Here is a 57,671-nt window from a genome sequence, read left to right on the forward strand (position 1 = left end):
ATGGAACTGTGATTAAGGTAGATGGAGGTGAAAGTTTAACTTAAATCATGGAAATTAATAAAATCTTAGAAAAGTTACCATATTCCAAACAATTTTTGTTTGTAGATAGCTTGTCAAATATAGATGAAAATGGCGTTACGGGTAGTTTTCATTTTTGTGAAGATCTTGAATTTTACAAAGGCCATTTTAAACAATTTCCGGTAACCCCGGGGGTTATTCTTACAGAATGTTGTGCTCAAATCGGATTGGTATGCCTGGGTATTTTTTTGCTCTCGGAAGAACCAGACAGCAATCTGGATAATCTAACTGTGGCATTCAGTGGTTCTGAAATGGAATTTTACCTTCCGGTATACCCCGGAGAGACTGTATTTGTACACTCAGAAAAGGATTATTTCAGATTCAATAAATTAAAGTGTAAAGTAAAAATGTATAATACTTCTAAGGAATTGGTATGCAAAGGTGAATTAGCCGGAATGATAAAAAATTCTGCGAATGGAAGATAGAGTAGTAGTGACAGGTTTAGGTATTTGTGCCCCAAATGGCGTAACGCTTAACGACTTTACCAATAGCCTGAAGAAAGGTATTAGTGGAATAAGTTTTCAACAAAAATTAAAAGATTTGAATTTTGGCTGTCAAGTAGCTGGTATACCAGATATTAATGAAGGTTATATAAATAGATACTTTACGCCTTTGCAGCTTAGAGGTTTAAATGCAAGCGGACTTGTTTATGGAGTTATTGCAGGGACAGATGCATGGACAGATGCCGGTTTGACCAAGGCACAGGAAGATGAGCCTGATTGGGATAGTGGAATCATTTTTGGAACGGGTATTTTAGGGGTTGATAAATTCCGCGAATCAATTCATCTGGTAGATGCAGGGAATACCAGGAGGCTGGGAAGCACCTCAGTTATCCAAACAATGGCAAGCGGCATAAGTGCTTATTTGGGGGGGATACTTGGTTCTGGTAACCAGGTTACTACTAATTCCTCTGCCTGCACTACGGGTACCGAAGGCGTAATAATGGCCTATGACCGGATACGTTCAGGCAAAGCGAAACGCATTTTGACCGGAAGTTGTAGTGACAGCGGACCCTATGTATGGGGTGGCTTTGATGCAATGCGCATTCTCCCTAGAAAGTATAATGATACACCTTCTAATGCCAGCAGGCCATTGAGCGCTTCTGCTTCCGGATTTGTTCCAGGGAGTGGGGCAGGGGCTTTGGTATTGGAATCATTGACGAGTGCCAAAAAAAGAGGCGCAAAAATATACGCTGAAGTTTTGGGTGGCGCCATAAATAGTGGTGGTCAAAGAGGGGGTGGTAGTATGACCGCCCCGAATAGCCTGTCTGTACAGCGGTGCATAAAATTGGCATTAAAAAATTCCGGAATAGAAAGTAAGGATATTGACGCTATAAATGGTCATTTAACAGCTACCGGAAAAGACCCTGTTGAAGTGCTCAACTGGAGCCTCGCATTGGGGCGATCCGGACTAAATTTTCCTTTTATTAATTCTTTTAAAGGAATTATGGGCCATGGCCTTGCTGCTGCAGGCAGTATGGAATGTGTTGGGGCATTGCTGCAATTTAGAGAAGAGCAAATTTTTGGAAATGTAAATATCGAAGATTTGCATCCCGAAATAGAAAAACTGGTTGATAAATCCCGTATACCCTTAAAGACCATAAACTTTATACCTAAAACAATCGCAAAAGCAAGTTTTGGTTTTGGGGATGTAAATGCTTGTGTTATTTTTAGCAACTTTAAGGATTAAAAAAATACTATGAAAGAAGAAAAATATTATCAACAATTGAAAGGGATAGTAAAGCCCTATTTGCCCGAGGATATATCCGTTGATGACATATCACCAGACAGTCATTTTATAAATGAACTCAACATTAATTCTGCTAACCTGGTAGATATTGTTCTTGATGTGGAAGATGCTTTTGAAATTACACTTGAAAATGATGACATGGATGAAATGCAAACAGTGAATGATGCAATGGCTATTATCAATAAAAAACGTAGTTCCAAGGAGCAATGAAATCGTTTTATTCCTGGGCCGTTGAAAAGTTAAAGGTAGATTACAGGCTAATATTCACCTATTGCATTATTTATTTTGCGTGGGGTATGTTCATGAACTGGTTGGGCAATGAGTTGGAGATTGCTAGGTTTACCTTTTGGTGGCAGGTAATCAGCTGCTATATTTTATATATGGTTCCAATTTCTTTATTGCTGCGAAAACTCCCTTTCCATATGCAATATGCCTATGGACTGGTGGCAATGGGGCTATTGGAATTCGGAGGCTATTTCTTTAAAACATCCTATGCGTTTCCTGACAATATCCTGGATGAACTAATTGGGATTCGAAACTTCACTCTCGGGATGGCACTTTTCTTTGCTTTGTATTTTCCTCTTGGGAATTGGGCTGTAGGTAAAATCTATGCGTATATTTTTAAAATTAGAGAATAGGCTCAAAGTAAATATTTGGATAGGATTTATTTTTAGACAAGGAATATTAACCTAATTCAAGAATCAGGTTTATTTCTACTTTGTTGTCTTCCCTGCCTTTTTTAATATGGATATTAAAATCGGAACAAAATAGTATAGCAGCCCCTCTTAGTATATTTCCATCCTGATCAAAATACCATGTAAGATTTTTAGAGATTCCTTTGATCGTGATCTTTCCAACAACTTTAAATCCATTCTCAACTAAACTGACTTCTGAACTTTTAAATGTGATTAGAGGGTACTCTTCTTCGTCAAAATATTTACTGCTTTTCAAATGCCAGTCACGCAAAAAATTCCCTGTTTTTAATGTGCCTACAGCAACAGAACCTTCAAATTTTGAATTAGTAAGTTCTTTAAGGGAAATTTCAGATGAAGACTCAAAGCCTTCAATTGAACCATCAACATCTTTAGAAACGAAGACAAATTCAATTCGCGCAGAAGTAATATCCTGTTGGGCATTCAAAACCTGGATTGCTAAAAAAAAGACGATCAGGACTTTGGAATAGAACTTCATGAGATATCTGTTTTGCAGTCTTTACCCAAAGGTAATTAAAACTTAGAAACGATAAAGTGGTTATTTTACTCGTTTTACTGTGTGGAAGCCAGGGAAATATTATAGTACATTTCATTTATAATCAGTACTTTGCAAAAGAGAACAAAAGCAATGCGATTCTTTTATACCTTACATCTAAGAAGTTATGGAATAGCTGTTTTTTTATGTGCTATGACCACTACAGCGTACTGCCAGGAAGAGTTTCAAAATAGTATTAAAAAAGAAGTTACAATAAAACAGAGGACCGTCCTGGAGAGGTTTGATTCTGATCTGGTAATTTCTCCTGAAGAGAGGATGAGGCTAAAATTAAACCGTAGGTCTGCCATTCAGAAACGGCTGGAAATCATAGACACTTTAAACATTTCTCAAAGACAAAGGCGCAGGTTACTTAAAGAGCTTTATCGTTCCCCTTTTTCCAACGAATGGAATAAGGTAATTGCCGACCTTGAATTTGAGGAAACAACACACTAAATCTATTTGGTTTAAATGATTTAATGGTCTAATAATCCTTTTAATGATCCGGAGTTACACTCATTTTTGCAAGTGGATAAAGCATAGCGTCTTTTTCGGGTTAAGAAAATCCGGAAATTATATTAAAGTTAAGCAGTTTAAGAAATAGTTAAAATTCAGTTATATGATTATAAGGCATTCTTTTTTTGTCAAATATTTCGTACATTAAAGGCACAAATTGGTTTAACGAAGCCCCCCAAAAATTACAATATTATGACTGCAACAGGACCCATTTCAGGTGTTCCCACTAACTCCAGTAGCAATGATGCCTTGTTGCGACTGGAACGCTACAACCGGAACCTGCTATCACTCGAAGAAAAATTAAAATCGTATGTATGTGAGCCAAAAACCCGCAGTTTATATGAGAGAATGGAATCATTAAAAAATAGTTTGGAGAATTTAAAAAATTCTAACCGCGAGATTATCTCTGCCCTGAAAGATCATAAGTTATACTTTGAGGATGCAAAAGAGCGCATTAGAGAACAATTGGAAACTTATAAAGCATTAGAATTAAAAGTTCTGGAATATATTGGCATGGCCAGATTACACAGCTAGGGACAATTTTTAAAAGTCTTCTGTAGCTTCCTGCTTGTGGGGAATTAATAAGGAAAATATAACTCCACTTAAAAGCGACACAACAATGACCGTTAGAGAGATCCATTCACGAACATGAACGTAATGAGAAAAAATCATTTTGAACCCTACAAATGCCAATATTACAACAAGACTGTAATGTATAAATCGAAATTTAGTCAACATTCTTGAAACCAGAAAATACATAGATCGTAATCCCAGTATTGCAAGGATATTGGAACTAAACACAATGAACGGATCTGCAGTAATAGCAAGAATAGCCGGAATGCTGTCTAAAGCGAACATTACATCGGTAATCTCAATCACTATAAGTGCTACAAATAATGGCGTCGCAACCGTTAATCCCATTTTCTTTATAAAAAAATTATGCCCTCTTATTACAGTTGTAATAGGATATATTTTTTTAATTTGTTTAAATACAAAAGATTCCTTAGGGTTAAAATCTGAATTTCCTGTTTTCAGCATTTTATAAGAAGTATATAGCAGAAAAGCACCAAAGGCATATATTATCCATTCAAACTCGTTAACTAACGCCACTCCAAACAGGATCATAAACGCCCTGAAAACTATTGCTCCCAGGATTCCCCAAAATAAAACACGGTGCTGGTAAATAGGAGGAATGCCAAAAGCTGAAAAGATAACGGCAATAACAAACACATTATCAATGCTCAGGGAAAGTTCAATTAAATATCCTGTTATATATTTTAAAACCGCGTCTCCCGGAGTTAAATCAGTTGGATTATCGATAATGCCGCTGGAGAATAGCCAGTAGATCATCCCACTAAAGCTCATAGCTACGGTAAACCAAATACTTGTCCAGATACCGGCTTCTTTAGATCGTATTACATGATCTTTCTTATTAAATACACCGAGATCGAGTGCAAGAAAAATAAGAACAAGGAAGATAAAGGCACCCCAGATTATCATGCAAATATTAATTAGCTCGCTAATATAAGAATCGTTTTTATAATTTTGGAATGGTAGTTGGATTATATAAATTATATTAACAACCTATAGTAATTAGCGAACTATAAATTCTTAACTTGGAAGATAAATCACTAGTATGAAAGACCTCTTTAAAAATTTCATTAAGACCCAAATAATTTTACTTACCCTGGTATGTGTTCATACCGCAAGTGCCCAATTTGTACCTCAAAATGAAGCCGAAGAGCAAGCTGCTAAACTTGTGCAGGCGTATCAGTCAGAAGTAGGGATGACTATAGAGCAAGCCTCTGCTGTATATGCAAAGATTGTTGAAGTAATAGCCAAAGAGAATTCAATAAGAAATAGCAAAGCTACTGAGGAACAAAAGAAAAAGAGCCTTATGGATTTATCAAAAGAGGAAACGAAACATATGAGTACTATTCTGGACTCAAAGCAATTCAAGGAATACAAGAAGATGAAGGAGAGATTACAACCCATGGGTTTGTAGTCTCTAGTTTGAATTAATTTAATTTATCAGCCCCTTGATTGTTTATAGCTCTGATCAAATTTTTAGTGCCGTTAAATTTTCGTTAATTCCTGCATACTATCTGGATTCCCTTTGAAAATTGAATATTTTTAAGAAAACTAAAGAGTTATGAAAGCATTAAAATGGGGGCTTGCACTTACCGGAATCATTCTGATATTTGTTGCGGCCGGAACAGAAAAGACATCAAAATTAACTTCAAATTTCACTAAAGGTAATCCGGGAATAGCTTCCATGGATAAATTGGCTTTTGGACCAGAAGGTATACTATTGATTGGTGACACCAAAAACGCCGCAATTTATGCCATAAACACTATGGACTTCAAAGAGAAGTCTGAGGCAGAAGAAGTGGACCTGGAAGCATTTGATCAAAAAATAGCATCTTCTTTAGGTACAACGGCAGATCAAATTCAAATAAATGACATGGCCGTTAATCCGATATCGAAAAGCATTTACTTTTCTATAAATATTATTGATGGAACTCCGGTATTACTTAGGTTAAAAGGGCAGGAATTTGAACATATTTCCCTGCAAGATGTTAGTTACGATAAGATAGAACTGGAAAATGCGGTAGGAATAAATGCAGAAGATAAAAGGGGTCGGCCTTTACGCGTTTGGGCTATCTCTGATCTTAAATATCACAAGGGTAAGGTTCTTGTTTCCGGCTTAAGCAACAAAGAGTTTGGTTCAACCTTCCGAAGTATTTCTTTTCCTTTTGATGATAAGCAGGACTATGCGTCTTTGGAAATCTGGCATGCAGCTCATGGGCAATATGAAACTCATGCACCAATTAAAACCTTCGATATTATAGAATTGGATAAAACGGACTATTTAATGGCTAGCTATACCTGCACACCCCTTGTTCTGTTTCCATTAGATGATTTAAAGACTGGTGTTCATGCCAAAGGCAGAACTGTGGCTGAACTCGGAGCAGGGAACTCTCCCCTCGATATGATTTCCTACGAGAAAGAAGGAAAGAAGTATTTCCTTATGTCTAACAGTAACCGACCCGTTATGCGCATTAAATATGATGAAATAGCAGATTTTAAAGAAACATTGACAGAACCGGTGGAAGAATTTGCAGCAACGGAGGGTGTAGCATATGATAATCTGCCTTTCCCATATGTTTTGCAAATGGATATTCTGGATGATAAAAATGTAATTTATTTACAAAGGACAGCAGAGGGGGATTTGGTATTAAGGAGTAGAACTACCAAATGGATGTAATCGGGGGTTTAAATAATTTTAAAAAGATCAGGTTTACCCTGGTCTTTTTTTATGTTTTATTTCTCCTTTCTTGTGGTTCGAAAGATGCTATTCAGAATGTTGATCTTCAGTACCAGGACTCAAGTGCCATCGGGGTTTCCTTTGAAACAAGTGATGTAAATGATTTAAAGTTTTTTCTAAAGGGGGAAACTAAAACTTCTATTTTGGGCGAAATTAAGTCCTCCGGACATAAGCATCATTTTACTCCCGTTATACCATTTAGAGCAGCCCAAACCTATGAGATAAGGCAAGGAGGGAGGCGTTTGTATTCTTTTAAAGTGAAAGACCTAAAGAATCCTGATAGACCGGAACTAATTACTATTTACCCAACTAAGGATACAGTACCTGAGAATCTATTGAAAATGTATTTAATTTTTTCAACACCCATGCAGGAAGTGGGAAATGCCTCAGACTTTATTAGTGTCTTTAATGAAACTGAGCAACGAGAAGTGGAACTTTTTCTGAATTTAGAAAAAGACTTGTGGGACAAGGATCACACAAGACTTACCCTGTGGTTGGATCCCGGGCGGATTAAGACGGGTCTCATACCTAATAAGTTAATGGGCCTTCCTCTCAGGCAAGGACATAGTTATACGATTACTGTTTTGGGGAATTGGAAATCGGCCAGGGGTATTCCATTACCTAAAAATTACATAAAGAAAATCGTTGCAGGAAAAAGAGACAATCAGATGCCCGATATATTAAACTGGGAGCTATCAGACCCTGCGGCTAATTCAAAAGAGGCTTTAAAGATTTCCTTTGGTGAAAGCATGGATGCCATCCTTGCCAGGGAATCCCTTCAAATTCACTATAAAGGAGAAATTCCGGTAGAAGGGAACTACACGCTTGGGGAATACGAAAATACAATTGTTTTTACACCTAAAGATAGCTGGAATGAAGGAGTATATGACATTTCATCTGACTCCAAAATAGAAGATCTCGCCGGCAATAATATGAATCATCTTTTTGATACAAATAATGAGGAAATAAAAAAACCTACTTCGTCAGAAACGCATTACAAAAGGTCTTTTACCGTTTTTTGAATTTTTCCTTCCAATACAATCCAGAAAGTACAGATTTTTGCTTATTTTCAGCGGAAAATTATATGTTATGAAGATTATCAAAAGTATTTTATTTGCCTTTGTTTTTTATCCGGTACTGGTATTTAACATCCAGGCTCAGGAAACAAAAGAAGACCTTTACCAGGGGTTGAAATTTCGAAGTATTGGCCCTGCCTTTACATCGGGCCGGGTAGCGGATATTGCTATTCATCCCGATAATGAAAATGTATGGTATATTGCTATTGGATCTGGCGGGGTATGGAAAACCGTAAATTCGGGGACAACATGGACACCAATTTTTGATAAGGAAACAACCTATTCAATTGGCTGCGTGACTATCGATCCAAATGCGCCAAGTACTATTTGGGTAGGATCGGGTGAAAATGTAGGAGGTCGTCATGTAGGTTTTGGCGATGGAATATATGTTAGTAAAGACGACGGCAAGACCTGGAAAAATATGGGTCTTAAGAAATCTGAACACATTTCGAAAATCGTAATTCATCCCGAAAATTCAGATATCCTGTGGGTTGTAGCACAAGGGCCACTTTGGAGCAAAGGCGGTGAGCGAGGTGTATACAAGTCAGTTGATGGAGGTGCAAGCTGGAATAAAACTTTGGGAAATCAAGAGTGGACAGGCGCTACAGACCTGTTGATTGATCCAACAAATCCCGATGTGCTTTATGCCGCTACATGGGACAGGCACAGGACTGTTGCTGCCTATATGGGTGGCGGCCCGGGCTCGGGAATACATAAAAGTACAGATGGTGGCGAAACCTGGGACAAGCTAAGCACCGGAATTCCAAAAGTAAATTTGGGAAAAATTGGACTTGCCATGAACCCGTTTAATCCTAAGATGATCTATGCTGCCATTGAATTGGAGCGCCTTACCGGTGGGATCTTTGTTTCTACTAATGGCGGTCAGTCCTGGAGCAAGGAATCGAATACTGTTTCCGGGGGTACAGGACCACATTACTATCAGGAACTATATGCTTCTCCCCATGAAGAAGGCAGGCTTTATCTGATGAATAATTATGTAAAAATTTCTGAAGATCATGGAAAAACCTTCGTGAATATGAACGAAGAAGGGAAGCATGTCGACAGTCATGCTATGGCTTTTAAAGCTTCTGATCCTAATTATGTTCTCTTTGGTACGGATGGCGGTTTGTATGAAAGTTTCGACCATACCAAAACATGGAAATTTATAGCTAACCTTCCCGTGACGCAATATTACAAGGTGGCTGTAGATGATAGTGAGCCATTTTATAATATCTATGGCGGAACCCAGGACAATGGGTCACACGGTGGTCCTTCCAGAACCAGAAATGAAGCAGGAATTCTTAATTCGGACTGGTGGATTACATTGGGTGCTGATGGTCACCAGTCCGCTACTGAACCGGGGAATCCTGATATTACCTATGGGGAGTTTCAGCAGGGCGTCTTATGGCGCATAGACCAGACTACCGGGGAGACGGTGTTTATTCAGCCTCAGCCTGCTGCAGGTGAACCTGCGGAACGTTTTAACTGGGATGCTCCTATTCTGGTAAGTCCACACAAACCCACCAGAATTTACTTTGCTTCCCAACGTGTCTGGAAATCAGAGAACAGGGGAGATGAATGGCGGGCCATTTCTAAGGACCTTACGCGGAACCAGGAACGTTTGGCTTTGCCTATAATGGGTGGCCAGCAAAGCTGGGATAATGCCTGGGATGTAAATGCGATGTCTAATTACAACACTATCACTTCACTGGCTGAATCTCCGAAACAGGAAGGCTTGCTTTATGCCGGGACGGATGACGGAATCATACAGGTTTCTGAAGATGGAGGTGCAAATTGGCGAAAAGTGGAATTAAGCGCTATTAAGGGGTTGCCGTCCACACCATTTGTAAACGATGTACGCGCAGACCTTTTTGACGCTAATATTGTATATGCGGCTCTGGATAATCATAAATACGGGGATTATAAACCTTATTTATTGAAAAGCACAGATAAAGGCCGGACCTGGAGTTTAATGAATGGAAACCTCCCGAAACAACTTCTTACCTGGCGCTTGGTACAGGATCACATTGAGAAAGACCTGCTTTTTGCTGCCACAGAAAATGGGGTCTATTTTACAGCGAATGGGGGAGGTAGCTGGCACCAGTTAAAAGGAGGTTTACCCACAATTGCAATGCGCGATATTACAATTCAAAGAAGAGAGAACGATTTGGTAGCAGCTTCTTTTGGGAGAGGTTTTTATATTCTTGATGATATTACCCCATTACGCGAATTTAACGCTGCCGTAAGGAATGCGGAAGCGACACTTTTTGATGTTAAACCGGCCTATTGGTATGTACCCAAATCTGCGCGCTACGCCCAGGGTAGCAATGAGTACGCAGCTAAAAACCCTGAATTCGGAGCAATTTTTACATACTACCTGAAGGATTCACTCACCTCGTTAAAGTATGCGCGCAAATTAGCAGAAAAAGGAAAAGCTTCTGTACCATTTCCCGGTTGGGAAGCTCTGGAAGCTGAGAAAGTGCAGCAACAGCCCAAGTTCTTGCTTACAGTTAAAGACAGCAAGGGGCAAGTAGTTAAAATGGTTGAAGGGACCAATAAAAAAGGATTCAACCGTGTAAACTGGGCCCTGGACGTTGCAGATAGAGGTGGCGAAGATCTTAAGCCGGCAAAAGAAATGGATAATTATTATAGTAGTAGCGTTATGGTTACTCCAGGAGACTATTCGGTTACATTATCCAAGCTCGTAGATGGCCAGTTAGCACAAGTGGGAGGTCCTAAGAGTTTTAAAGTAGTGCCTCTGACTGAAGGTGCATTAAAGGGTGCTTCTTATGAAGAAATAGACGCCTTCAGAGAAGCGTATGAGGTATTTCAACAAGATTTAAAGGCCACTAATACCGTTTTAAAAGAAAGTGCCTTAAAAGTAGCGGCTATGCAGCGCGCTTTGCAGAAAGCGACATCCCCTTCTGCTGATCTTGCTCAAAAATTACATGCAGCCCGAACCTTGCTTCAGGAGATGGATTCCAAAGTAAATGGAAATCCTGCCAGGAATGAAATAGGGGAAAGGAATGAACCAAGACCTAATTCAGGGGATTCCATTGGTCGTCGTGCTCTGACAAGCAGTACCTATGGGCCAACGGCAAATCACAAAGCAGCTTTTGGTGCTGCCCGGACTTTGTTGATGGATATAAAATTGGAGCTCAAGGGGTTTGTGGAATCACAATTGCCATCGCTTGAAGCTGCGGTGAAAGATGCAGGGGCACCATGGATTGAAGGACAGGGATTAATTCAGAATTAGAATTATTAATCTTTAAATATATACCCGGGAATTTTTGCAATTCCCGGTTTTTTTTGATCTGGTTAAGGTCAGGAACTCCCTATTCGGATTATTTTGTTAATCCAAGTGATAGATGAAAACTCTTTGGTTTCTAAAACGGGCTCTGAGTACCCTTTTTTGAAAGGAAGAAAAATGCCAAAACCACAAAAGACAGAATCCCACAGACCAAAAACCCAATAAACATGGGAAGCACGCTGTTTATAACAAAATGCCCGATATATGTACTTATTGCAACTCCCATGATAGTTGCAATAAATCCGGTAATGGCGGCACCTATACCTGCTATATGCCCAATCGGTTCCATAGCAAGAGCGCGCAGGTTGCCAAAAAGAAAACCTACCGCAAAAAATTGCAGGGCAAAGAAGGTAAGCAGGATTCCAAATGAGGGATTTCCGGAACCGGCAAACAAAACTATGTAAAGTAAAGAGGTTACTACATAAGCCGCCATGGAAATAGTCACCAAACGTAACATCCCATAGCGCAATACCAATGTGCCATTAAGTAGGGTAGCAGTCCCTATGGTAATAGCCAGGGCAGCAAAAATATACGGAAAGGATTCTTTTAAGGCATATTGTTCCTGAAAAATCTGTTGTGCGGTACTTAGATAGACCAAAAATGATCCGGTAATAAAGCCCCAGATTAAAGTAAATAGCATGGTTTGCTTGTAATTAAACAATTCCTTGTAACCACTAATAAAGACACTGCCACGAAAGGAAGTTCTTTTACGGGGGATAAGTGTTTCCGGTTGTCTCCTCCAGAACCAGATCGCGACCAGTATCCCAAATACTACCTGGATATGAAATATGGCTTCCCAGCCGTAGAAATCAAGAATCCATTTTCCTAAGGTTGGTGCAATTATTGGGACAAGGATAAAAATTACCGTAACAAAAGACATAACACGGGCCATATAGTCCCCATTATATTTATCACGGATCATAGCAATGCTTATTGTTCTTGGTGCTGATAGGGAAACGCCCTGCAGGATCCGGCCTGTTATCATCAATTCCAGACTTTGGGAATATACACATAGCAGACTCGCAAAAATAAAAAGTCCGAAGCCCATGTATACAACGGGTTTTCGACCTATACTATCAGATACAGGACCAAACAATAGTGGCCCGGTACCCAGACCTAAAAAGAAAAGTGTGATCAGCAATTGGTTATGGGCAGGGTTAGTGGCACCGACTGCATCCCCAATTATATCCAGAGCAGGTAATAAAGCATCTAAAGCCAGGGCAGCAATAGACATGAGGGCTGCCATAAGGCCTACAAATTCTAGCTGGGATTGCACTTTTTTTACCATCCGGCAAAAGTACATTAATCCACAGAAAGAAACTTAGCTATTATGAAGGATCTGATGAAGAAATTTAGAATAACTCAAAAACATAGCCCAGCAACCAATAGAGAACTATAAATACAAAAATGGTTCCGAAGCAGCCACATTTTCCGCCCCCTATTTTATTTGCGCCAATGGCCGCAAGTATTGCTCTGACCAGGTTTTTCATAAGGATTAATAATTATCTTTCAGAAGATACGAAAAAACGTATTTACAATTCAAGATGTTTCAACACTTCGTAAACAATAAATGCCGGCCACAAAAGGGCTTTGATAAATCCTATTACACCGGTCCAAAAGCTTGTGGCCATTTGAATATAATATACGGCAGCACCCAAAAGACCTAGCCCATATACCGCATTTGAAGCCTGGTTGGTGTTTGTAATGTTTTTCGTGGACATATTTACCATTTTAGATTGCAAAATTCCGTTGCATAATTTCGGTCACCTATGATATAGGTCATGTACATCCCTAAAATACAAAAATGACGGGTGAAAGAAGAAGAAATCTGAATATGTTGTACATTTAGAAAGCAATAAGTTACAACAGGATGAAGATTAGAATTTTAGGAAATTCAGTGCGTTTCAGGCTTACCCGTTCAGAAGTAAACTCCCTTTGCAATAAAGGTTACATAGAAAATAAAACGAATTTTGATACCAATGTTTTTACATACGCGGTCAGATTAGTATCTGATTCAGAAAAACTAAACGCAAAATTCATGGACAATACCATTACTCTAAATCTTCCTAAGGCCCTGGGAGCGAATTGGCATAAAACAGAGCAAGTAGGATTTAGCGAAACTATTAGTTTTATGAACAATGGGAGCTTATCCCTCTTATTAGAAAAAGATTTTACCTGTCTGGATGAGCGCGCTGAGGATCAATCAGACAATTACCCTAATCCTAAAGCATTACTTTAAGTAAATGACTAAAAAAATCTATAAAAGAAATGTTTGTGTTAGGGGGCCGGATAGGTTTTCTGAAATCAAAATAACCAATCCTAAACCTTATGCCGCAGGAAAAGAAGGGATTGCCGCAGCCATGAAGCACAGCTTTAAAGAAATGGGTGTTTTTAGAGCTATGTCTACTTTATTGCATATGAATCAGAAGGATGGTTTTGATTGTCCGAGTTGTGCATGGCCAGATCCCGAAAAACCTTCCAGAATAGGGGAGTATTGTGAAAACGGTGCTAAGGCCTTGGCAGATGAGGCTACTACCTCCCACATAGGATCAGAATTCTTTGCAGAATATTCGGTGGAAGAATTGTCTCTGAGAAATGATTATGAACTAAATGCATTGGGCAGGTTGGCCGAGCCATTGGTTTTACGGAAAGGCAATATTCATTATGAGGCTATTGCATGGGAAGAGGCCTTTAGTCTTATTGCGGATGAACTGCACAGTCTACAAAGTCCTGACCAGGCTATATTCTATACTTCCGGGCGCTCAAGTAATGAAGCTGCGTTCTTGTATGGTTTGTTTGCAAGAGCTTTCGGGACAAATAATTTACCTGATTGTTCCAACATGTGCCACGAATCGAGTGGGGTAGCACTTTCAGAAACTCTTGGAATAGGTAAAGGGTCTGTAAAGCTTGAAGATTTATATGGGGCAGAAGTGATCATTGTAGCAGGGCAAAACCCCGGAACCAATCATCCCCGGATGCTATCAGCCTTGGAGAAATGCAAGGAAAACGGCGGTTGCATTATTAGTATCAATCCCCTCGAGGAATCCGGACTGATAAATTTTAAAAATCCCCAGCGCTTAAAGGGCTTGTTGGGTTCGGGAGAACAGATAACAGACCTTCACCTCCAGGTAAAGATAAATCAGGATATCCCATTGATTAAGTTAATCCTAAAAAAACTGGCTGTATTGGACAAGCTGGAGGGTAATATCTTTGACGCAGACTTTATTGAGAAATATACAGTAGGAGCAGAGGCTTTATTAAAGGATTTGGATTGCTATTCTGAAAAAGAACTTCTTGCGCTAAGCGGTGTTCCTGTTGAAAAAGTGGATGCAGCTGTAAATTTATTGGCGGGGAAACAGAAAATAATAGTTTGCTGGGCCATGGGGTTAACCCAGCATAAGAATGGCGTAGAAACCATAAGGGAATATGTAAATCTGTTATTGCTAAAGGGTGCTATAGGCAGACCTTATAGTGGCACATGTCCGGTTAGGGGTCATAGTAACGTGCAGGGAGACAGGAGTGTGGGTATCATGCATTATATCGACAAGGGATTTAATAAGCGAATTGAAACCCATTTGGGATTTACACCACCTGCTGAGGCGGGCTTAGATGTAGTAGGAGCTATGCGGGCCATGCATGATGGTGAAGCAAAAATATTTATGGCCCTTGGAGGAAATTTTTTAATGGCAGCATCAGATACGGATTATACGGCAGAAGCTTTGCAACGCTGCGAACTTACGGTACAGGTTAGCACGAAGCTTAACCGAAGTCATCTTGTAACTGGCAAAACAGCTTTGATTTTACCTAACTATGGTCGTTCTGAGAAGGAAGCCGGGGGGACTAATTGCTTTGTCACTGTAGAAAATAGCATGGGACGGGTTCGCGCATCAAAAGGAGTGCTGAAACCGGTATCTGAGAACCTGAAGAGTGAGCCGGAACTGATTGCAACTCTCGCTGATACATATTTTAAAGGTGCGCATCCTGTGAATTGGAAGCTTTTGGGAGGCGATTACAGCAAGATCAGGGAAATGATAGATAAGGTCGCCAAAGGCTTCGAAAATACCGAATCAAGAGCTAATGGCGTCGGCTACTATCTGCCTAATAACGTCAGGGAACGAGATTTCAGCAAGTTACCGGGCGGCAAAGCCAGAATAACAATAAATAAGCTGCCGGAACATAGACTTGAGTCCGATGAATTTATGTTAATGACGATACGGTCTCACGATCAGTTTAATACAACTATCTATGGAATGGACGATAGATACCGTGGGGTATATAATGAACGGAGAATTGTGTTTATGAATCCGGACGATATGGCAGAAAATAATTTTGAAAAATTGGAGGTAGTGAATCTGAGCAGTAGGTACGATGCCAGGACCAGAACTGCCTATAATTTTATGGTTTTGCCTTATAAAATTCCAAAAGGTAATTTGGCAGCCTATTTTCCGGAGACAAATGCCCTGGTGCCTTATAATCAATTTGCCGATAGAAGTCGTACTCCAATTAGTAAATCTATCAAAGTGCGGGTGTGTAAACGGCAATCGTCATAAAAGACTAATAGAGGTACCTAAATTATTGGTCGTTACTATTCGCTGTTGATCGAATAAAACGTTTATAAGTCAAACCCCTATGGTTTGTTAAGGAAAATGGCTTAAATTGGGTTTGCATACGAGACACTTAAAATGAAAAAAGATCTATTGCTTTTATTTTGCATCGGCCTAAGTGCCATTTGCTCATCTAATGTTTTAGCCCAGCAAGGAACTCAATCAGGGACTATAATAAATTCAGAAGAGGAAGAAGGCCCAAAACTATTTAAATTTGAACCAGATTATCAGGCTGCCGAGGAGGTACAACGTAAAGAAATACTTTTGAAAAGGGGTTTAATAGATTCTATGGATATCTCAGAAGGTAAGCGTCAAAAACTTGTACGGGATCTCTACAGGAATAAGGATTCCAAACGCCTGACCAAAATTCTGCTGGCAAATAATAAGTTTGAGGAATTAGAGGACTAACTTATATGAAAAGAGATTCCTTTTACGCTCTGGTTTTAATATTTATATTACTATTTTCTTGTAGCGAAAAAGCTAAAAAAGAAATAAGGAAGGTTCATTATATTGATTCCCCTGCTGCAATTAATACTTCATTACCCAGTTTGTTTTCCTCCGATGAAAAAACTCTCTTGTCCTGGGTAGAAATGAGGAATGATACTTTGGCAATTCTATTCTATACGGAACTCGAAAATGGAAAATGGCAGGCCCCAAGGGAAACCCTGAGAGGTGAGGACTGGTTTGTGAATTGGGCCGATTTCCCAATGATCACAGAAAATAATGGACATTTATTGTCTCATGTACTGAAGAAAACTTCTCCGGACACTTATTCCTATGATATTAGGTTAAATATACGCCCCAGGGATTCCACGAATTGGATAACAGATTTACCCTTACATACTGATGCAACGCCAACGGAACACGGATTTGTAACGGCCTTGCCTTATGAAGAAGACACCTTTTTTATAAGCTGGCTGGATGGTAGGAACACTCTGGAAAAGGAAGACGGTTCCAGGGGTGCAATGACACTTCGGGCTGCAGAGGTTTCTTATAATGGGGAAGTATCTAATGAATTTGTCCTGGATTCCAGAACCTGCGATTGCTGCCAAACTACTGCTGCGCTTACTTCTAATGGACCTATAGTGATTTACAGGGACCGTACGGAAAATGAAATAAGGGACATTAGTATTGTAAGGAATGTAGCCGGAAATTGGACTTCTCCAAAAACGATATATCCGGATAAATGGAACATAAAGGGCTGCCCTGTTAATGGTCCCAAGGCCGCAAGTTCAGGAAATAACCTGGCAGTAGCCTGGTTTACCGCTGCTAATGACCAACCTAAGGTAAACCTTGTATTTTCAAACGATGGTGGGGTCAGTTTTGATAATCCAATCAGGATAGATGATGCCACTGCAATAGGCAGGGTAGATGTATTATTACTCGGGAAAGGGACTGCAATAGTAAGCTGGATGCAAATTGAAAATAAAGCTGCGGTGCTGAAGGCGGTAAAAGCAGATAGTAGCGGAAGCAAGGGAGAACCGGTTATAATAGCCAGGCTGGAAGGATCTCGTGGTACCGGTTTCCCTCAAATGGAATTGGTTGGGGATAAGGTTTATTTTGCATGGACAGATATATCCGAAGGAGGAAGCAGTGTAAAAACGGCCTATGTTAATGCAGACAAGTTCCAATAACTTATGGTAAATCAATAGTATAGAATCGTACTCAAAGTTAAAGACCCACATCATTTATCTTTTTCTTATGGATTTAAAGAAGGCCATTTATTTTATGCTGCTGAGCACTCTGGCCTTCACATTTATGAACGGCCTTCTGAAATTACTCACTGCATACAGTGCTTATCAGATGGTTTTTTTCAGATCGCTGGGATCACTTTTCTTTACTTTTGGATTTTTGTTGAATAAGCGCATTCCGATTTTAGGAACACACCGTAAACTATTGGTATTAAGAGGTTTAGTTGGTTCTACTTCAATGGTTTTATTTTTTATGGCCTTGCATTATATGCCGTTGGGTTCTGCGGTAGGGTTACGATATATAGCACCAATATTTGCAGCAATTTTTGCCATTTTGCTGCTCAGGGAAAAGGTGAAACCTGTGCAATGGCTATTTTTTGTCATCTCTTTTTCAGGAGTTTTGGTTTTAAAGGGACTGGACCGGAATATCCCATTAATGGGTTTGGCATTGGTACTTATAGCTTCTGTTTTTAGTGGGCTTGTATATATCATAATTCGCAAAATAGGCAGCAGGGAACATCCGGTAGTTATAGTAAATTATTTTATGTGTATTGCTACAATCATTGGTGGGGTGGGAGCCATTTTTAATTGGAAAACTCCTGTTGGAATAGATTGGCTCTTATTATCCAGCCTTGGTGTATTTGGTTATTTTGGGCAGTTGTTTATGACCAAAGCATTTCAAATGGGGGAGACAAATGCAATAGCACCTTTAAAATACCTTGAGGTATTTTTTGCGGTTATCGTTGGAGTTATATTTTTAGGAGAGGCATATGTAATCTGGAGTTTTGTTGGCCTGGCAATGATAATAGGCGGTTTATTGCTCAACATTTGGTTTAAACAGCGACTACTAAAGAAATAGAGTTTACGATGGGAGGGAGGGAGTGAAAAAAATTTTATAAATATATTAAAAAAATGGATCTGAATTTATTATCTTATTGATAATTAATACATTATAATTATTTAATAATGATAAAGGGGTTTGTAGTATTAGGGTTAATGGTGGTTATATGGAGCTGCGGAAGTACCCAGAAAACGGGAAATTCGGCAATACAAAACAGGGTATTGGAGCAAATGGTGAAACAAAAATCCTTTCAAATTGTTTCTGAATGGGCACAGCCCATGAATACAAATGCAATGAATAGAATTGCCGGAAGTGGATTGCTGTTACCGGGAAATTCTGGCAGTAATATTAGTCTGATTGCCAATCCGAATTATCTGAAGATGAAGGGCGATTCCGTCACTGCTTATTTGCCTTATTTTGGGGAACGCCAATTATCCGGAGGATATGGTGTTGCAAATGCTGTTGAATTTAAAGGTCTTCCTGATAAACTAAAAATAGCGTGGAATTCTAAGAAAGAAACCTACACAATAGGCTTTACGATTAAAGAAAAATCAGAGGTATTTCAGGTAAGCGTAACCTTATTTAACAGTCTGACCAGCCATATAACAATTAACAGTTCGCAGCGTAATTTTATCCGCTATATAGGCAAAGTCTCAGAACTGCCCAAAGAGGAAGTTGACCTTCAGTGATTGTAAACTTGAAAACAAAAAAAATCCCGACTTATATTCAAGACGGGATGTATTTAGTCTTTAAACCGGAAATGCCTAATTTGCGTTGATACCAATATCTGCTATAGCTACAACCACATCGGGGTTAGCACTGCTTTCCTGTTTGCTTACATGCCCATCCAGATTTAAGAGCTTATCAAAATCAATTGGTGTACCGTCATCTAACTGGGTTACCACAGTAGTACTCACCGCACGGGTACAGGGCTCCAGGGTAATGGCAATAGGGCCACCTTCTGCAGCTGTATTAAAACGGATATTTGCAGGGTGTTCGTCAGTGTTTGTATTGGTTAATTCAATGAGAATGGTAGTGTTGTCATTGCTATCCCGGGTAAATGACGCGGTACCGGTAATACCCGAAGCATTCACAGAACTTAATTGGTAATCGATTTGATCAACAATTATTTCATTTACACCAGTGGGTTCTATATTATCACTTTTATCGCAACTAACTAACAGTGCCAGAGCGATGAATATTATAGGTTATTTTCTTACATAAATTTACGAAACAAACGAATATTTTTGAAATAAAAAGCATTTAATTCGTCGAGATAATCTAATATCTCGCTTTTTGGGCTTTTCAAATTTGTAACAGCCAATAAAGTTGGATTTTGTCTTTATCTGTTTGCAAGCAACGGAAAGTACCTTTTTGAATAAAGGAAAATATATAAAATTATAAACCCCGACTTTTGATTAAGCCAAGGTTTGATTATTTTTTCAGCTAAACAAAAGCTTAGTTTGCGTTGAGACCAATATCCACCACCGAAACAACGGCTGGGTTTGAAGGAGAATCCTGGATGCTAACATGACCATCCAGATTTAAGAGTTTGTCAAAATCAATAGGCGTACCGTCATCTAATTGGGTTACTACAGTAGTGCTTACAGCGCAGGTACAAGGTTCCAAGGTTATAGCAATAGGACCGCCTTCAGCAGCGCTATTAAAGCGCACGTAAGCGGGATGTTCCTCTGTATTGGTATTTTCAAGCTGAATCAGTATGGTCGTATTATCATTGCTATCTCTTGTAAGCGTAGCTATTCCCGTAATACCTGAACCATTTACGGAAATCAAATTATATGCTAATTCATCTACTATAATTTCATTTACTCCTGTGGGTTCTATGTTATCGTCTTTTCCGCAACTTGAAAGAATCGTTAAAGCGATAAACAACAAATAATAAGGGGCCTTTCTCATTTTCATTTTTTATATGGTTATTTTCTATTACGAATTTATATAAAGAAATTGCTCAACATATTAGAATTAAATAATTTTTCGGTAAAAGGTGCTTTTATACGGTTAAAGATGCTATTTGTATAATTGGAGTCCCGGATTTTTACATTATAAAAATAAATTTATTCCGAAAAGGAAACTATACCAAGATAATACTGTAGGAAGGGTATTTAAAAATACTATTTTACATAATATAAATTATAGTACAAATATACTTGTAGCGTAAAACGGCACATACCTTGTATTTGATATAATTTTAGCAATAGCGACACGCCGGTGTTCTATATCGTCAACAATTATATCAAAGTCGTTTTACTGGAAAGTTTGCTCATATTGGTAAACTATAATTCTGGCGAATTACCAATAGTGACCATTAAAGTAACAATTAAGGAAAATAAAAAACGCCTTACCAATGCGATAAGACGTTTATTCTATGTTAGGATTGACTGTTATAGTATTTCAACCAATTCCAAATCAAACACAAGATCCTGGCCCGCTAAGGGATGGTTTGCATCAATAATAATATCTTCAGCTTCAATTTTTGCAATTCTGAATTGTTGTTGAGATCCATCGGGATTATTGCCTACTAAACCCATTCCAACTTCCGGCTTAATGTCTTCTGGAAGATCTGATTTAGGAACTTTATGAAAAAGTGCCTCATTAACTTCGCCATAGGCTTCATGTTTTTCTATTCTGATTGTTTTCTTCTCATTTACCGCCATATCTATCAGGCCTTTTTCAAAGCCTGAAATCAACTGGCCTTTACCAAGTTCTACTTGTAATGGTTCTCGTTCCAATGAACTATCAAAAACTTGTCCATCATTTAGTTTCCCGGTATAATGAACTTTTACCACGTCATTTTCTCTTACTTTACTCATAATTATTAGTTTGTAATTTTATAAAAAACGTTGCAAAGATAAGTGGTATACTATGGTTAAAAGAAGGAATTCCAAAAAACATTACTTTCTACAAATTCTTTCTTTTTAGATTGCTCCCTCCCAATTACATAAATTATGAATTAAATTGGATTTCATATATTGTTTATCCTATTTCTCACACTCCCCTTCGTTCTGCTTTGGCGAACAGACATAACCGGGAAGTTTAAAGAACAATCAATACAAGTAATTTATGTATAGTTGGATTTAGCCAAATTTTAAGAGGTCATAATCGCATCTACTTCAATTTCAATCAACCATTCCGGGTTTATAAAATGGGATACTTGCATAATGGTATCTACAGGTTTTATGGTTTTAAAATAAGAAGCTCTTACGTCGGCAGCGCCTTTCCAATCTTCTATATTGGTTAATAGCATTCGCGTTCTAACTACATCATTAAAACTTGAACCAGCTTTTTCTAATGCCCTTTTAATAGTTTCCAGGCATTGTTTTGTTTGAATTGAAATATCACCAATACCCACGGTATTTCCATTTGCATCCATTGGTGCTGTTCCACCAATTGTAATGTATGGACCAACTTTTACCGCGCGACTGAATCCAACAATATCTTCATATGGACTTCCACCTGATATTAACTCTCTTTTCATCTCTATACTTTTTAAAATTGAATAAAACTAATCGTTTTTCATTCTTCTCATTTGTTCATTTGCCTTATTGAAAATATTGCGTATTACTTCGCCATTGGAAGGTTCTTCATTAAGAGTCTCCGGATCCCACTGGCTTCGCTCCGTAGCAAAGAAATCTCCTCCATAAATATGAAGCCCTCCGGTAAATCGATTAAGCGGATTTGTTACAGAATGGATAGCTTTTGTATTCAGCGTGGCAACATCTCCGGCAAATAGACATCTTACATCATCAGCCTCTAGTCCTTTCTCGCTTCGCCTCCAAATAATATTATCTTCTCTTCCGGTGTAGATCCCAATATTTGCCCACATATGATGATTGTGAGGCATTAAATTCATTTGAGGTGTCCATGATGCCGCAAAAATTGTTAGTTCCTTGGATCGAAGAAAAACCTTTAAACCTGCCTCAGTTGGCTCTCCAATTGCCTTCAGCATTGCTGTAGGATTAGATACACCTTTTGCTAAAACCTCTTTAACAGCTTCCTGTGGATCAGAATCTTTATTGGCAGCAATACAATCTTCAATAAATTTTTGCATTTCAATTAATTCATTTTCCTCCACAGGAATAATTCGTTCTCCATGATCCAGGGCATCCATGGATACCTCTGTCATTGCAGATGATGCATAGGAAGGAAGCGTAGTGAAAGCCAATCCCAACCCTAAAGTTTTGATCATTCCTCTGCGTGATATTTCTGAATCACTTTTTGATTTAAACATAATGTGATTTTAGTGTTTAACTTTTTGGTATTCGCTATTAAAGCGTTCATTAAAAGGAATAGCCCTTAATGATTCCTCAATTTCATCCAGATGCTTAATTATTGACAGGTCTTTATCTAACATCTTATAAATAGCATTCTCGCAACTGTGCCATATTTGTTCTAATTCAGGAAGTAAGTCAATAGATTTTTGAGCTAGTTTTATATTTTGTTTTCTTTTGTCTATAGTGTCCTTTTCAGAAACTAAATAACCTTTTGCAGTCATTTTTTTAAGCATGACAACCATAGATGGATGTGTATAACCCAGTTGTTCCGCAATTTCCACCATTGTTATCACGTCATTCTCTTGTAATAATTTGAATACTAAATGCCAACTTGGCTCAATATCTATTTCAATTTCCTTAAAAAATTTTCGCGTATCATGAGACATCCTATCACTTATACGCTTTAATCTATTGTCTAAAGCCTTGTATCCGAGCTCTTTAATGAAATCCCTTTCCATTTTCAAAGTTTAATAAACCAAATATAGTAAAATATAATTAGTTGACTACATAGTTAACTAAATATATTCCTGGAATACCATTCATGGATCCAAATTAGTTCTACTTCGCAGGACTGCATAAAGGCCCTACCCTACCTGGAAATTTATAATAAGTCGTTGACTAAAGGGTCTTAATTTTTATATTTCGAAACCAGACATCGGAGAACCAGTCCTGAAGGCCTATATGACCCTTTGTGGCCAAACCAAATTCCGGAAATACCTTAAAGCTTGAAGCTGCAACCCTTTCCATCCAGGCATCTGTAGTAAAATCTGCCTGTGCCGTTAACTTCCTGTTAAGGTAGAATTCTATTTTTCCATCGATATGCTTAATGGTTGAAGTATTCCATTGTCCGGCGGGGTTTGTTTCTACAGCATTGAGTTGTGGTGCAAAGCCATAGAGGCAGCCCGAACGTTTGGTCTCAATAGCATAGTCCATATGGCTGGGGTCTAAAAGTTGGTATTCCGGTCCGGTATGCCAGGTAGCAGGTTTGTCAGATTTCTCCTGTACATTGATAAAGATTCCGCTATTGCCACTTTCAGAGAGTTTCCATTCAAAAGTAAGCTCGTAATTTTCGAATTCCATATCGGTTACCAAATCCCCGTGCTGGCCCGTTCCTTCTTTTGAATTGCAGTAAAGCTCACCATTCACAACTTTCCAAACCGATGTTGTATCCGGGTAGTTATACAAATGCCATCCTGCCGTAGTCTTGCCATCAAATAGTAAAGTCCATCCTTCGGATTTTTCTTCATCGGTTAAGTGATTGTGTTCTACTATTCGCTGTGATGCTGTTTTGATATCTGTTTTCTTTTCGCTTTTGCAAGCTATTACAAGAAAAAGAAGCGTAAAAATGATATAAATCCTGTTGAGCATAGTTTGAAATCTGATTTATTATATTTCTAAATATACTCAAAATGTATACACTTAAGAATGGCTATACAATTAAATAGCGCTGCCCAGGAATTAGTACCGCACCTATCACAGGCAGAGAAATGTTATCAATAGATGAAAATAAGGTCGGGCTATTTCAATTCCGGAATGATTTTATAAAAGGATGCATAAGTTTAGGCCTGCTTACGAAATACCATAGGTTTCTACATTTTTATCAATTTGACGAACGAGCCCCTTTAAAAAATTACCAGGGCCAATTTCTGTAAAATCAGTTGCACCATCTTCTATCATGTGGAGTATGGTATGCCTCCACATAACAGGATGTGTCATTTGATCAATCAAATTTTTCTTGATTAGTTCAATGTCCACACTTGGGCGACCTGCGACATTCTGGTAAATGGGACAAATTGGCTTTTTGAATTCGGTTTCGTCTATGGCTATTGTAAACTCTTCAATTATGGGTTCCATAAAGGGAGAGTGAAATGCACCACTTACAGGTAAATTTACCACTGCCTTAGCTCCCGGACTTAATTTATCACAAGCTTCTTTCAGGGCTTTCTTTTCACCTGAAATAACAACCTGATGTAGTGCATTATAGTTGGCGGGGACCACTACGCCGTCTACGTGATCACAGATATCCCTTACAATAACATCGTATAATCCCACTACAACGGCCATCCCTGTATTTTCAACTTCACAGACTTTTTGCATAGCCGAGGCTCGTTTGGCTATAAGCTTCAGAGCCGATTCAAAATCTAAGGATCCTATAGCGGCTAAAGCTGAAAATTCACCTAAAGAATGCCCTGCTACCATATCTGGTTTAAAATCGGACCCCAGGATTTTAGTCAGAATGTATGAATGCAAAAAAATAGCTGGTTGTGCAAACTTTGTTTGTTTCAAATCAGCGGCAGATCCTTTAAACATTATATCAGTGATCGAAAATCCTAAAAGTTGATTAGCTCTACTAAAATATTCCTGAGCCAATTTGGATTTTTCAAACAACTTTTTGCCCATACCCGGAAATTGAGTGCCCTGACCTGGAAATAAATAAGCATGCATAATAAAAAAGATTATTTAGATTATTGATAAATCACTTTATAAAAAAAAAAAATTGACAAGAAAAAACTGTATTATCCATGACCGTAAATTTAGTATTCTTAGTTGCAACTAAATCCAATACCCCACGAATATTCCATTAATTCCTAACTTCTGATTATAAAGAAACTATATTTTCTTACAAATTTTGTTTAAAAACGATAATATTCAAGTTTAAAGGTTATATGTCCATTTACACAGTAATTTTCCCTAATAATTTGGCCTGCAATGCTTTTACCTCTCCTTAACTCCTGCTCTTCTCCTTCTAACTGGCTGTATTATTTCAAAGTCTCATCCACATCCAAAGTATGCTTTCAGATAGTCTGAGGCACAAAAAAACCAGTATACATGTATACTGGCATTGTATTGAAATAAATTTATCTTTTTAGTTTTTCAGGGATTTCATATCAATTACGAAGCGATATTTTACATCGCTCTTCAACATCCGTTCATAGGCAGTATTTATGTCCTGCATATTAATCACTTCGATGTCTGAAATAATATTATGTTTCCCACAGAAATCCAGTAGCTCCTGAGTTTCCGCTATGCCTCCAATAAGGGATCCAGCTACTGATTTGCGTCCCATAATAAGCGGCACCGTTACCAGCATTGGATCCAATGGCCCTAAATAGCCTACAACAACCAGGGTACCATTAGTGTTCAATGTGCCTACGTACGGATTTAAATCGTGTTCATAAGGAACCGTGTCAATAATAAGATCAAAACGCCCCATAGCACCCTCCATTTGAGACTCGTCAGTTGAAATAATTACTTCATCTGCGCCTAAAGCTTTTGCATCATCTGTTTTATTGGTTGATCTGGAAAATAAGGTAACATGAGCTCCTAATGCATCTGCCAATTTAATGGCCATATGACCCAGGCCACCCAAACCAACAACAGCCACTTTACTGTCTTTACCAACATTCCAGTGCCGCAGAGGTGACCAGGTAGTAATACCTGCACATAATACCGGCGCAATACCTGCTAAATCCAGATTTTCAGGTATGCTTAAAACAAAAGCTTCGTCAACTACAATCGTTTCGGAATACCCTCCATGGGTATTTGTCTCTAAATGTTTGTCGTAGCCTCCATACGTTCCAACCCATTCCGGACAGTATTGTTCCAAATCGTTTTTACAATTATTACAGCTTCTGCAGGAATCCACCAAACATCCTACCGCAACTAAATCACCTTCTTTATACTGCTTTACATCTTTCCCTACTTTTAATACCTTCCCTACTATTTCATGTCCCGGGACTACAGGGTACTGGGTCATACCCCAGTCATTGCGGGCAAAATGCAAATCAGAATGACAAACGCCACAATAAAGAATATCTATTTCAACATCTTTTGCAGTCACTTCCCTCCTATTAATATCCAGTTGTTTTAAATCTGCATCTGCAGCTACTGTTCCATAGGCTTTAATATTTTTTACCTTCATATTTTTTTGATTTTTAGCAAATTATTTGATAACTCATTTACGGGTTTAAACCATGATGGTAAATTACAAAAAGTGGCATAAAAAAGCAGTAATATAAATCCGGTAAATTTTATTTTTCTTTTTCTGATTTTTAAATTATTTTGTAACAATCAGAATCCTAATGTCTTAGGAAATAAATGAAATCCGGGCTTAGGCTTACAGGCAACATCTCGCAGAATTAGCATTTCCCTTTCCATCTCCTTATGCAGTTTTGGGATACTACGGGAATGGACTCTGTTTGCAGATTCCAATTTTCATTTGCGTTTAGTGTTTTACGAAAGTTTTATCCCAGTGGATACGCACCGCTTAAATCTTGGAATGAATTCAAGGTGTTCTAACAAAATTCTTTATCTTTATATCTAGCAATTAGCTGCCTTTTTTACTGGAATTTTTAATTAATAAATCATTTGATGTTATGAGCAAATTAAAAGAACTTAAATATGTTACATTGATGCTGCTCTTGTTTTGTTTTGTTGGAGCCGGCGCAATTAGCTCTTGCAGGGACCAAAAGAAGAAAGAAAGCACCGAAGAACAAACAGAACAATTTGAGAGCGAGGAGCATCCTGCTGAAGCCACTTCCGAAAGTGAAGAACATCCCTCAGCAGAAGGCGAAGAGCATCCTAAAAAAGAAGGGGAAGAACACCCCTCTGAAGAAGGCGAAGAACACCCTGCTAAAGAAGGGGAAGAACATCCGAAGGATACCGTATCATAGCAGATTTCTCAGATTCAGGAGGTTTCTTTCGAAGACTTTCTTTGAAAAGAGAAAAAAGTTTTAGGAAACGCTGGAGTTATTCCAATTTCCATAACAGGATATGCCAGAAAGTTGATGGGTCCGCTAGATGGACCGGGTTTTATTAGAAGATCTCGTCCTTTGCTGAATTCTATTCGATTTGCCGGATGCCGGCCAAAATAATAAGTGGCCAGGGCACTGTATTTGTTAGCTTCACTAATATCTACAGGCCACCATTTCCCCTCTGCATAAAATTCTGCCCAACAGTGGTAACCATCAATGCCTCCTTCGTCGCGATCTGACGGAATTGATGCTCCCACTGCAAACCTTGACGGGATTCCTGCAGATCTGGCAAGGGAAATGAAAAGTGAATGAAACTCCGTGCAATTGCCGGTAAGCGCATCGCATGCATAAACGGCATCGCCAGTACCATACCTTCCAGCCTTAATATAGCGCATATTGTCAATTACATAATCATACAATGCTCTTGCCTGCATGATGGTTCCTTCGCTGTTTTTGGAGCCAATAATGGAATCTGCCAAAACCTTAAACCGGTCACCCACGGGCATCAGTAAACTGGGGTTAAGATATTTTTCAAGCTCCGAAACATCCGAATAAGGCATTTTCTCACGCCTTTGAACATCATAAACAAGTTCCAGTTTCTTTCCACTGTGTTCCGGGGAAAGTTCCATATAAAATATAGAATTACCATAATTTTGTTCCTCAAGTATCTGATGCTCTGTAGGAGCATTAATAGTGAGTAATTCAACAGTTTGATAATCATCAGTTTGTGGAATAGGAATCCACATTTTTGCCGGCTCTCTCAGTTCCGGCAGGGTGACTTCATAATGAAATTCAAATTGGTCTTCTCCTTCGATTACCCCAAGCAGATCTGATGTAGCATCTTGAACCGGCATCCTATACCAGGTCTTGTCTTCACGCTGTTTCCAGGTATAAAAAGGTTTTCCGTTAAGCTTGTGCAAAGTAGTTTCTGTAACCGACATACTACCCGGATCGCCATCCAGGAAGAAATCCACATCGTATACGTCGCCGCTTATATCGGCCAGGTCTACACATGCAAAATGACGCCTGGGGCCTAAATTTGAAAGGTATTCGGTATGTACGCGTACCAATTTTAATCTTAATTCCTTCCCTTTTGAAGTCATATTAAAATAGCCGCCTCCTTCTTCTACCTTTTTGGCGATATTGGCTTTTATCCCCTCTTCTATATCCTTGGTAACCACCTTGGGAATATTGTTTTCCGCAAGTGTTTTAACTTCTTTTTTCTTTTTGGTAGCTGTATTACAGCCCATCAGAATGGCGAGTATAACCGTAAAAATAATTCTGGGTGCTTTCATTCTATAAACTAATAATAGTGGTATGAATTTACAATAATTCATCCGTTCTCCCAATAAATTGGGTGTCCGCTCACTGATCACTGCTGAAACAGAAGCTTCTGGCTATTGTATTATTGACCATACCTGATGGGGAAGTGTAGCTGAATTCTAAACCTGCTTTAATCGGGATTTATATCATCAACATGCTGCATATAGGTAGCTATGGTTTGTAATTCCTCATCGGATATTTCCTGAAGAAAACCGTCAATATTTGCCTGCATTATGGCCACTTGTTCGGGAGTTGTGTCAACAATGGGCTTAGCCCTGCCTTTTAAAAATGCAAAGATATCGCCATTTTTGGCTTGGTAGACGTCCATGATTTCTTTAACAGAGGGTCCAATGGTTGACTTATGGACATCATGGCAGGTAATACAGGTTTTTTCAGAGAATAATCGGTTCCCTAAAAAAATTTGGGATTCCCAACTCAATTCCCCGCGCTGGGGCATTACGTTGTTTTTTAAAGGTGTTTCCTTCTTATCCGTCTTGCAGCTTAATAACATAAGAAATATAATTAGGAATGACAGTAAACGCATGGGATTTGGATATGAAAATACTCAATTAAAGATAGTAAAAACCTATGTTTTTATCCTTTAATACAGGACAATATATTTCATATATAATAAGAGATTAGTAATTTCTAGCATAAAACCTTAGTATCGTAACATCCAAAGTTTTCGGATCATAAATATTGGCTATCTTACGGGTCTTTTGAGAACCTTCACGGACAACCGAATCTAATCTATGGCAGAAAAGAAGAAGTTTGGCACTTTTGCAGGAGTCTTTACCCCTTCCATACTCACTATTTTAGGTGTTATTATGTATATGCGTTTGGGCTGGGTAGTTGGTAATGCAGGTCTTTTGGGTGCCATCGTTATAATTATTATTGCCCATATAATCGCAGTTACAACGGGTTTAAGTGTATCCTCTGTGGCCACAGACAAAAAGATAGGTGCCGGCGGTATTTATTATGTGCTATCCCGAAGTATGGGAATTCCTATTGGCGGCTCAATAGGCATAGCTTTATATGTAGGTACAGCCTTGTCCATAGCCCTTTATTTAGTAGGTTTCTCCGAGAGTTTTAATGCGTATTTTGGATTTGGCATGTCTGTGAACGACATCAGGATAACAGGAACTATTGCCTTGTTGGCATTAACGGTGATTGCCTTAATAAGTACTTCCCTGGCCCTGAAAGCACAATATTTTATATTGGCAGCCATAGCGGTTTCACTGGTTGCCATCTTTTCAGGATCATCTGATATTGCACCAGAATCCGTACCGCTTTTTTCAACAGAAGGCGCAGTACCCCTTGAAGTGGTCTTCGCTATATTTTTTCCCGCAGTTACTGGTTTTACCGCGGGTATTGCCATGAGTGGAGATTTAAAAGACCCAAAAAGATCTATTCCCGTAGGGACCTTATCCGCGATTGGATGTGGTCTTGTAGTCTATCTTGGCCTTGCTGTTTTTATTGCATTTACTATTAATCCGGATGTTCTGAAAACAGATTATAATATTTTAATGAAAATTGCCCTGTTTGCACCCGCGGTGGTCGCCGGAATTTGGGGAGCAACCCTGTCTTCGGCCTTAGGTGGTATACTTGGGGGGCCAAGGATATTGCAGGCTATGTCTATGGATAAGGTAACCCCTAAAATATTTGGTAAAGGAAAAGGAACCAATAACGAGCCTGTGAATGCCCTGCTTATGGTTTTTATTATCGCAGAGGCAGGAATTCTTATAGGGGAATTAGACATTATTGCCCGTGTGGTCTCCATGTTTTATCTGACTGCCTACGGTTTTATCAATATTTCCTATTACCTGGAAAGTTGGGCAAACCCGGATTTTCAGCCATCCTTTAAAATTAAACGCTGGATAGGCCTCCTTGGTTTTGTTGCCTGCTTTGCGGTTATGTTTAAGTTGGATATGATTGCCATGTTAGCTGCATTGGCGATCATCGGGGGACTATATTTTGGTTTGCAACGAAAGGAGGTCAAGCTGCAATCAAACGATGTATGGCGAAGTGTATGGGAAAATGTGGTTAACAAAGGACTAAAAAAGATAGATGCCAAGGTGGACGAAAATACCAACTGGAATCCAAATATTATTCTCTTTAGCGGCAAAAGTGATCATCAATATTATTTATTGGAATTATGTAAAACGGTCTCAGGTCGTACCGGAATTGTTACAAATTTTAAGCTTATCCTCGATACAAAAGATGATACCCCTTTAAAAAAAACGGAACAGGTTGTAAGGGACGAATCCCTTCAGGAACTTGGTATTTTTGGAAGGCAGGTAAAAGTGGATAACATTTATAGTGGTATTACAAATATTGCCACTGTTTTTGGGTTTTCGGGGGTTGAACCAAATACCATAATGATGGGATGGCCAAAAGGTTTGGAAAATTCTGTAGAATATTCCAAAATGACTGAAACCTTGCTGTATTTGGACTATAATTTGTTGTATTTGGATTTTGACAGGAAAACAAAATTTGGAAACTATAGCACTGTAGACCTTTGGTGGCGTGAAACGGACAGCAAGAATGCCGAGATGATGTTAAATATTGCACGTTTTATTATTGCTTCACCGAAATGGAACAATACCGTTATCCGGGTTTTGTTTGTGAATAACAACAATGTGGAAAGTAACCTGATTCATTCTAAAATAACTAAACTGGTCGAAGATTTAAGGGTTAATGTAGAAATTAGAATTATTAACAATGCTGTAGAACAGGAAGCGTTTTATACTATAATTGAACAGCAATCTGCGTCCACTGATCTCACCCTGGTGGGAATACCAAATTTTAAAATTGAAAAACAAGCCGAATTCGTATTAAAAACAAATCAATTGTTTGAAACCATAGGATCTACGCTATTGGTAAAAGCTGCTAATAATTTCAATGAGCTTGATTTGAATCTGAATGAGGCAAATACAAAGGTTTTGTAAGGCTGACTATTATTTGACACTTTTAACCTACTTCAACACATCTTTCAACTCAAAAAATTTATTTAAAGGAAAAGGTGCATTGAAAAACTAGAAGTCATATTTTAAAATATCATTCCCCAGGTTTGTTATATAAAGTGTTTGGCCATCATTAGAAAAGAACATCCCTGTGAGTAATCCCGGTAGTGGACTAAACAGATCTGGCGATAATAATTCAAGTCTTTCCAGTCCCAAATGGCTCCTTCGATTCCATTCGTTTGTAATCTTTAAATTATCCTTTGTGGAACCATCAAACAGCACATGCCGAGAATGGTTTTTAAAATCTATGGCAATTACCTGATTGTACAGAGGTGAAGCTACGACTAGCCGACCTTCATTATCAATTAATAAATTATCCGGAGTCCCTACATTGGCAGCCACTCCAACATATTTGGCAGAACCGCTATTTGTGTCTACTTCAAATTTATGTACTCTGTCCATCATGGTTTCCGAAATATAAAGGCGTTTTTCCTCCTTATCCATGGTAATACCATTGGCAAAATGTAAACTGTCCATAATTATAACAGGCAGACTTTTTAAGTCGGCCATTCTGAAAACCGCTCCATGGGGTACCGGTAAATTCACATCACGAAACATTTCTTCTAAATTCGTACTCTCAGTGGATTGGGAAAACCACAATGCCCCGGTTTTATCCCTGTAGATTGTATTAACACCATAAGGATGGTCATAAATCATTTCTACTACTTCCGAGTCTATATTCACCCTGTATATCTTTCCGTCTGCAACGTCAGACATTAGAATATGTTTCCCGTCGTGTTCCAGAACCATACCATTAGGCGATGCAGTCTGCTCCGGTGGAAGATGAACAAAACCGGCAGCTGCGAAATCGCCAAACGGGCGATTAGCACCATCTTTTTCAATGATTCTTAGGCCATTGGCCTGATCTACTACTACAATTCTTCCATCTTCCAGTTCAACCCCGTCTTCAGCACGCAGCAAGCTGCCATCCCCGGGAAACAGATTCTCTTTATGATATGTAAAATATGGGAGTGGTTTTGTGGATTCCTCTTTATCAGCAATCTTATCTGACGGTTTAGGCGTATTGCAGCAAATAAAAGTAAAAGCGAAAAGGAATAAAGCGTAAATGGATAGTTTCATAATTATCTTTTAAGTTATTCTAAAGATATAGGAAATTATACTATCCAAATTCAAAATCACTAATTGTTAACTCAATCGAATTATTCCTGACTGGGTTTAATGTCCACGCTCCATTTCATGCAGCATTTCCCGTGCATTCTCACCTGTTGGTCCTTTTGGGTCCAGGCTAATGGCTTTAGTATAATATTCTTTAGCCTTGACAGAATCACCGGATTTCCAGTAACCTTCTGCCAGGCTGTCCCAGGTATTAGGAGATTCCGGAAAAAGTTTGGTATTCATTTCAAAGACATACAGCGCCCCTTCAAATTGTCCTGAGCCCAATAGTTGATAACCAGCTTTATTAAATTCTGCCTCAAAATTGAAAAACTTATACGCAGGATCCTGCACCAGCCGCTGGGCTTCCGTAGCGAGCAACTCATACTTTCCATCCATAAATAACTGGGTCAGATAACCCATTGGATCTATTATAAAATTATCGGCAGAAAAATTGAGAGCGGCCTCCAATACCGGATCTTCATTGGCACTATAGTCCTCAAAGGTGGGTTCTACAGCCAAATGGGGCACAGTATAATCTGCATTTTCCCATTGTGGCTTATCCTGCCACCAGGCAAAGGATAGGTAAATGGCCAGCTTGGAGTTTGGCAATTCTACACGCCTGTTGTCCCCATAAAAATTAATATTCTCACCGGTAGGTTCACCTACAAAAATAGCATTTGTATAATTATCAAGTTCGTTCACTAAATTCTGACAAGCCGAAAATGTGCGACGCCCTATGATAACGAAAAATTTCCCGGTCTGATTAATCTTTTGAGACTTTATAATACCCGTAACTATAGGTTTGTTCTTGTAGTTATTGCCACCCCCATTTAAACGGACATCCAGAATCAAGCGCTCTACGTCATTATTTTCTACAAAGTCAAACAGGCGCTCATAAAATGCAGGGATATTTTCATCAGGATCATCTTGTATCTGGCTATGGCGCACATAAACCGCCTTATGTTCCGGCAGGTATTCAAAATAATAGATCTTGTCCAGGTTTTTTAGGTAATAAGGGCTGTTTGACTGGTCTCTTGCTCCTACCCAATCTGTATCTGGTTTTACCTCCCCATAGGCAAGGTGCCCATTTAGTGGTTTGCCGGCTGTTACTTCTGTAATAAAAGTCTTACCTTCCTTTTCTACTTTAAACGTAATCTTGTTTTTTAGGGTTTTTGTGACACCTTGTGCGTGTAGCACTTCGGGAACCAACAAATAATTACCTCCATATGCTTTAAAAAATTGCTCATTTTCGGCAGGAACTACAGGATATATTGCCTCTAAAACATTTGCTATAGGCTTCCCTTCTACTTCCAGGATTTTTGCACCTACTATAGATTCATACGCTTTATATGCTCCATGAATATAAATTCCATCTTTATAATAGTGAGTATAGATGGGAAGTTCATGATATTGTACAGGTCCTTCAGAATAACTTACTCTGGTATGCCCGTATTTGAACATCCCTATTATCTTACTGAAACCGACAAGAACCTCATGATCCTGCATTTGAGGAATGGCCTTGTCAAATTCAGCTATAGCTTCGTCAAAAGCCGCTGCCGTGGTCTTTTTAAATAGAAAAGGATAATCTTCATGAACGGTATTTTGTAAAAACCGCAGGTCTTCCTGCCATTGTGAGCTTGTAAATTTTTGCTGCGCCGGTACCTGCCAAAGCAATAATAAGGCAGCGAATAAAAATAATTTGTTCATATAAGAATTCGTTAGATGTTTAACTTAAAAAGTGTAATATGTTATTAATTAGACAACTATTTCTAAAAAATGTTACAAGAAAATTTCTAACCGGCTCTTTCTCTCAGGTTTTTTATCCTGAAGGCTGCATAAATCCCTACCACCAAAATATACTCCAGTCCAATAAACCAAAACCAGGCGTCTGCAAAAAATGTAAGATGACTTCCACCCGCTGGGATAATAAATAAGGGAACAGTTATTAAGGAATCAAAACATATGGTTACCAAAAACATGAAAACCCCTAATTTAAAACCATTTGTTTCTGCTCCGGTTTTATAGTAATATTTTGCGCCAAGGATTACACCTGGTATCAAAGCCAAAGTGAGTACAATATTTGCCTGTAATTCCGTATTATCCAGGATTTTTACAAAAAAAGATAAGATATATGCCGTAACGCCTATGGCCCATACCATTGCTGCTGATATTATTGCTCTTTTAATTTCCATTGTCTTTATGTTATTAGGTTTATATAATAGATGATCCAAAATGGATTGGTTAAGAATAATATTATATCCGCTCCATCCCTACTCCATCCCAAACATGAGATTTCGCAACTTCATTGGCATATGTAGTAAAATCAATGGGTTCTCTTCCCAATACTTTTTCAATATCATTAGTGATCATTGAATTACTCTCTACCAAAACTTCTTCAAACAAATAATTGATTAGCCATAGATAGTCATCAGGCAAATTAAATTCCTTCATCATTGCATTGTATTCTTCCATGCTAATTGGTGTGAATTGAATTTCCCTGCCTGTTGCCGCAGATATTTCACGGACCACATCTGAAAAAGCAAGCGTACGTGGACCTGTTAACTCGTAGATTTCGCTATTATGCTTATCATCAAGTAAAGAGGCAACCACCACATCTGCAATATCATTGGCATCTACATAAGGTACCTGGGCTTCATTCTTTGGCAAAGCTACATGGCCCGCCAAAATAGGATCCAGGAAGAAACTTTCACTAAAATTCTGATTAAACCAGCTCGCTCTCACAATAGTCCAATCCAAACCGGAATTCATGACAATTCGCTCGCATTCTTCTGCTTCTTGCTCCCCTTTCCCTGAAAGTAGTACCACTTTCCGAATACCGGACTCCACAGCCAGGTTTGTAAATCCTTCAATGGCTTCTTTTGCGCCCGGAACCGCCAAATCTGGTTGAAACGTGATATAAACGCTCTCCATTCCTTGCAATGCTCCTTTCCATGTCCAAGGATCTTCCCAATCAAAAGAGGGATTTTCACTACGTGATCCTATTCTAACGGTTTGCCCTTTTTTAACTAAACGGTTTGCAACGCGACGGCCTGTTTTTCCTTTACCGCCTAATACTAAAATGTTTTGTTCTTTTTTCATGATGTTAATTTTTAAGATTTATAGATTATGTATTTATGGTATTTGTTCTGCAAAAACAGATAATAAGCAGTAATAAGAAGGATAGTACTGTACTTACGGTTCTGATAAGATGAAACCTGTTCCATTTTACTTCGAACTTGTCCCGTAACAGTTTTAATTCTTCGGCACTGGCCTGCATCAAATCTGTTTTATCCAATAGCTCATTCAAGGGTACATTTCCGAATATAGTGACTGCAACCAGCCCAATAATATACAAAGCGGCTGATGCCATAACCATCCATAATAGGGTCCCGGAAGATGATTTGAATAAAAAGATGTTGGCTATATGCAAAAAGAACGGACCAAAGAATGTTATTAGGAATATTGGGTTAATAATGGCCCTGTTCATTTCCTGAAAAGAGCGCAAATAACCCATATTAACCAGTTGTCCAATACCGGGAGTAACCGCATTGTTCCAGGTAAAGCAAAGACCTGCTGTAAGCCCGGTTAAAAGGGTTGCCAGTACTAATATGATGGTTTGTGTATCAAAGTTTAAAGAAGTCATTATCACATTGTTTTAAGATTACAATGCAAATTTGCGACTAAGCCTTATGACTTATTTGTTTGAAAAGGATTGAAATTTGTTCGAAAAGGATTATGACTTTACCTCACTGGGTCTAAAGCCATACTTTTTGATAAAAGCGTTCGAAAATGAACTCAGGCTTTCATAGCCTACAGACCATGCCGCTTCCTGTATGGTAACCTCTTTGGAACTTAGAAGATCATGGGCCTTTATAAGACGTTCATTTTGCAGGTATTTGTAAACAGGAAAACCAAACAATTCCTTGAAACTCTTTTTGAGTTTAAAATCGTTTAATCCGATCATTCTTGAAAGTTCCGCTATGGATGGCGGGGTCTCCATATTTTTAGTAAGGATTTCTCTGGCCTCATATAACTTTTCCCTGTCAGTATTCTTTATTGTTTTGGTCTTATCTTTGGCTGAACCTGATACTTTGGCAAAAAAATGAGACAGTAATTCCGTAACCTGGCTCCTTAGAAATAAGAACCTGGCCGGGCCCTCGTAAGTGTTTGCAAAAATTTTATCGACCGCATTTTGCATGTTATGATCCATAAAAAAAGTAGGGCCTTCAACGTAATCGCTATTTGGGTTTATAAGCTCATTTACATATTGTGAATAGACTTCGCGTTCACTATCCGGTAGTTCTTTTAAATTCTTAAGACTATAAAGAATAACCACACAAGACAGTTTTTTATGTTTGGAAACAGTATGTATAAACTTAACATTCTCATTGGCAAAAAAAGACATGGCCAGCCCCTTGGTATTGTTATAGCTTTTTTGATGAGCACCGTATTTTACCTTAAGATCTACGTTGCCTGCACCATAAAAAGCAAAAGCTATGACATCTTCATCAAAACCGCAGCTATCAATATTCTCCTCTTTAGAATCTGCATATTCTAAAAGTACTATGAAGTCATTTATTTGTATAAAATCTCTGGTCATATCTAATGCTAAGATATTTAATTTGTCAATTACTTAGCGTCTAATACCGCACCATTATCAATTTAGCTCGTTCTTAAATTTGTTTGGCTCTAAACCGAGAATATCTTCTCAATACAAGTATGCTGATGCAATCCTTATTGTTTAAGCAGGAACGCTACTTTTCATCCCCTCCACGTAATACATTTTTAGACTCCCTCTGTTCTTAACCTCTATTTCTCCCCTGAAGGCACAGTCATAACTGTCTTTTATTAATTCGTAGGTATTTTCACTGATATTGATCTTCCCGGCTTCTGAATTTGATTCCATCCGCGAGGCCACATTTACCGCATCGCCCCAGATATCATAGGCAAATTTATGGGTCCCCACTACCCCGGCTACCACAGGACCGGTATTAATGCCAATACGGATATCAAAAGTTAGATCACTTGCAGCCATATCATTTTTAGTCTCTTCTACAAAGGCGGCAATTTCTAGGGCTGCCGAGATCATTCTGTCGGCGTGGTCCTTTTCATTATCATGCAAACCTCCGGCGCACATATAGGCATCCCCTATGGTTTTAATTTTTTCCAGGCTGTGTTTTTCTATAATGGCATCAAACTTTGAAAAGTAAAAATCCACGGTTTCTACCAAAGCCTCTGGCGACAGCTTTTCGGAATAACTCGTAAAACCTTTAAAATCTGAAAATAAAACCGTTACTGCATCGTATTTTTTGGCTTTTACCTTTCCTTTTTCCTTTAGTTCCAGCGCCGTTTCTTCTGGGAGGATATTGAGTAAGAGTTTATCTGAGCGTTCTTTTTCTTCCTCAATGATTTGTTTTGTTTTTCTGATAAAGTTATTTCGCCGGTACAGACCTATTGCCATGATGCCTATTAACACTAGTGCAATGGCCGTACCAATGGTCATATTACGCTGGTTTTTTTCTCTTTGCTCTGCCAGGTCTACCTCTGTCTGCTTTTGGGAGACTTCAAAATTCGTGCGTTGATCCGCCATTTGCTGTACGGTTTCAAGGTTTCTTACACTGTCTCTATACACAATATGCTCCTTATAATATTTATAAGATGCTACCAGGTTTCCGGCTTGTTCGTATAGCTCGGAGAGCTGAAGGTTAGATTCACTGATCTGTTTTTTTAAACCATACTTTTTGGCCAGATTCAGGCTTCTTTTAGTATAATCCAATGCCGTGGGTAGGTCCCCTTTCTTTAAATAAATATCAGAAATATAGGTGAGGTATTCTGCTATAGGGGAATAATCTTCCAATTCCTCAAGTATTTTTATGGCTTCATTGATATTCTCTTCAGCAAGGCTATTGTTTCCTTGCTCAGCATACACCATTCCAATATTACCCTTGTTATAAGCAGATCCAATTAAATAATTGGACTTCTTGAAAAGGTTACCTGACTCTTCAAAATATTGCAATGCCAAGTCGTATTTTGCAATATTAAAAGCTTCATCTCCAGCATTTAATAAGGCAGTTGCTAAACGAACCGTATCATCTGTCTGCCTTAAGAGTTTAATTGCTTTGTCGTAATAAATTTGAGCATTATTGGAGTTTCCAATTTCAGAATATGTATCTGCAATACACATATTAGCAATTCCTTCGCCTGAAATATAGACAGCTTTAATCGCTGCGACCTCGGCCTTGAAATAACTATTTAAGGCAATATCTAAATTACCTAATAAGCGATCTATATCTCCTTTTTGACGGAATCCCCTATATAGATATAACTGATTGCTTTCTAACTTGGAGAGAGCTATCAATTCTGTGGCATATTTTAAGGATAACTCAAGATCATTCACTTCGTTAAAAGACAAATTTCGTAATAGTTCTAACTTAGCTTCGCCCTTCAGCTTACCTTCATGATAAATCTTTTTCAGACTATCGGCCACGCTTTGGTCTTGGGCCAAACTGCCTATATTGCAAAAACAAACGAAGCCTGCGGTAAAGCAGGCTTTAATAAAATTATTGAATGTTAACAATTTAAATTAATTATTAGCTCTTAATTTGGGATCAATTAGAAATGAGAAATTGTTATTTTGCTGGTCATATACACTAAAATTGATGGTGTATACATCAAGTTGATTTATCAAACTTTGGTTATTATTGACAACCGCGTTAACATTGGAAGACCTGCCTCCCCCTCCTTCAATGGTGCCGTCAGCAAAAAAATTCTGGTTTGAAGGAGCATCCGGGTCGGAGATTTGTGAGGCTTCATGTACAATGCTATCTATGGCAATAGAAAATCCTTTGTCAACACCCTCGGGATATCTGACTTCTCCTACCCATTGCACGTTATGATTAAGATAAACATTGGCCACATAGGTTTTCACATCAGTTGAAGTTCCATCGTTATTATCATCGCTAAGTGTGCATAAAGCGTCCACCTGGTCCTGAGTATAAGTTGTACCTCCAAGCGCAAAAAGGCTACTTGCTTCTACTGTCAAGGTAATTTTTACTGGTTTGCCTGGTGGGTCGGATGGTGGGTTATTATTTCCGTGGCTCATAATTTTAGTTGTTTTAGGCTAGTAATTGAAATTCTAAGATACTATTTTTCTATTAACAAATTTAACTAAGTCAATATAATTACTTTAAAAAAGAAACTATACTTTACGCAGGAAAGATTTTGGCAAGATGAATAAGAATCTGTTTAGTTCTTTCGTTGGTGCCAAATAGTGCTGTTTCCTTACTATTGTTCTTATGATAAATAATAGCCGCTAAACTATTCCGGCGACGCATATTCGAAATATCTTCTATTACCGATATCTTTTTCCGGTTTGTGTTTGTACCCCAGAAACCGATACCATGATATGCGATCCGTATCATCTGCTTCGGCGTACTGGCTAATGCTACACCCCTTAAATTGTACAGCTAGCTCTTTGGCTATTTTGCGCATGTCAAAACTTATCTGCATTCCATATTCTTCCATATGTTTACTGGATACAAAGAAGGTTGCATATTTCTTATCTTCAACTTTATACCCACCAACAATGGCCAGTGGTTCACTGTCCGGGGTTTTCCATATTTTGGAATACCCGCCCTGTTGCGCCAATTTAAGAAGATCCTTAATAAATTGCAGCGTTTCCTGCCGTTCACTTTCGCTATCAAGTTTCCACTCCCACTGCAATTTCTCCCAAGGATTTTCGAGAATATACATTATATCAACAGAGCATATTTCATCATGATTTCCAGACATACTAAGAGGTGATTTCAAAAAAATTCACGGACAATTTAGTATTTGTTCTTCGGTATTCCTAAGAATTAAAGCCACTTTATAAGCTATTTTTTAAACCTGGAGTAAAGCACTATTTTTTTCCCGGTGTTGATAAAGTAAACCCCGGAAAGCAAAACAATGGCTGCAATTATAGACTGTAGGGTAATGGGTTCATTCAAAAAATAGCTACCCAAAAACATAGCAACGATGGGATTCACATAGGTATTGGTAGCCACCTTTTCCGGCGAAACATTTTTTAAGAGATAATTAAAGGAAGTAAAGGCCACTATACTGCCAAAAATAATAAGTAATAGCATGGACCAGTTGGTTTCTGCACTCCAGGTAGTGGGCGAGCTCCAGGTTTCGCCAAAAGCCAGGCTCATAAGGCCCAGCATTAGTCCACCCATAAACATCTGGTAGCCCGTGTTTACAAAAAAGTTTTTCGGGAAATCTGCCCGGACCACAAAAAGGCTGCCATAGGCCCAGGCGAGCATGGCGGAAAAGATCAAACCTATTCCCAGCAAGGCGTTTTCCTGCTCCAACACTGCTTTTTGGTTTATAAGTAAGTACATCCCTATAATCCCCAAAAAAATCCCTACTATGGAACTGGCTTGTATTTTCTTCCCTTGCAAAATCCACATCATGAGTAGTACTATCAGGGGTTGGGCAGAGATCTCCAGTGCAGCAAAGTTACTATCTACATATTTCAGGGCCCATACCACTACCCCATTCCCAAAACTAAGAAAAAGGAAACCCACCAGGATGGTATTTCCCAGCTGCTTTTTGGTAATACGCAGGCTTTTGCCCATTAGAGCGGCAATCCCAAAAATTAGAAGTCCGGCCGTGGTAAAACGAACACCTGCGAGCATAAAAGGCGGTAGTTCCGCTACCGCGATCTTGTTGAGTAAATAGGTAGAACCCCAGATCACATAAATAGCGAAGAAAGCGCTGATTATTAAAGGTACATTTCGTTTGGACTCCATGCGGCTTAGTATAGACAGCAATATTAGCTTTTTGAATGTACATCTTAAAAGATTTTGGCTAAAACTATAGTTGGTCCTAAAATTGATCACTGGAATAATTAAAAATGACAGCAACATAGACATGGAATTTTAGATTCTTATCACCATGGCTGCGAACCGGATTTGATCAATTCTTATACAAGTCATTTCGGGATAAAGTTCTACCCTTAAATTTAATGGGAATACCTACCAATAAGGAATCCTTATTATAAACTGCTGCCTGAAAATGAAGGTGGGGTTCCTGCGAAAATCCGGAAATTCCTACCAACCCTAATGGCGTTCCCTCCTTTACATAACTATTCTTATTTGACGTCTGCTTGGGTTTCCCTAGGTTGCCAGATCTGAACCAGACAAAAGCTCTGCCTGTAATGCAGATTATGAGGAGAAGCATAAGATACCTAAGATAATAGCTGCCTACCAGGGGCCATTGCCCCCATAGGAACAGAAAATAGAGAATGGCAGCGTATAAAATGGACTTCGCTAATAATCCAATATTGCTTTTAGGTTTACGAAAGAAAAAATCTGTTAGTATTAAAAAAGGTAGTCCCAGATGAATCAGTATAAATACTAACTTCTCCATATAAATTATTAAAATGTTCAATGGAAAGCGTTAATAAAAAGATGAAGCTATTGGTAAATTGTTACAGTCAGGAGATTCAATAGTAAAAAACAGCTATTTTGCTGTTTGGCATCCTCCTATAATTCTAAAGAGTCCCTTTAAATAAAACAAAAAGTCTTATATCTTGAATAAACAGTCCTGAATTAAGCTGTTTGTAATGCTTATATTAAAGTTTAAAATCTTCAGCCTTAAAACCATTATTGAATTTAATATCCTTGAAAGTATATCTGCCATTTAAAACATACTCTCCCTTTTCATTGGGACCGAAAGACTCGCGAACAGTGGTCAGATAAATACCATCGACTATCTCATAAGTTAAGGTCATTTTTAAAATGGGGTCGTCTATTCCCCAATCCGGCAACGAAAAATAGAACAGATCTATTAAATGGGTATCTGGATTAAAATACAGGATATACTCATCATTCTTTTCTTTTCCGGTGATATTACCATTGTATGTTAAGCTTACCTTGTCATAGGTTATACCATCAACCTTTTCGGTTCCTAAGTAGCTATAAATGGTTCCCGGGTCTTTTAATTTATACATCATCGTAAACCAATAAAAGTTTACTTTTCGTAAAAAAACGGTTCCCGCAAGTGCCTTTTCATCTGAAATGGGACTCCCGTCCAGGCTTAGAGCTGGTTTACCATTAACCAAAGATTGTATGGCCAGCCCTTTCTGATTTGGCAATACATTTCGTTGATGTACCTTGTAAGAGCCCCATGAATGTTCGCCGTTAAAAATATGGCGTTCAGTGGAAACATCTTTTCCATTATCTAAATTATCATAGATGTATGTGAACTGCACGTCTCTCTTTGCAGCAATTTTCTGATAGCCTCCATTAACCTCTGTTAAAGCGTTCAGCAATGCTTTAGATTTTGCATCAGATTGCTGGGCTAATAGCGAATTGCCATTGACAATAACGATTGACAATGCGAATAATATGCCAGTATGTTTTATGAAATTTGTGCTCATGATTAATTTTTGTTAATTAATGCTGATTTGTGCAGATGCTTTTTTGTCGATTAAAACTCTCAGTACTTACATCCATGGAAGAACAAAAAATATGCAGGCATTAAAAAAAATAGAATAAAACAAATTTTTTGGTATCAGATTGGGCTTAACCTCCGTAATGGAAAACTTGAAAGCTTCTTTACATGTTTTTCAATTCGCTTACAAGACTGGTCAATGCATCTTTGGCATCTCCAAAGAGCATCACCGTTTTAGAATTATAGAATAATTCATTTTCTATTCCGGCATATCCTGCATTCATGGTACGCTTATTAACAATGATATGTTTTGCATTTTCGGCGTTCAATATGGGCATCCCATAGATGGGACTTGAGGGGTCGTTATGTGCAGCCGGATTTACTACATCGTTGGCCCCTACAACCAGAACAACATCCGTATTTTTAAAGTGAGAATTAATATCCTCCATTTCAACCAACAAGGAATAATCCACATTACTCTCCGCCAGTAAAACATTCATATGGCCCGGCATTCGACCTGCAACGGGGTGAATAGCATATTTAACATCAACACCTTTTTCGGTTAGCAATTCTTCCAATTCATGTATAACGTGTTGTGCCTGGGCAACAGCCAATCCGTAACCAGGAACAATTATTACACTGTTGGCATAGTTCATCATAATTGCGGCATCACTTGGGTTTGTTTTTTTGATGGACCCAAGACGTTTATCTGTCCCGGCGGCTGAATCTGTGCCCCCGAAAGCACCAAATATTACGGCACCAAGGGTCCTGTTCATTCCCTTGCACATGGCAATGGTAAGAATAATACCGGCAGAACCAACGAGAATACCCCCTACTAACATTACCATGTTGGAATATAAAATCCCAGTGATAGCAGCCGCAATACCTGTTAAGGAATTCAATAATGAAATTACCACAGGCATATCTGCGCCTCCGATAGGGAGTACAAATAAGATTCCGTAAATCAAACCTGCCCCAAGTAAGCCAAAAATTATAGCCTGATCGCTTGCGCCAGTACTGACCGTGAATACAGCGAACGCGATGATGGCCAGAATAAATATATTATTGATGGTGTTGTATCTGGGAATAGTCACGACACTTTTTATTGAACCGTTTAATTTACCCCATGCTATAAGACTTCCTGAAAATGTGATCGCACCTATTATTATTCCCGAGACAATGGTAGTGGCCTGCATCTTGTCGCCAACATTTTTACTGAATTCTACCAATCCAATCAGGGCGGCACTTGCTCCTCCAAAACCATTAAACAAAGAAACCAATTCGGGCATTTTGGTCATTTTAACTTTAACAGCCATCCAACCGCCAATTGCAGAACCTGTTAATAGGGCTAAACCAATAAGTATATATATAGAGATTGGGATTTGGAGATCATGAATAAAAATTGTGGCTGCAATGGCAAGAGCCATTCCTGAAGCCGCAATTAAATTTCCATTTTTTGCTGTGGCGGGGTGCCCCAACTTTTTTAGTCCTAGAATAAAAGCTATAGTAGCTATCAGATAGATAATACTTAATGATATGCTCATTAATTTTTCTTTTTAAACATTTGAAGCATTCTTCCGGTTACCGCAAATCCACCAACCACATTTATAATTCCAAGCACTACTCCTATAAAACCCAGGGCTAATGCAAAATAATCATCCGGGTCTGATTGTAACATTACCAAAATAGCACCTATTACTACCACTCCACTTAGAGCATTTGCGCCAGACATAAGAGGCGTATGCAAAACCGCCGGAATATGTTTAATTACCTCTACACCTACAAATATTGCAAGGATCAGAATGTAAATAATTTGGAGATTATCACTAATAAATTGCATCAATCCAGTCATCTTATTCGCTTTTTGGTTGTCGTATTATTCCATTATGAACAATTAAAGTCTCATCTGTTATTTGTTCTTCCAGGTCCCATTTAAATTGGTTGTTCTCTGTAAGATGCATGATAAAATTATACATGTTTTTAGCATACAAATCGCTGGCATTAGTAGAAACACTTTCCGGTGCTATGCTGGTCCCAATTACTTTTACTCCATTTCTTTTAACCGTCTTATTAAGTTTGCTTATTTCACAATTACCGCCCTGAGCTGCAGCGAGGTCAATTATCACAGCGCCATTTTTCATCTGTAAAACCTGTTCCTCAGTAATTAATAAGGGAGATTTTTTGCCGGGTATACCGGCAGTTGTAATTACTAAATCTGCATTAAAAAGAGATTTGTTAACTGCTTCTTTTTGTCTTTGTGCATAATCTTCAGAAGCTTCTTTTGCATAACCATCTTCAGATTCACCATTAGAACCTTCAACTAAAATGAATTTTGCACCCAAAGATTCTGCCTGCTCCTTTGTTTCTAATCTAATATCTGTGGCTTTTACTATAGCTCCAAGGCGCTTTGCCGTTGCTATGGCCTGTAAACCGGCTACCCCTACTCCATATATCAAAACCTTTGCAGGCTTAATAGTCCCCGCCGCAGTCATCATTAACGGAAATATTTTTTTCATTTCATAGGCCCCTAAAATAACCGATTTATAGCCTGCTAAATTACTTTGAGAACTAAGTACATCCATATCCTGGGCCCTGGAAATACGCGGCATGGCATCCATTGAAAACGCTGATGCGCCCTGCTCTGCAATTTTTTGAATTAGATCAGGGAAGGATTTATGATACAACTGACCAATTAAAATTTGCCCCTTATTTACTAATTTTAAATCATCTTCATTAAACGGGTTTATCTTAATAAGCACATCGGCTTCTTTAAAAACAACACCTCGTTTTTCAATTCTCGCACCTGCTTTTTTATAGTCAGAATTCTTAAAAGAAGAATACTCGCCGGCATTTTCTTCTACAATTAGATCAAACCCTTTATCAATTAGTTGTTTTGCTATGCGAGGAGCTATTGAAACGCGTTTTTCGCCTTTTTGAGTTTCTTTCAATATGCCTATTATCATAGTCGTTTGTTGTTTAACAGCCTAAAAATTGTCCCCGGAATTGAATTAATATTTATAGCCCATGAATTTATGCTATTTTTTTTAAAATCTATGCAAATCAAATGAAAAGTGTTTTTGAGTACTTCTTATCTATAAACTATTAGGGTCAGTATTAATTGGTCATCTATAAATCAAAATTCGAACAAGTTAGCCACCCATAATTAATTTAATATGCTTTTCACAACTACATAAGTCTGTTTGGCAACAAATATGCAACTACTTTAAAGAAGCCACTAGTTTTAGCGTTATAATGGAAAGTCAAGATAAATGAAAAATACAATTTTTGCACTAGCTTTCACATTTCTTGGAATGAGTTTGCATGCACAAGAAGGTTTAAAGCTTGGTATTCACGCAGGATTGCCTATTGATGATTTTAATGATGAAATTAGCCTTGTGGCCGGATTAGACCTTGGTTATATGTGGGCCCTTGGAGAAGTAGTTGACCTGGGGATAAGTACAGGACTTATATACGGATTTAAGGAATCTTTTCAGTCTGATATAATTGCGGATAATCTAACAGATGTGCAATTTGTTCCGCTTGCTGCTACTATAAGAGTATGGCCCTCCAATTCCTTTTCATTCGGGGTTGATGGAGGATACGGACTTGGATTAAATAAAGGGAATGACGGGGGAATCTATTACAGACCTATCATAGGCTACATGATGGGGCCTTTGACAGAAATTAATCTCTCTTATACCGGAATACAGCTAGAAAACAGAACCTGGAATACGGTTACATTAGGATTTTTGCACACTTTCGAATTTAAAAAGTGGTAAATACCATTTAATTCTGTAATATTCCTTCTATAGTTTGTAATTCCTCGGGGGTAAAATCCATTTTCCCGAGAATCCCCACGGCATCTTCTATTTGCGCTACTTTACTGGCACCAATAATTACTGAAGTCACCCTTTTATCCCTTAAAACCCAGGAAAGTGCCAATTGTGCCATTTTTTGTCCTCTCGCTTCTGCTACTTCATTGAGCTTTTTTACCTTCTCAATCTTTTCGGGAGTTATATCTGATGATTGCAGATAGCTGGCTGCTTTTGATGCCCTGGAACCTTCAGGAATACCATTGAGATACTTATTAGTCAACAACCCTTGAAACAAAGGGCTGAATACTACGGATCCTACACCATTTTTCTCAAGCACATCTAATAATCCATCCTCCACCCATCTATTGAACATACTATAAGAAGGCTGGTGCACCAAACATGGTGTGCCTAGTTCTTTTAAAATATCTATGGCTTTTTGTGATTGTACAGGGTCATAGGAAGAGATCCCTGCATACAAGGCTTTTCCCGATCTAACAATCTGATCCAGGGCCATCATAGTCTCCTCAAGAGGAGTATTTGGATCGGGCCTGTGGCTGTAAAAAATATCTACATATTCCAGCCCCATTCGTTTCAGACTTTGATCACAACTTGCAATCAGGTATTTACGGGATCCCCATTCTCCATATGGCCCGGGCCACATATCATAACCTGCTTTTGAGGTAATGATCATTTCATCTCTATACGATTTTAAATCCGACTTTAGAATTCTTCCAAAAGTCTCTTCTGCTGAGCCATAGGGAGGGCCATAATTGTTAGCAAGGTCAAAGTGGGTAATCCCAAGATCAAAGGCCCTAAGTACCATCTTTCGGCCATTTTCATAGACATCAATTCCGCCAAAGTTATGCCATAAGCCAAGAGATATTGCCGGGAGAAGTAAACCGCTGTTTCCACACCGATTGTATTTCATTTTGTCATACCTTTCCGTATTCGCTGAATATTTCATATTTGATAAGCTACTATTTTTTTAAGGTTTTATTAATTTATAATGCAATTCACAACCAGGCCAGGTAATTAGTATTAGAGTTGGGAAACTGTATGACCAGTATCCACTGCAGTTCGTACTTTTTTCCAATCCACCTCCCCCAATAAAGCACATTCAGCCCCTAAAATAAAACGAGCCGGAGCTTCTTGCAGGACTTTGTTTACCTGTGCCTGTATTTCCTGATCAGTGCCGGTAAGGATAGGACCCCTTTTCTCCAGGCCACCCATAATAGGACGTTCTCCAAACATAGTATACAACTCTTTTAAAGGTACTTTTTTACCTGCAACGACATCACTTAAATTTACTATATGCCCGGGATAGTCTATGAATGGACTTAAATCGTCATAAGGCCCATCATAATCACAGATATGCAGAACATTGCAGATACAACCTTCATTAATTTCATTCTGAACTACCATATCTGTAGGTTTTATATAATCCAGAAAGATATTCGGGTCCTCGAACCTGAATGCCTCATTTCCCTGAGTTGGCGCCAAAAATCCGTCAACACCAAGTTTTTTACATTCTTTTAAAAAGATCATAACGCTATCCGTAATAATTTCAAGACCTTTTTTTACATTCTCAGGATCCTGTTTTAAATGCTCAGTAACCAATTGGCCGGTAACACTATGGCCTGCGCACATGAATGGGGAATAAAAAGTAGCGATGACCGGAGCCAATTTTTTGCCTTGTTTAACCAATTCCTTAACCACATAGAGTTGTTTTTCATAAAAATCCTTTTTATAAAAAGGGATTTTAGCCCAGTCTTCCGGCTTTTGGATAATATCTATAGCCGGGAATAATGCTTCGTATTGGATTTTAATAAAATCCATATCAATAGCCTTAAAATATTCGAGATGTCTGGCTACGGCGGCATCCCCCCATTGATAGCCTTCACCAAAATGAACAAAAAACCCACTTGGGATATAGTCCTGCTTTCCGGTTGAAGTCAACAGATTTAAAACCGCTTCTCGCTTGTTGAAAGCGGGGTTTGAATCACATGAGCCCAGACTGAACGCACCCAGGCCAGTAGCATATGTGCCAGCAGAGATCAACCCCATAGATTTTAGAAATTCCCTTCTTTTAATTGTTGTTAGGTCCATAAGTCAGAATATTTAAAAATGAAACAGCATTGATTAAGACTCATGGAAAGATAATCCAAAAAGATTAAATCCTGAATAAGTCCATAATATAGTATGGATTTATTCAGGATTATGTATTATGTATTTAAAGTATGATGGCGCTGAAATCAACGCTCACAATTTAGTTATAAAATAAAGCGTTTCACCATTTTGGAATCATGCTTTAAAAACACTTCCCCCTCAACTAGGTCAATGGCATAGTTAGGTTTCCTGTTTTTTCCAAGTGGAATACTACTCTCATTTTCACCGGTATCTTTATTAATTTTTAAAAGTTCAATTCCATTTTCACCCTTGGTAAGTACCATACAGTAATTTCTGGCTTCTTTAGTAGCCTTAAACCTTTTATTGGCGGCGTTAAAAGCTAATCCGGCTGCGCTACCGGCAGACCTGCCCATTTCATTATAGGCAGCTCCCAATTCTGCGAATGTCTGTCCTTCAACAGTATCCAGACCATATTGAGCCCCTGCTTGCTGCAATGCCCCCGAGGTCATAGTACTCACAGCGGAAACATAACCGGCATAAATGGTTCCTGCAAACAGCAAAGCCCTTTTCCATCCTTCTTCTCTGGGTGAGGCATAATATTTTTGAAATAAAAGTGTGCCGTTATAGTCATACATCGCAAAATTCTGATCAGAACTTAAAAGGATTCCCTTTTTCCTAAGCTCTAACGTATTTGGCGATTCATTTTCACTAAATCTAACAGGCTCTGTGGCAGCCATATCAATTGCTCCACTATCAAGATTAACACTTACTACGGCCCCTGATTTATAATCATAGGTGTATAAATGATTTCCATTTTGGTTTACCAGTTTATAGTGGGTTTTAAGGTCTTTATCCCATAAAAGATCGCCTGTTATTGTATTTACAATATTCATTTCTTCAGCAGTTGCATATAGTATTCCATTATCTGTAGTAAGGGTGTATCCTACATGTCCCTTAACTTTGATTGTTTTATCAAAGGTGAAGAGGCCGTTTTTAGTATCGAGGTAGTTTAAAAAGTGTTTCTCATTTCTTGTGGTGATTACCAGCATTCCTTCTTCCGTAGGCGTGTAATCATAAATTCCTCCTTTAATGGTTATCCCCCTACCCTTTTTACCCCAAAGACCGTTTCCATCCTCCATGGAGAATAGATTCACACGGGAATTTGAGGCACCCTGAGGCAGAACCAATAAATTATTGTTTATCCAGGTTGTAAGTCCCAGTTGCCCTTTTACTTCTATCGGTTTTTCCCAAATCATCTGCCCGTTTGAAATATCATATGCGCTATAGGTAGAAGTGAAGGTTACAATAGTATTACCATTATTAGAGGACATTGACTGATTTTCATTTCTTTGTTCAGAGCCAATTATGAAATACTTTCGGGAAGGATGCATATTAAAATCGAGCTTAATTTCCATTCCTTCAGAGGCTGCCTCTGCCACATTTTTCAGAAGATTTCCAAAAGCACCCATTTTGCTAATCTGCTCTGCCTCGCTTGAATTATCAACGCTCCAGATGACGTCTCCGGTTTTTGACTTTATTTTTACATTTTTAAGCAATGTTATTCCCAGTAGTTCTTCATCATTCAACTCAACAAGATTTATCAATTTACCAAAACTACCTTCCTTGCTCCAGAGTACGTTGCCAGTAGAGATGTCTATTGAAAGAGCCATATCCTCGCCAGAAACCGATTTTCCGGCTACAACAATGGCATTAGATTGATAAAGGACAAAATGTTGTTTCACATTTTTAATTCCGTGATCAAAAGAGTTAAATACCTTACTGCCATCAAAAAGATTTACAATAAAAAACCCTTTTTCTGTTTCAATTTTAGCGAAAGGCGAATTATCCAGTTCCGTAAATGAATCTTCACTCAATCGTGAAAAAGTTAAATCGCTCCAGATGACTTCTCCAGTGTTATTGTCAATACCATATAAACCTGAATTCGTATGTACAATATAATTTCCTAAAGCACTGACAGTCTGCCAGTTTATCTCATTATCAAATGAAGAAGTCCATGTTTCTTCTGACTGAGCGAATAATGAAATACTAGTGCAAACGAATGAGTATAATATAATTTTTTTAAACATTCTATGAATATTAAAATTGTTGATTTGGGTTGAATTGATTCGTGAAATAAAAACGTTAGTATATTCAGTTTATTGTTAGCCAAAGGGTTGAGTTTAAAAACAAAAAAAAGGGAAGCAAAGTGTCAGGCACTTTATCTTCCCCTGGTTATCTTTTATCCTTTATTCTATATAGTTGTTCAGGAACTAAGGACTATTAAACCTGAATTTTATGTTTTGGGTTTTATATTCTGATTTACCCTAAACAAATTGTTGGGGTCGTGGGCTTTTTTAATTTCGGTCAAACGATCATAATTATGCTTATAACTGGCCTGAACCCTCTCCTGCCCCTCATCCATCATAAAGTTGGAATACGCCCCGCCTGAAGAATACGGATGCAAGGCTTCCCAATAGTCCTTGCACCATTGAGTTATTTTTTCAGCGTTTTCCGGATCCGGATCCACCCCTACTATAACACCCGCATATTTTGCATCTCTGTAAGCCCATGGAGTATCTTCTTTTCCAACCCTGCTGGCCGCCCCGCTTAGTGGATACATGTGCATTTGGGATAATGGCGTTGGAATACTTGATCCAAATTTTAAATGCGCCGCCCTTGCCTCTGCTCCTATTTCATTAAAGAAATCGGCCCTCCAGTACCACTGTAATCCAGGGGGCATCAATCCATCAAATAGTGTTTGAATAGCCGGATAAGGCATTTCTCCTACATGTTCAAATACAGGTTCTTTGTCCCTGACTTCCTGAAATAATTTGTCAAAATCTCCGGCATCGCCCGTATAGCACCAGACAATCCCGCAAAACATCTTATTGTGTAAGACATCCGGAAATGGGGGTCCGGGTATAATCATAGTCGCGATAAAACCATTTAAATCATCCGGGGTATTTAAGATAAAGTCATGATACCAGGACATAATTTCTTCCGTTTTTTCAATAGGCCATAAGGTTGGCCCACCAATAACCGTCTTTACCGGGTGTGCCTGGAATTTGAAAGAAGTTACAACCCCAAAATTACCTCCGCCTCCTCGTATTGCCCAGAAAAGATCTTTATTCTGATCCTTGTTAACAGTTACAAAGGAACCATCTGCGAGTACCATATCGGCCTCTAATAGATTATCAATGGTCAGACCATATTTTTTGGTAAGATGACCTACCCCACCGCCAAGGGTTAATCCACCAACCCCGGTTGTTGAAATTATTCCCGCAGGAACAGCCAGGCCAAAAGGATGTGTGGCATGATCTACTTCACCCCATACATTTCCACCTCCTACACGTACTGTTTGATCTGCCAGATTAACCCGTACACTTTTCAATCCCGACAAATCGATTACTAATCCATCATTACATAGCCCAAGACCACCTCCATTATGACCGCCACCCCGTATAGCAACCAATAAATTATTTTCCCGGCCAAAATTTACGGAGGCTATTACATCTGCAACATCCAGGCAAAGCACAATCATGCCGGGGTGTTTATCAATCATCCCATTGTATACCTTTCTGGTTTCGTTGTATTCGGGGTCTGAAGCCTGTACTATGTTTCCTCTAAGTTGCGATTTGAAATTTTCAATTACAGAACTATCTAAATCATTTATTGTTTGCTTTTTTTCTTCCATTGGTATTATTGTTTTGTTTATTAATTAGTTATTTATTTAGAAAGTATCATACCCTTTAATGACCATAGAATATAGAGTACATCTTTTTTGGCTTCATCATTAATGTCATTTTTATCCAGAGCTGCCAAAACATCATCAATTACATGCATATACTCATCGTGGCTAATGTTCATCCCTTTATGAGCAGTTTCCATATCCTGACCGTTATACTCCGGAGGTCCGCCGCTGCCGGAACTGAAAAATTCAATAGTATGCTGCTTAATAACTTTTAGGCGTTCCGGTTCTTCTTTTAGTGGTAAAAACCGGGCATTCACTGCCGGATTGTTCATATGTTCTTCGATAGCATCATCTACTATCCTTGAAATACCATCAGATCCACCTAATCGTTCATAAAGTGTTGTCATCTTAATTGTTTTTGGTTATATCATAAAGTTAACCAGACTTAAACAGGTGTCTTATCACTTTTAGTCCAAAAAATTACACTTTTGATTCATCATGACTTTAAAAGAAAGATTTAAACCTGATGCATTTGTGCATATTTTGAAGGTAGGATCCCAAACATTTCATAAAAGGATTTTGAAAAATAGGCGAGACTGTTAAAGCCACTTTCAAAAGCAATTTCAGAAATATTTCCTTGTTGGCTATGGATTAGCTCCAATGCTTTATGCAATCTGTATTCCCGGATAAAAGTAATAGGTGATTTACCCGCAAGTTTCTTAATTTTTCTATATAACTGGGATTTACTATGCCCAAGTTCCTTGCTAAGTGTAATAATGTTGAAATTAGATTTATTCCAATTATGTTCGCAAAACTGAACCAGCCTATTAATAAATAATACTTCCTTAGGCGTTAAGGTTCTGATTAATTCATGGTCGATTACAGCGTTTCGATTTTCATTTTCATACGATGTCTTTACACAAGGAGAAATAATGATCTGGCCCTCGATAAGCTCACACATTTGTGTTGCCAATATTATTGATTCCGAAAAAAGACCATCCTTAGCCGTTACCGGTGATCCTGTACACAGGCCTATTTTTAGGCGCTGATTATCCCTTTCCAGTTTTGGATAACTATACTTAAAACTATCCTGAATTTTTAGGGCGCATAATACTGCGTTGGTAACAGATTTAAAAGAGATTAGGTAGGATTTGTCATTTTCCCGAACTATGCTGCCTTCAAAATGTTTAACAGATTTTGCAACGCTACGATGAAATTTCTGTGTGAACATACTTAGCTGATGTGTATCCAGCCTGTGCAGATAATCGGAAGATTCTAATACCATGATCACTCTAAAGGGCGGATCTTCGATAATATTTAATTCCTGGTTTTCATCCTTTTTGGGGTCTTCTATGCGACCAAGAAAAGATTCCACCAAATTTGGATCTACTTCAATAATATCATGGGGAATTTCTCCATGAGCATGATTATGCATGCTTTCTATAGCCTCTCTGTCAGGTGCTTCTATCAGGCAGAAAGCAGTGTGTCTTTCAGTATCACACCAATAGGTCATTCCTTTACACCCATATAAATGCTGCACCTTCAAATCCTCCTGATGCATTAAGGCAACATGTTCTGCGGTAATTTCCGCCGGGATATCATGTCGATCCATGTATATGGGCATTGGCGTTGTTTTCTTACAATTTAAGAAAAATAATTAAATTTTACTCAATTATTTGTACACACAAGCTAACCAAAGTCCAAGACTTGCATCTTTATAAATAAAACAACAGAATATCAAACAAGTGATTACTTTTAACCAGCAATAGATTAAACCAAATATGCGTACAAAAAGTCTCAGCTACCTTGCCCTGTCAAATGGATAATAAACCACTTCACTTTAAACTCTATAAACCCTTTGGTATTATAAGTCAGCTTAATTCCAAAAATCCAAAGGAGTTGCGAAAAAAGAAATTTTTAAATGCGCTTTATAGTTTTCCGGATGGGGTAATGCCTATAGGCCGGCTCGACGAGAAATCTGAAGGTCTGTTGCTTTTTACCACAGACGGAAAACTAAGTGACGATATCAATCGTTCCGGAGTAGAAAAAGAATATTATGCCCAATTAGATGGTGATATATCAAATGAAGCCATAACACTTTTAAAAAAGGGTGTTGCCATTGGTTTTCAAGGAAGGCGTTACGTTACAAAAGCTTGTAGGGTCCATAAATTAGATGCCCTGCCAATACTTCCTGAGGCCGATAAAAAAATTCGCATAGGAAGGCACAGGCCTACCAGCTGGATATGTATTATACTAACGGAAGGTAAATTCAGGCAGGTACGTAAAATGACTGCAGCGGTTGGATTCCCTACCCTTCGCCTTGTTAGGATAAGAGTAGGAGACATAACTATAGAAAAGTTGTTGCCTGGCGAAGTTAAACCATTGTCGAACCTCACAGGCAAATGCGAATAATTTAATTCATAGGAATAGCCTGTCCCGAGCCTGAGATATTGGTATTTATTGTTGGGCTGCCTTTGTAATAAACATTACCGCTGCCTTCGATTTTTACGTTTAGACTTTCTGTACAATAGACTTCACAATCTCCTGAGCCTTCAATGCGTAAATCTACATTGGCAGCCATAAATTCTGAACAATTAATTGTTCCGGAGCCTTCATTTTCAATAATTAAGTTATCCGTGTAACCGGCAATGAAAATATTACCACTCCCTACATTTTCAATTTCCATGGTTCCGTCTCTTTGAACATCAAACACCGTAACTTCCCCCGTGCCTTCATTTTTTATGTAGTTTAAATCCGGTACGGTAATATTGGCTTCCAAATAGGTGTTTTTGTAGTTTCCCTCTTCCAGATAAATATTCAATTGATTGGCGGATACCCTTGTATTTACTTTATCAATAATATTATCATTCGCTATTATCTCCAAAGATTGCGTGGACCCATGCGTTATATTCACAATAAAAGTGCCACTACTGTTAATTTTGGCAAAAGCGTTTACCTCTCTGAATTCTGAAATCGTATTTCCCGAACCTGTATAATTATCTTTGGAACAAGCACTTAATACTATTATGGCTATTGCTAATACTAATAATCTTCTCATGATCTACAGGATTGATCTAAGAAACGCTGTCTTTTTTTGTTTGCTTTGAAGTATGACCTCTGCTCATGCTCCATCCATATCCCATATGATAATTTAAGGTCCGTTTAATGTAATTCATGTCAAGTGTTCTCATGATGATTGTTTTTTAATTGATGTATATTTAATAGACGAGAGCAATTAATTTTTGTTACAAAAAGTAAACCGTGCAGTTTTATTTGTAATTAATTCACGCTTTAATCCAGCTGTAACAAAACATCAGAAGGGAATTATTGTTTGGTTTATAACAATAAATATCTTGAGGAAAGAACATTAAATTTTCCTGAAAAATTAAAGGTTTAAGAGGCCAAGGCTATTTTATTCCGAGGATTCTTTTAAAAATGCGAAGTTCACACTGATAGAACTTGCAGACAACCGCTATTAATTCTGAATACTTATTAGTTGATTTCATCTTGTTTTGAATATACTAGTTGACTATTAGTACTGCAAAGCACTAAAAAATCACATTCAAATAAAGATAAGTTGAGAAATTTACCGGGAAACCAGTCTTTTCAATGGAAATTTGAAGTTATATTTTCTTAACCCTGACGGCATTCAGCCCTTTCATGCCTTTTTCCAGCTCAAAAGAAACCTTGTCATTTTCAATAATCTCATCAATTAAACCGCTTACATGGCAGAAGTATTTTTCATTATTTTCAGAATCGATTATAAAACCAAAACCTTTGGAGGAATCAAAAAATGAAACTTTCCCTTTTCTTACAGGATCTACTTCCTCTATATCTCCCTCTTCCTTCTTTGGAATTCCTAGAATTATATCTTCTGCATCAATTTCCACTTTCAATGAAGGATCCGGAGGAGTATCTGTTAAATTTCCATTATGATCAACATATGCAAATTCAATTCCACCACCTCTTTCTTTGGCTGCTGCTTTTCTAGCTTCTTTTTTCTTTTGTTTTTCCTCGCGCTTTTTGAGACGTTTTTTTTCTTTTTCCCCCTTACTATAGGTTTGTTGCGATCTTGCCATTAAATAGATTTATTTGGATATTATATTTTAGTTTAAAAAGAAACGTGATTAAGAAATGAGCGCTTGGAAAAAGTAAGTGTGGTACGTTGAATACTCCAAAAAATTAGCCAGAGCGATAGTTACTATTGGTCGGTGGTCATCTTATTAAACTTATACGAAGATAATACCTTGCGTTCTAATTTACAATTAAAAGAGATGGAAAGCTTGTTCTTATCCTCAATCATTGACCATAAGTTATAATGCAATTAAAGGATATTTCATTAACCAGGCGTTAATACCAAAAACAAAATGCATATTGTTTTGGAAATGCTTATTTTTAAATACATCTTTTAAACCATTAATCAATATTTAACTGGTGTCTGGTTTTATATTGTCAATTTTAATAGCCTTATGCGGTTACCAACCACGTGTTTACATTTCTTACCATTGCGCTTAGTGCTTTGTTTATTTTTGTTTTCGGGTTTACAATCCTGTAAAGAAAAACAACAACAATATTCAAAAGAACAATCCGAATTACTTCCAAATTCAATTGAGGGGTTTATTTCAATATTTGACGGCGAATCTTTAGATGGCTGG

Annotated in this window: 61 protein-coding genes (2 of these 61 running past the window's edge); 22 read left to right on the forward strand and 39 right to left on the reverse strand. The window is 38.3% G+C overall.

What is annotated here, in order from left to right:
* The 5 genes in view from G504_RS0108280 to G504_RS0108300 are tightly spaced (at most 9 nt apart) and all read left to right on the forward strand, a layout consistent with a single transcriptional unit that may run on beyond the window.
* On the forward strand, nt 1–44 hold the 3' end of the coding sequence (locus G504_RS0108280; protein ID WP_019669696.1) for an SDR family oxidoreductase. It extends 748 nt beyond the left edge of the window; the window shows 44 of its 792 coding nt (coding positions 749–792); the start codon falls outside the window, past its left edge; it ends in the stop codon at nt 42–44.
* Nucleotides 45–47: 3 nt separating this feature from the next.
* Nucleotides 48–503, forward strand: a complete 456-nt coding sequence (locus tag G504_RS0108285; RefSeq protein WP_019669697.1) for a 3-hydroxyacyl-ACP dehydratase FabZ family protein — start codon at nt 48–50, stop codon at nt 501–503.
* The gene (locus tag G504_RS0108290; RefSeq protein ID WP_019669698.1) at nt 493–1,767 is read left to right on the forward strand and encodes a beta-ketoacyl-[acyl-carrier-protein] synthase family protein; all 1,275 of its coding nucleotides are present in this window, start codon (nt 493–495) and stop codon (nt 1,765–1,767) included. Before G504_RS0108285 ends, G504_RS0108290 begins: the two co-directional genes overlap by 11 nt.
* Before the next feature lie 9 nt (nt 1,768–1,776).
* Entirely contained in the window at nt 1,777–2,037 is a 261-nt protein-coding gene (locus G504_RS0108295; protein WP_019669699.1) for an acyl carrier protein, read from the forward strand.
* Complete coding sequence (locus G504_RS0108300) at nt 2,034–2,465, forward strand: hypothetical protein (protein WP_019669700.1); 432 nt, start codon at nt 2,034–2,036, stop codon at nt 2,463–2,465. The genes G504_RS0108295 and G504_RS0108300 overlap by 4 nt, the downstream gene beginning before the upstream one ends.
* A 46-nt stretch (nt 2,466–2,511) precedes the next feature.
* Here the strand turns inward: G504_RS0108300 and G504_RS19150 are convergent, their stop codons facing one another.
* Complete coding sequence (locus G504_RS19150) at nt 2,512–3,018, reverse strand: YceI family protein (RefSeq protein ID WP_019669701.1); 507 nt, start codon at nt 3,016–3,018, stop codon at nt 2,512–2,514.
* A 129-nt stretch (nt 3,019–3,147) separates the two neighbouring features.
* Here G504_RS19150 and G504_RS0108310 point away from each other — a divergent pair, with 129 nt between their 5' ends.
* Both G504_RS0108310 and G504_RS0108315 read left to right on the forward strand, forming a co-directional pair.
* Nucleotides 3,148–3,528 carry a hypothetical protein gene (locus G504_RS0108310; RefSeq protein WP_157473141.1) on the forward strand — a complete coding sequence of 127 codons (381 nt, stop codon included), beginning with the start codon at nt 3,148–3,150 and terminating at the stop codon, nt 3,526–3,528.
* Between the two features lie 252 nt (nt 3,529–3,780).
* Nucleotides 3,781–4,122 carry a hypothetical protein gene (locus G504_RS0108315; protein ID WP_019669703.1) on the forward strand — a complete coding sequence of 114 codons (342 nt, stop codon included), beginning with the start codon at nt 3,781–3,783 and terminating at the stop codon, nt 4,120–4,122.
* Between the two features lie 9 nt (nt 4,123–4,131).
* Here the strand turns inward: G504_RS0108315 and G504_RS0108320 are convergent, their stop codons facing one another.
* Entirely contained in the window at nt 4,132–5,088 is a 957-nt protein-coding gene (locus G504_RS0108320) for a TerC family protein (RefSeq protein ID WP_019669704.1), read from the reverse strand.
* 136 nt (nt 5,089–5,224) lie between these two features.
* Here G504_RS0108320 and G504_RS0108325 point away from each other — a divergent pair, with 136 nt between their 5' ends.
* From G504_RS0108325 to G504_RS0108340, 4 genes are all read left to right on the forward strand, one after another.
* Nucleotides 5,225–5,593, forward strand: coding sequence for a hypothetical protein (locus G504_RS0108325; RefSeq protein WP_019669705.1), 369 nt, complete (start codon nt 5,225–5,227; stop codon nt 5,591–5,593).
* Between the two features lie 147 nt (nt 5,594–5,740).
* Nucleotides 5,741–6,856 (forward strand): hypothetical protein, encoded by a 1,116-nt coding sequence (locus G504_RS0108330; RefSeq protein WP_019669706.1) that lies wholly within the window; start codon nt 5,741–5,743, stop codon nt 6,854–6,856.
* Nucleotides 6,847–7,938 carry an Ig-like domain-containing protein gene (locus G504_RS0108335; RefSeq protein ID WP_019669707.1) on the forward strand — a complete coding sequence of 364 codons (1,092 nt, stop codon included), beginning with the start codon at nt 6,847–6,849 and terminating at the stop codon, nt 7,936–7,938. Before G504_RS0108330 ends, G504_RS0108335 begins: the two co-directional genes overlap by 10 nt.
* A gap of 67 nt (nt 7,939–8,005) precedes the next feature.
* Entirely contained in the window at nt 8,006–11,248 is a 3,243-nt protein-coding gene (locus tag G504_RS0108340) for a WD40/YVTN/BNR-like repeat-containing protein (RefSeq protein WP_019669708.1), read from the forward strand.
* A 130-nt stretch (nt 11,249–11,378) separates the two neighbouring features.
* On the opposite strand, the gene G504_RS0108345 is transcribed toward G504_RS0108340, so the two are convergent.
* From G504_RS0108345 to G504_RS0108355, 3 genes are all read right to left on the reverse strand, one after another.
* Nucleotides 11,379–12,590, reverse strand: coding sequence for a multidrug effflux MFS transporter (locus G504_RS0108345; protein WP_019669709.1), 1,212 nt, complete (start codon nt 12,588–12,590; stop codon nt 11,379–11,381).
* A 64-nt stretch (nt 12,591–12,654) separates the two neighbouring features.
* A complete protein-coding gene (locus tag G504_RS19780; RefSeq protein ID WP_019669710.1) occupies nt 12,655–12,792 on the reverse strand; it encodes a hypothetical protein in 138 nt (45 codons plus the stop codon).
* Nucleotides 12,793–12,834: 42 nt separating this feature from the next.
* Nucleotides 12,835–13,023, reverse strand: coding sequence for a hypothetical protein (locus tag G504_RS0108355; protein ID WP_019669711.1), 189 nt, complete (start codon nt 13,021–13,023; stop codon nt 12,835–12,837).
* A gap of 149 nt (nt 13,024–13,172) precedes the next feature.
* Here G504_RS0108355 and G504_RS0108360 point away from each other — a divergent pair, with 149 nt between their 5' ends.
* From G504_RS0108360 to G504_RS0108385, 6 genes are all read left to right on the forward strand, one after another.
* Complete coding sequence (locus G504_RS0108360; protein ID WP_019669712.1) at nt 13,173–13,541, forward strand: DUF7009 family protein; 369 nt, start codon at nt 13,173–13,175, stop codon at nt 13,539–13,541.
* A 4-nt stretch (nt 13,542–13,545) separates the two neighbouring features.
* Nucleotides 13,546–15,852 carry an FdhF/YdeP family oxidoreductase gene (locus tag G504_RS0108365; protein ID WP_019669713.1) on the forward strand — a complete coding sequence of 769 codons (2,307 nt, stop codon included), beginning with the start codon at nt 13,546–13,548 and terminating at the stop codon, nt 15,850–15,852.
* A 132-nt stretch (nt 15,853–15,984) separates the two neighbouring features.
* Nucleotides 15,985–16,314 carry a hypothetical protein gene (locus G504_RS0108370; protein ID WP_019669714.1) on the forward strand — a complete coding sequence of 110 codons (330 nt, stop codon included), beginning with the start codon at nt 15,985–15,987 and terminating at the stop codon, nt 16,312–16,314.
* Nucleotides 16,315–16,319: 5 nt separating this feature from the next.
* Nucleotides 16,320–17,540, forward strand: coding sequence for a hypothetical protein (locus G504_RS0108375; RefSeq protein WP_019669715.1), 1,221 nt, complete (start codon nt 16,320–16,322; stop codon nt 17,538–17,540).
* Between the two features lie 67 nt (nt 17,541–17,607).
* The gene (locus G504_RS0108380) at nt 17,608–18,456 is read left to right on the forward strand and encodes a DMT family transporter (RefSeq protein ID WP_019669716.1); all 849 of its coding nucleotides are present in this window, start codon (nt 17,608–17,610) and stop codon (nt 18,454–18,456) included.
* 107 nt (nt 18,457–18,563) lie between these two features.
* Complete coding sequence (locus G504_RS0108385; RefSeq protein ID WP_019669717.1) at nt 18,564–19,127, forward strand: DUF4251 domain-containing protein; 564 nt, start codon at nt 18,564–18,566, stop codon at nt 19,125–19,127.
* Between the two features lie 75 nt (nt 19,128–19,202).
* Here the strand turns inward: G504_RS0108385 and G504_RS18405 are convergent, their stop codons facing one another.
* The 9 genes from G504_RS18405 to G504_RS0108430 all read right to left on the reverse strand — a co-directional run bounded on the left by G504_RS18405 (nt 19,203) and on the right by G504_RS0108430 (nt 26,652).
* Nucleotides 19,203–19,532, reverse strand: a complete 330-nt coding sequence (locus G504_RS18405) for a hypothetical protein (RefSeq protein ID WP_026348468.1) — start codon at nt 19,530–19,532, stop codon at nt 19,203–19,205.
* Nucleotides 19,533–19,896: 364 nt separating this feature from the next.
* Nucleotides 19,897–20,361, reverse strand: a complete 465-nt coding sequence (locus tag G504_RS0108395; protein WP_026348469.1) for a hypothetical protein — start codon at nt 20,359–20,361, stop codon at nt 19,897–19,899.
* A gap of 479 nt (nt 20,362–20,840) precedes the next feature.
* Nucleotides 20,841–21,269 carry an FKBP-type peptidyl-prolyl cis-trans isomerase gene (locus tag G504_RS0108400; RefSeq protein WP_019669718.1) on the reverse strand — a complete coding sequence of 143 codons (429 nt, stop codon included), beginning with the start codon at nt 21,267–21,269 and terminating at the stop codon, nt 20,841–20,843.
* Between the two features lie 275 nt (nt 21,270–21,544).
* Entirely contained in the window at nt 21,545–21,934 is a 390-nt protein-coding gene (locus G504_RS0108405) for a RidA family protein (RefSeq protein ID WP_019669719.1), read from the reverse strand.
* Nucleotides 21,935–21,961: 27 nt separating this feature from the next.
* Nucleotides 21,962–22,687: a hypothetical protein gene (locus tag G504_RS18410; protein ID WP_019669720.1), complete on the reverse strand. Its 726-nt coding sequence runs from the start codon at nt 22,685–22,687 to the stop codon at nt 21,962–21,964.
* 9 nt (nt 22,688–22,696) lie between these two features.
* On the reverse strand, nt 22,697–23,188 hold the full coding sequence (locus G504_RS0108415) for a MarR family winged helix-turn-helix transcriptional regulator (RefSeq protein ID WP_019669721.1): 492 nt from the start codon (nt 23,186–23,188) through the stop codon (nt 22,697–22,699).
* 160 nt (nt 23,189–23,348) lie between these two features.
* A complete protein-coding gene (locus G504_RS0108420; RefSeq protein WP_019669722.1) occupies nt 23,349–24,098 on the reverse strand; it encodes a 3-keto-disaccharide hydrolase in 750 nt (249 codons plus the stop codon).
* A 201-nt stretch (nt 24,099–24,299) separates the two neighbouring features.
* Nucleotides 24,300–25,175 carry an ACP S-malonyltransferase gene (gene fabD / locus G504_RS0108425; protein WP_019669723.1) on the reverse strand — a complete coding sequence of 292 codons (876 nt, stop codon included), beginning with the start codon at nt 25,173–25,175 and terminating at the stop codon, nt 24,300–24,302.
* Between the two features lie 421 nt (nt 25,176–25,596).
* Nucleotides 25,597–26,652: an NAD(P)-dependent alcohol dehydrogenase gene (locus G504_RS0108430; RefSeq protein WP_019669724.1), complete on the reverse strand. Its 1,056-nt coding sequence runs from the start codon at nt 26,650–26,652 to the stop codon at nt 25,597–25,599.
* A 454-nt stretch (nt 26,653–27,106) separates the two neighbouring features.
* Between G504_RS0108430 and G504_RS0108440 the strand changes: the two genes are divergently transcribed.
* A complete protein-coding gene (locus G504_RS0108440; RefSeq protein WP_019669726.1) occupies nt 27,107–27,403 on the forward strand; it encodes a hypothetical protein in 297 nt (98 codons plus the stop codon).
* A 14-nt stretch (nt 27,404–27,417) separates the two neighbouring features.
* On the opposite strand, the gene G504_RS0108445 is transcribed toward G504_RS0108440, so the two are convergent.
* Together G504_RS0108445 and G504_RS0108450 are read right to left on the reverse strand one after the other, a co-directional pair.
* Nucleotides 27,418–28,779, reverse strand: a complete 1,362-nt coding sequence (locus tag G504_RS0108445; protein ID WP_019669727.1) for a transglutaminase-like domain-containing protein — start codon at nt 28,777–28,779, stop codon at nt 27,418–27,420.
* A gap of 158 nt (nt 28,780–28,937) precedes the next feature.
* Complete coding sequence (locus G504_RS0108450) at nt 28,938–29,351, reverse strand: c-type cytochrome (protein ID WP_026348470.1); 414 nt, start codon at nt 29,349–29,351, stop codon at nt 28,938–28,940.
* Nucleotides 29,352–29,559: 208 nt separating this feature from the next.
* On the opposite strand from G504_RS0108450, the gene G504_RS0108455 reads away from it, so the two are divergent.
* Complete coding sequence (locus tag G504_RS0108455; protein ID WP_019669730.1) at nt 29,560–31,755, forward strand: amino acid permease; 2,196 nt, start codon at nt 29,560–29,562, stop codon at nt 31,753–31,755.
* An 87-nt stretch (nt 31,756–31,842) separates the two neighbouring features.
* Here G504_RS0108455 and G504_RS0108460 read toward each other — a convergent pair whose 3' ends face one another.
* From G504_RS0108460 to G504_RS0108530, 15 genes are all read right to left on the reverse strand, one after another.
* Nucleotides 31,843–32,910, reverse strand: coding sequence for an SMP-30/gluconolactonase/LRE family protein (locus G504_RS0108460; protein WP_019669731.1), 1,068 nt, complete (start codon nt 32,908–32,910; stop codon nt 31,843–31,845).
* A gap of 96 nt (nt 32,911–33,006) precedes the next feature.
* Nucleotides 33,007–34,653: a S41 family peptidase gene (locus G504_RS0108465; RefSeq protein WP_019669732.1), complete on the reverse strand. Its 1,647-nt coding sequence runs from the start codon at nt 34,651–34,653 to the stop codon at nt 33,007–33,009.
* Between the two features lie 86 nt (nt 34,654–34,739).
* Nucleotides 34,740–35,138: a DUF5367 family protein gene (locus G504_RS0108470; protein WP_019669733.1), complete on the reverse strand. Its 399-nt coding sequence runs from the start codon at nt 35,136–35,138 to the stop codon at nt 34,740–34,742.
* A gap of 61 nt (nt 35,139–35,199) precedes the next feature.
* Nucleotides 35,200–36,045, reverse strand: a complete 846-nt coding sequence (locus G504_RS0108475) for an NAD(P)H-binding protein (protein WP_019669734.1) — start codon at nt 36,043–36,045, stop codon at nt 35,200–35,202.
* Between the two features lie 25 nt (nt 36,046–36,070).
* Nucleotides 36,071–36,589 carry an anthrone oxygenase family protein gene (locus tag G504_RS0108480; protein WP_019669735.1) on the reverse strand — a complete coding sequence of 173 codons (519 nt, stop codon included), beginning with the start codon at nt 36,587–36,589 and terminating at the stop codon, nt 36,071–36,073.
* Between the two features lie 90 nt (nt 36,590–36,679).
* The gene (locus G504_RS0108485) at nt 36,680–37,546 is read right to left on the reverse strand and encodes a helix-turn-helix domain-containing protein (protein ID WP_019669736.1); all 867 of its coding nucleotides are present in this window, start codon (nt 37,544–37,546) and stop codon (nt 36,680–36,682) included.
* Nucleotides 37,547–37,687: 141 nt separating this feature from the next.
* The gene (locus tag G504_RS0108490) at nt 37,688–39,451 is read right to left on the reverse strand and encodes an adenylate/guanylate cyclase domain-containing protein (protein ID WP_240473030.1); all 1,764 of its coding nucleotides are present in this window, start codon (nt 39,449–39,451) and stop codon (nt 37,688–37,690) included.
* A gap of 78 nt (nt 39,452–39,529) precedes the next feature.
* Nucleotides 39,530–40,048 (reverse strand): hypothetical protein, encoded by a 519-nt coding sequence (locus G504_RS0108495; RefSeq protein WP_019669738.1) that lies wholly within the window; start codon nt 40,046–40,048, stop codon nt 39,530–39,532.
* A gap of 215 nt (nt 40,049–40,263) precedes the next feature.
* A complete protein-coding gene (locus tag G504_RS0108500; protein WP_019669739.1) occupies nt 40,264–40,737 on the reverse strand; it encodes a hypothetical protein in 474 nt (157 codons plus the stop codon).
* An 83-nt stretch (nt 40,738–40,820) separates the two neighbouring features.
* Nucleotides 40,821–41,738 (reverse strand): EamA family transporter, encoded by a 918-nt coding sequence (locus G504_RS0108505; RefSeq protein WP_019669740.1) that lies wholly within the window; start codon nt 41,736–41,738, stop codon nt 40,821–40,823.
* A gap of 166 nt (nt 41,739–41,904) precedes the next feature.
* A complete protein-coding gene (locus G504_RS0108510; RefSeq protein WP_019669741.1) occupies nt 41,905–42,357 on the reverse strand; it encodes a M23 family metallopeptidase in 453 nt (150 codons plus the stop codon).
* Between the two features lie 205 nt (nt 42,358–42,562).
* Nucleotides 42,563–43,369: a DUF6503 family protein gene (locus G504_RS0108515; protein WP_019669742.1), complete on the reverse strand. Its 807-nt coding sequence runs from the start codon at nt 43,367–43,369 to the stop codon at nt 42,563–42,565.
* 178 nt (nt 43,370–43,547) lie between these two features.
* Nucleotides 43,548–44,927, reverse strand: a complete 1,380-nt coding sequence (locus G504_RS0108520; protein ID WP_019669743.1) for an NAD(P)(+) transhydrogenase (Re/Si-specific) subunit beta — start codon at nt 44,925–44,927, stop codon at nt 43,548–43,550.
* On the reverse strand, nt 44,927–45,235 hold the full coding sequence (locus tag G504_RS0108525; protein WP_019669744.1) for an NAD(P) transhydrogenase subunit alpha: 309 nt from the start codon (nt 45,233–45,235) through the stop codon (nt 44,927–44,929). The genes G504_RS0108520 and G504_RS0108525 overlap by 1 nt, the downstream gene beginning before the upstream one ends.
* Before the next feature lies 1 nt (nt 45,236).
* A complete protein-coding gene (locus tag G504_RS0108530; protein WP_019669745.1) occupies nt 45,237–46,346 on the reverse strand; it encodes a Re/Si-specific NAD(P)(+) transhydrogenase subunit alpha in 1,110 nt (369 codons plus the stop codon).
* Nucleotides 46,347–46,652: 306 nt separating this feature from the next.
* Here G504_RS0108530 and G504_RS0108535 point away from each other — a divergent pair, with 306 nt between their 5' ends.
* Complete coding sequence (locus tag G504_RS0108535) at nt 46,653–47,162, forward strand: hypothetical protein (protein ID WP_019669746.1); 510 nt, start codon at nt 46,653–46,655, stop codon at nt 47,160–47,162.
* 7 nt (nt 47,163–47,169) lie between these two features.
* Here the strand turns inward: G504_RS0108535 and mgrA are convergent, their stop codons facing one another.
* The 6 genes from mgrA to G504_RS0108570 form a co-directional block, all read right to left on the reverse strand.
* Complete coding sequence (gene mgrA, locus G504_RS0108540) at nt 47,170–48,162, reverse strand: L-glyceraldehyde 3-phosphate reductase (RefSeq protein WP_019669747.1); 993 nt, start codon at nt 48,160–48,162, stop codon at nt 47,170–47,172.
* Nucleotides 48,163–48,236: 74 nt separating this feature from the next.
* Nucleotides 48,237–49,304 (reverse strand): uroporphyrinogen decarboxylase family protein, encoded by a 1,068-nt coding sequence (locus G504_RS18415; protein WP_019669748.1) that lies wholly within the window; start codon nt 49,302–49,304, stop codon nt 48,237–48,239.
* A gap of 164 nt (nt 49,305–49,468) precedes the next feature.
* Nucleotides 49,469–51,412: a PQQ-binding-like beta-propeller repeat protein gene (locus tag G504_RS0108550; RefSeq protein WP_019669749.1), complete on the reverse strand. Its 1,944-nt coding sequence runs from the start codon at nt 51,410–51,412 to the stop codon at nt 49,469–49,471.
* A gap of 206 nt (nt 51,413–51,618) precedes the next feature.
* Entirely contained in the window at nt 51,619–53,019 is a 1,401-nt protein-coding gene (locus G504_RS0108560) for an FAD-binding oxidoreductase (protein ID WP_019669750.1), read from the reverse strand.
* Between the two features lie 32 nt (nt 53,020–53,051).
* Entirely contained in the window at nt 53,052–53,423 is a 372-nt protein-coding gene (locus G504_RS0108565) for a group I truncated hemoglobin (protein WP_019669751.1), read from the reverse strand.
* A 110-nt stretch (nt 53,424–53,533) separates the two neighbouring features.
* Nucleotides 53,534–54,640: a nickel-binding protein gene (locus tag G504_RS0108570; RefSeq protein WP_019669752.1), complete on the reverse strand. Its 1,107-nt coding sequence runs from the start codon at nt 54,638–54,640 to the stop codon at nt 53,534–53,536.
* Nucleotides 54,641–54,834: 194 nt separating this feature from the next.
* On the opposite strand from G504_RS0108570, the gene G504_RS0108575 reads away from it, so the two are divergent.
* Nucleotides 54,835–55,428 carry a pseudouridine synthase gene (locus G504_RS0108575; protein WP_019669753.1) on the forward strand — a complete coding sequence of 198 codons (594 nt, stop codon included), beginning with the start codon at nt 54,835–54,837 and terminating at the stop codon, nt 55,426–55,428.
* Nucleotide 55,429: 1 nt separating this feature from the next.
* On the opposite strand, the gene G504_RS19155 is transcribed toward G504_RS0108575, so the two are convergent.
* Complete coding sequence (locus G504_RS19155; protein ID WP_019669754.1) at nt 55,430–56,074, reverse strand: head GIN domain-containing protein; 645 nt, start codon at nt 56,072–56,074, stop codon at nt 55,430–55,432.
* Nucleotides 56,075–56,639: 565 nt separating this feature from the next.
* Nucleotides 56,640–57,095: a cold-shock protein gene (locus G504_RS0108585; RefSeq protein WP_019669755.1), complete on the reverse strand. Its 456-nt coding sequence runs from the start codon at nt 57,093–57,095 to the stop codon at nt 56,640–56,642.
* A 435-nt stretch (nt 57,096–57,530) separates the two neighbouring features.
* On the opposite strand from G504_RS0108585, the gene G504_RS0108590 reads away from it, so the two are divergent.
* Nucleotides 57,531–57,671: the beginning of a 3-keto-disaccharide hydrolase gene (locus tag G504_RS0108590; protein WP_240473031.1), read on the forward strand. It continues 633 nt past the right edge of the window; 141 of the gene's 774 nt are visible here — the first part of the coding sequence; it begins with the start codon at nt 57,531–57,533; its stop codon lies beyond the right edge, outside the window.

The organism is Eudoraea adriatica DSM 19308 (assembly GCF_000382125.1).
GTDB lineage: Bacteria > Bacteroidota > Bacteroidia > Flavobacteriales > Flavobacteriaceae > Eudoraea > Eudoraea adriatica.

Bases quoted from the DNA above. Each gene is read 5' to 3' on its own strand.
- G504_RS0108285 (WP_019669697.1), top strand. From the start codon at position 48: ATGGAAATTAATAAAATCTTAGAAAAGTTACCATATTCCAAACAATTT.
- G504_RS0108290 (WP_019669698.1), top strand. From the start codon at position 493: ATGGAAGATAGAGTAGTAGTGACAGGTTTAGGTATTTGTGCCCCAAAT.
- G504_RS0108295 (WP_019669699.1), top strand. From the start codon at position 1,777: ATGAAAGAAGAAAAATATTATCAACAATTGAAAGGGATAGTAAAGCCC.
- G504_RS0108300 (WP_019669700.1), top strand. From the start codon at position 2,034: ATGAAATCGTTTTATTCCTGGGCCGTTGAAAAGTTAAAGGTAGATTAC.
- G504_RS19150 (WP_019669701.1), bottom strand. From the start codon at position 3,018: ATGAAGTTCTATTCCAAAGTCCTGATCGTCTTTTTTTTAGCAATCCAG.
- G504_RS0108315 (WP_019669703.1), top strand. From the start codon at position 3,781: ATGACTGCAACAGGACCCATTTCAGGTGTTCCCACTAACTCCAGTAGC.
- G504_RS0108320 (WP_019669704.1), bottom strand. From the start codon at position 5,088: ATGATAATCTGGGGTGCCTTTATCTTCCTTGTTCTTATTTTTCTTGCA.
- G504_RS0108325 (WP_019669705.1), top strand. From the start codon at position 5,225: ATGAAAGACCTCTTTAAAAATTTCATTAAGACCCAAATAATTTTACTT.
- G504_RS0108330 (WP_019669706.1), top strand. From the start codon at position 5,741: ATGAAAGCATTAAAATGGGGGCTTGCACTTACCGGAATCATTCTGATA.
- G504_RS0108335 (WP_019669707.1), top strand. From the start codon at position 6,847: ATGGATGTAATCGGGGGTTTAAATAATTTTAAAAAGATCAGGTTTACC.
- G504_RS0108340 (WP_019669708.1), top strand. From the start codon at position 8,006: ATGAAGATTATCAAAAGTATTTTATTTGCCTTTGTTTTTTATCCGGTA.
- G504_RS0108345 (WP_019669709.1), bottom strand. From the start codon at position 12,590: ATGGTAAAAAAAGTGCAATCCCAGCTAGAATTTGTAGGCCTTATGGCA.
- G504_RS19780 (WP_019669710.1), bottom strand. From the start codon at position 12,792: ATGAAAAACCTGGTCAGAGCAATACTTGCGGCCATTGGCGCAAATAAA.
- G504_RS0108355 (WP_019669711.1), bottom strand. From the start codon at position 13,023: ATGTCCACGAAAAACATTACAAACACCAACCAGGCTTCAAATGCGGTA.
- G504_RS0108360 (WP_019669712.1), top strand. From the start codon at position 13,173: ATGAAGATTAGAATTTTAGGAAATTCAGTGCGTTTCAGGCTTACCCGT.
- G504_RS0108365 (WP_019669713.1), top strand. From the start codon at position 13,546: ATGACTAAAAAAATCTATAAAAGAAATGTTTGTGTTAGGGGGCCGGAT.
- G504_RS0108370 (WP_019669714.1), top strand. From the start codon at position 15,985: ATGAAAAAAGATCTATTGCTTTTATTTTGCATCGGCCTAAGTGCCATT.
- G504_RS0108375 (WP_019669715.1), top strand. From the start codon at position 16,320: ATGAAAAGAGATTCCTTTTACGCTCTGGTTTTAATATTTATATTACTA.
- G504_RS0108380 (WP_019669716.1), top strand. From the start codon at position 17,608: ATGGATTTAAAGAAGGCCATTTATTTTATGCTGCTGAGCACTCTGGCC.
- G504_RS0108385 (WP_019669717.1), top strand. From the start codon at position 18,564: ATGATAAAGGGGTTTGTAGTATTAGGGTTAATGGTGGTTATATGGAGC.
- G504_RS0108395 (WP_026348469.1), bottom strand. From the start codon at position 20,361: ATGAAAATGAGAAAGGCCCCTTATTATTTGTTGTTTATCGCTTTAACG.
- G504_RS0108400 (WP_019669718.1), bottom strand. From the start codon at position 21,269: ATGAGTAAAGTAAGAGAAAATGACGTGGTAAAAGTTCATTATACCGGG.
- G504_RS0108405 (WP_019669719.1), bottom strand. From the start codon at position 21,934: ATGAAAAGAGAGTTAATATCAGGTGGAAGTCCATATGAAGATATTGTT.
- G504_RS18410 (WP_019669720.1), bottom strand. From the start codon at position 22,687: ATGTTTAAATCAAAAAGTGATTCAGAAATATCACGCAGAGGAATGATC.
- G504_RS0108415 (WP_019669721.1), bottom strand. From the start codon at position 23,188: ATGGAAAGGGATTTCATTAAAGAGCTCGGATACAAGGCTTTAGACAAT.
- G504_RS0108420 (WP_019669722.1), bottom strand. From the start codon at position 24,098: ATGCTCAACAGGATTTATATCATTTTTACGCTTCTTTTTCTTGTAATA.
- fabD (WP_019669723.1), bottom strand. From the start codon at position 25,175: ATGCATGCTTATTTATTTCCAGGTCAGGGCACTCAATTTCCGGGTATG.
- G504_RS0108430 (WP_019669724.1), bottom strand. From the start codon at position 26,652: ATGAAGGTAAAAAATATTAAAGCCTATGGAACAGTAGCTGCAGATGCA.
- G504_RS0108440 (WP_019669726.1), top strand. From the start codon at position 27,107: ATGAGCAAATTAAAAGAACTTAAATATGTTACATTGATGCTGCTCTTG.
- G504_RS0108445 (WP_019669727.1), bottom strand. From the start codon at position 28,779: ATGAAAGCACCCAGAATTATTTTTACGGTTATACTCGCCATTCTGATG.
- G504_RS0108450 (WP_026348470.1), bottom strand. From the start codon at position 29,351: ATGCGTTTACTGTCATTCCTAATTATATTTCTTATGTTATTAAGCTGC.
- G504_RS0108455 (WP_019669730.1), top strand. From the start codon at position 29,560: ATGGCAGAAAAGAAGAAGTTTGGCACTTTTGCAGGAGTCTTTACCCCT.
- G504_RS0108460 (WP_019669731.1), bottom strand. From the start codon at position 32,910: ATGAAACTATCCATTTACGCTTTATTCCTTTTCGCTTTTACTTTTATT.
- G504_RS0108465 (WP_019669732.1), bottom strand. From the start codon at position 34,653: ATGAACAAATTATTTTTATTCGCTGCCTTATTATTGCTTTGGCAGGTA.
- G504_RS0108470 (WP_019669733.1), bottom strand. From the start codon at position 35,138: ATGGAAATTAAAAGAGCAATAATATCAGCAGCAATGGTATGGGCCATA.
- G504_RS0108475 (WP_019669734.1), bottom strand. From the start codon at position 36,045: ATGAAAAAAGAACAAAACATTTTAGTATTAGGCGGTAAAGGAAAAACA.
- G504_RS0108480 (WP_019669735.1), bottom strand. From the start codon at position 36,589: ATGACTTCTTTAAACTTTGATACACAAACCATCATATTAGTACTGGCA.
- G504_RS0108485 (WP_019669736.1), bottom strand. From the start codon at position 37,546: ATGACCAGAGATTTTATACAAATAAATGACTTCATAGTACTTTTAGAA.
- G504_RS0108495 (WP_019669738.1), bottom strand. From the start codon at position 40,048: ATGAGCCACGGAAATAATAACCCACCATCCGACCCACCAGGCAAACCA.
- G504_RS0108500 (WP_019669739.1), bottom strand. From the start codon at position 40,737: ATGTCTGGAAATCATGATGAAATATGCTCTGTTGATATAATGTATATT.
- G504_RS0108505 (WP_019669740.1), bottom strand. From the start codon at position 41,738: ATGGAGTCCAAACGAAATGTACCTTTAATAATCAGCGCTTTCTTCGCT.
- G504_RS0108510 (WP_019669741.1), bottom strand. From the start codon at position 42,357: ATGGAGAAGTTAGTATTTATACTGATTCATCTGGGACTACCTTTTTTA.
- G504_RS0108515 (WP_019669742.1), bottom strand. From the start codon at position 43,369: ATGAGCACAAATTTCATAAAACATACTGGCATATTATTCGCATTGTCA.
- G504_RS0108520 (WP_019669743.1), bottom strand. From the start codon at position 44,927: ATGAGCATATCATTAAGTATTATCTATCTGATAGCTACTATAGCTTTT.
- G504_RS0108525 (WP_019669744.1), bottom strand. From the start codon at position 45,235: ATGACTGGATTGATGCAATTTATTAGTGATAATCTCCAAATTATTTAC.
- G504_RS0108530 (WP_019669745.1), bottom strand. From the start codon at position 46,346: ATGATAATAGGCATATTGAAAGAAACTCAAAAAGGCGAAAAACGCGTT.
- G504_RS0108535 (WP_019669746.1), top strand. From the start codon at position 46,653: ATGAAAAATACAATTTTTGCACTAGCTTTCACATTTCTTGGAATGAGT.
- mgrA (WP_019669747.1), bottom strand. From the start codon at position 48,162: ATGAAATATTCAGCGAATACGGAAAGGTATGACAAAATGAAATACAAT.
- G504_RS18415 (WP_019669748.1), bottom strand. From the start codon at position 49,304: ATGGACCTAACAACAATTAAAAGAAGGGAATTTCTAAAATCTATGGGG.
- G504_RS0108550 (WP_019669749.1), bottom strand. From the start codon at position 51,412: ATGTTTAAAAAAATTATATTATACTCATTCGTTTGCACTAGTATTTCA.
- G504_RS0108560 (WP_019669750.1), bottom strand. From the start codon at position 53,019: ATGGAAGAAAAAAAGCAAACAATAAATGATTTAGATAGTTCTGTAATT.
- G504_RS0108565 (WP_019669751.1), bottom strand. From the start codon at position 53,423: ATGACAACACTTTATGAACGATTAGGTGGATCTGATGGTATTTCAAGG.
- G504_RS0108570 (WP_019669752.1), bottom strand. From the start codon at position 54,640: ATGCCCATATACATGGATCGACATGATATCCCGGCGGAAATTACCGCA.
- G504_RS0108575 (WP_019669753.1), top strand. From the start codon at position 54,835: ATGGATAATAAACCACTTCACTTTAAACTCTATAAACCCTTTGGTATT.
- G504_RS19155 (WP_019669754.1), bottom strand. From the start codon at position 56,074: ATGAGAAGATTATTAGTATTAGCAATAGCCATAATAGTATTAAGTGCT.
- G504_RS0108585 (WP_019669755.1), bottom strand. From the start codon at position 57,095: ATGGCAAGATCGCAACAAACCTATAGTAAGGGGGAAAAAGAAAAAAAA.